The organism is Paenibacillus rigui (assembly GCF_002234615.1).
Taxonomy (GTDB): Bacteria; Bacillota; Bacilli; order Paenibacillales; family NBRC-103111; genus Paenibacillus_S; species Paenibacillus_S rigui.
This window is the reverse complement of sequence record NZ_NMQW01000049.1, coordinates 1-57,671: the sequence shown is the minus strand read 5'-3', so window position 1 is coordinate 57,671 and position 57,671 is coordinate 1. Positions and strand designations below refer to the sequence as shown.

Here is a 57,671-nt window from a genome sequence, read left to right as displayed (position 1 = left end):
ACCATAACTTTCTCCAAGGGCACGATTTATGATTATGATAGTCTTGGGAAGGTGCTGTAATCTACCGAAGCAGGGAAATATTGCTCTGAAATATGATGCTAATAACCGGCTTGAGGAGAAGAACGCCTCTGGCTCTGGACGGCAGCGGGAATTGTACATGACCGATGGACGGGGCAAAGTGACCCAGTACGGTTATGGCGCTTTCGGGTGGATGCAGGCAGCGACGAACGCAGCGAGTCTGTCGATCCGTTACCAATATGATCTTGCCGGGAATGTCACTGGGATTACCGATCGCATGGATCATCATATCGCATACACTTACGACAGCCGCAACCTGCTGCTGAACAAGCAAGTCAAAGAAACCGGAGATGCGCTCAGCTATTCCTATGATGAAGCGGGTAACCGCCTGACCATGTCCGATGACAGCGGGACCAGCAGCTATACGTATGATAAGAAGAATCAACTGTTGAATATAAGCAGAGATGGCGCTGTTCAGATCTCCTACACCTATGACGCGGCAGGTAACATCGAATCTGTCATAGACAAAACGGGAGCGGCGACGACCTACACCTATGACAAGTCCAACCGGATGGAAACCGTTGTATTCAAGGGTCACACCACGACCTACAGCTACGATGAGAACGGGAACCGTCAAGCGATCTCCTACGAGGGAGGCGTCAAGGAAGAGTACTCCTTTGATCGAAATAATCGTGTGGTGACTTTGACCAACCACAAGCCGAATGGAGATGTCATCTCATCCTACAGCTATACATACGATGCTGCAGGACGGATTGCCAAGGTCGAGGCGCCAGGTAAAACGACCGTGTATGCCTACGACGGATCGGGCAATCGTCAGACGCTGAACGAGACGTATACCTCAGTCCAACCGAGCGGATACTTCGACCCGAACACCAAAGTCGAGGTGCAGTACAAGGTCAAGAAGAGTGAGTATGTCTACTCCAACACGAACGAGCTGCTGAAGCTTGTCGAGGCTATGTATGATGAAGCGGGCACGGAGCTGCTGGAGAAGACGACCAGCTACCAGTATGATGAGAATGGAAACCAAATTCGCCAGAAGGTAGGCTACATTCATCCGCATAACCGGAGCATGAGGCAGGTTACAGGCGGCAATCCGTATGGCGACAACGTGACCGACGAATTGAATACGTTGATTGAGAAGGTCAACAGCACCTATGATGGCTTCAACCAATTGAAGCAGATGGAGAAGCTCAAGGCCGGAGAACGTGTCACTGTCGATTATACGTACAATGGGGACGGTCTTAGAACGAAGAAGGTTGTACGCAGCTCCAAGGACAATTATGCGGAGAAAGTCACGAATTATCTCTATGACCGTCAGCACGTCGTTCTAGAAACCGATGCATCCGATCAGATGATCGTCCGCTATGTGCGAGGGATTAACTATATCGCCCGAGCAGACAGCTCGGATAAGCTTTCATACTATCTCTACAACGGTCACGGCGATGTGGTGCAAACGGTAAGTGCTGCAGGAGAGGTCGAGAACCAGTATGACTATGACGTGTTCGGCAACCCGACCTTGACTGTTGAGACAGGGTATACCAATGCAATCCGGTATGCAGGAGAGTTCATGGATGTGGAAACCGGGCTGTACTATCTGAGAGCACGTTACTATGACCCCTACACAGGGCGATTCATGTCCCAGGATAGCTACTGGGGCGAGGATACCAACCCACTTAGCTTGAACCTGTATACGTATGGGCATAACAATCCGATTATGTATATTGATCCTAGTGGGCATTCGGTACTCAGCAGTATTTTGACGTCTATTGTAGTAGGAGCTGTGGTGAAAGCAGTTGTTGACTATGTTACTGGGAATAGTAGTAGTTCATCAAGTGGCTCGTCCAGATCAAGTCGTGGTGGGGGCAGCTCACAAGCTGCTGAGAAAGCTAAGTCTATCTCTAAAGAGATTCAAAAGATGATGAGTAAAGCGGCGGATGTTGTTTTCGGTGTTAAAGGCAGCTCTGTAATTTCCCAAGGAAATAGCGCAGTGAGTTACGGGAATGCAAGGGATAGGGAGTTTAGCAGTTTGTTGAAGTCAAGTCTTCCAACGACTATTGATATGTTGAATGATTATTTGATGATATTAGGGAATAAAGAAAATAAGAAACATTTAGTGAGAATTGCTTCAATTGAAATAACATCAGGATTTTTTGATGAGTCTTCTAGTTCCTACAAACCAACATCGCAGGAATCTACAAATGGAGAAGAAAGTAGTATATTGGGAAAAATAGGGAAAATTGTTATTGGTGCAGCTCGAAAAGGCGGACTTCTCGTTACACCGTTTCATATTTCAGGACCTAGTATTCAAGTGACACCAATTAATATTGTAAAACCCGAACCCTTGATTCAAACTCAGGATAATTACAATGGACAACTTTAACGCAACCGGCAAATGCACAAGAGCCTATTGTTATCGCGGATCCTACTCCTCAACAAGAATCCCCTGATGTTGTATATTCAAACGATGGTGGAACTGAAGAGAAAGTAAGTGTGGGCGATGCTACTTATTACGAACAAGCGCTATTGCAAGAGCAACAAGATATGGCTGAGATGGATAGTGCCCAAAGGGTATCTGAAGAAATTTCTGCGTCTGAAGGGACTTCAAAAGATGAAAATGATGTCGCTATAGAAAACGCAAAAAAAATAACTCATATTGATAATCCTGCAGATCCATTTAGAGATGCATTTGGTGCTGGTTCAAAATCGCATCCAGAAGAATGGAACAACCTAATCATGGATATGGAGGAAAATGGGGTTGAGGTGGTTTATCGAGAAGGTGCAATGGGGTATGGGCCATTAAAAAAGGAGAACCAGGTCAGATTCTTATAGATCCTGAAGCTTTAAGACATGAATATAGCCACTATGAGGATGCTAAATCAAAAGGGTTCCCTTCAGCCGCCGAATCATATCAGGATTGGGAAGGGAGAATTGTAGATGAGCATAAAGCATATACAATTGAAATTAATGAAGCTAAAAGGTTAGGGCTGGATAATATAGCAGAACGACTTCAGAAGAACTTTGAAGCGGAGAAACAGTATATTTTGGATACATATGGGCCTATTAACGAATAAGAATATTTTGAAGGGACGATTTACTATGGCTTCAATAGCTGAATTAGCAGAAGAGATTAAAACTGATAAGATAAAAAATGAAGATTTAATAGTATGCTTAGAAGCTAAAAATTTAAGGGTTGTTGCTATGGCAATGTTTAAGTTGATTGAAAGAAATTATTGTGATTTAAGAATTGTAGAAAGGCTAGCTGAACTTGGAGAACTTATAACAGATAATAAATTTATTGGACCATGGCAGTTCGGACATGTTGCTATAGCTACACTATCTCTTATTGATAATGAGGATGCAAAAATTAAGTTTAATGAACTCGTTGATGGGCTAAGTAATAATGATAAATTTTTAGTAGATAATTTTATTAAATCAGAAACATATAAAGCATAGGGAGTATTTGTAGATTTGAGAATCCAGAGTTTATTTCTTTACAGACTCTTTTGATTCCCTAGGGGAGTCTCAATGGGAAGAATATTTTATCTTTCCCACCACAGCAATCCAAAAGAAACCTACAACCCTTCCATACCCTATACTTAAAAAGAAAGCACAAGGCTTTCGTTAAATATATTCACTGCATTTTCCTTTTTCCATTTCTCTTAAAATAACTCTAGAGGTGATCTGGCATGGCATTCCAAGCCCAACAAACATTCGTGAACTCGTAAAAGATTTGAACAAATCCGTTGAATTTTACACTGCGTTAGGCTTTGAATTTAACGCCCAATTTACGGATGCGAATGCAACTTGTATGATTATTAATGCCAACACGTTCGTGATGCTGCTGGTGGAGGACTTCTTCAAATCCTTCATTAAAAAAGAACTGGCCGGCCGACGTCACCCGTACCACTGAAGCGATTATGGCGATTTCCGCCGAGAGCCGAGCCCAAGTGGATGAGATCGTACATAAAGCACTTGCTGCTGGCGGGAAGCCGTCGAACGATCCTGTGGATCACGGTTTTATGTATTCCTGGAGCTTCCAGGACCCGGACGGTCATCTGTGGGAGCTGCTGTATATGGAGCCGGGGGCAGCCGAGCAAGCTTGATAATTTACAGCAGAGTCGCAAAGAAGCTCAACCAAACAGCTAGTCTTACAGCTGCCCTAATGTTCACAAACTGTTCACTTATGAAGAGGCATCCATTTTCTCTATAATAACAAGGGTAACTAGAGAGGATGATGGAAATTGCCGACAACGAAGAAAGAAAATTTTTATTTCGGGTTGATGATGTGCTCCGGAATGGTGTTATTCATGACGTTTTATAATTTATTTACAAATGGCTTGCTGGGCACGATCTCCTGGAAAGGGATACTTGTTCAATTGATGATGATCTTTGCTACTGCGTTCTTGTTGGAAATATTTATTGTCGGTCCGGTAGCGAAGAAAATTGCTTTTTCATTACCCTATGACAAGTCCAAGAAGGTGCTTGTGATTCTGTCCGTTGCGTTTTGTATGGTGAGCGGCATGGTTCTCTGCATGTCCCTATATGGATTGGTGACGGCATACTTGTCTAACCGGTTAACGGGTGAATCGTTAGTGGCAAGTTACTTTTCTTTGGTTTTGAAAAACTTTATTTTTGCTTTCCCTCTGCAGCTTCTCATTGTGGGACCGCTGGTCCGGTTTTTGTTTGTGAAATTCGTTAAGGGTAAAGCAATGACGGAATCGTTAAGCTGAAATTTGGAAATAGCTTTGCCAGTGCTGCCGGCCTGCCGGCAGTTTTTTTCTGCTGTAAGCGTCAAACTAAGCACACCTGTCCATGGTTTAAATCGGTCACAATAAACCCATCGTGCAAACGAAAGGATGAATTGTGAATGGAGAATTTACAGGCGTTATGGGCAGAACGAATCCAGGCTTATCAGGCCAGTGGGCAAACAATGAAAGCTTGGTGTACGGAGCGGAATCTGACTGTTCATCAATTAAAATACTGGCTCTACAAAGCCCAAAGACAAGATCAGACTGCTGCCACCACTACCTTCCGTCCGGTTACGATGACCCGTCAGGCCTCAGCAACCGAAACGCTTCAAATCCAAGTCGGGTTCGCTCGGATCGATGTTCGTTCTGGTTTTGAACCGGGGCTGCTTCGCGACGTGGTTGCGGCTCTTGCCCGTTATGCTGAGTTTCACTTCAGCTTCACCCGTATACCTGGCTTGTGGCGCAACCGACATACGTAATCCATTGACGGGCTTGCGGCGATCGTATAGGAGCAATTCGCGCTTAACCCATTTTCCTCGGCGCTGTTTGTGTTCTGCAACCGCAGGCGGGACAGGCTCAAAATTCTGCACTGGGATCATGCAGGCTTCTGGCTCTACTATCGCAGACTGAAACGGGGAACGTTTCAGTGGCCCGCAGGCGGCACGACCCCTTTGTGCCTTTCGCAATGAAATCGACAATAACCGCAGTGAGCGTTCGATCAAGCCGTTTGTGATCGGGCGAAAAAATTGGTTGTTTGCGAATACCCCGCGGGGAGCTACGGCCAGTGTTGCCATTTACAGAGTGATCGAGACGGCGAAAGAAAATGGCCTGCATCCGTTCAAGTACCTGATGTACCTGTTCGAGCAATTGCCGCAGCTTGCAGATCTGAAAGACCAGCATACATTGGAGCCTTAAATGCCGTGGTCGCCGTCACTACCGGACTCCTTCCGTCTCCCGTAATCTCTATCTATCATATACTCGCCCCCATCTGACTGCTAGGTGGGGGATATTTGACGCTCACGGATAAACAGAGACATATTAGCCGCTATAGACAAAGGCTTAGTTTAACTTTGTTGATTTTTATTAAGTTAACTGGCAGCATAGTTCAATAAGAAAGCTCCCAAAGTTGGGAAGGTCAGGAGGTTTGATAGTTTTGGTTCAAATATTGGCGTGGTGTACCATAAAAAGCAACCTGCCTATATTGTGGATAAATGGATAGGAAACGGATAAAGATGGGTGCATCTAGGAGGAAGGGATAGTGTGCGTAAAACGGACGGTCTCCATAGACAATTCCATTAATTGCAGTTGCCATTTCTTTTCTGAATATTTTAAAACGAGTATCTGCAACTTTTTGACTGAACTCCCCACCATCTACATAGGCTTTTCCTACTAAATATAAACGATCATGTGAATCTTTTTTCCATTCTGCTAATACTTCGTCACGCATTTTGGGGTCAATGGATTTATAATTGTACACATATCCAATATCTAAAAATAATTCTGCTGTAATATCTGAATGTGTGAGAGTATATTTCCTTTCTTCAACTGGTTGAGCGAAAGTGGCAGGTGGAATAAGTTTTACTGATAATTTTTGTGGATTAAAGACGGACATATAATCCTCCCTATATTAAGGTCAATGTGCTTAAGTCCCATATTTACTTTATGTGGATCAATAACTAAATGACTGTATTGATGCCCATGAAGTGCTTTTGCATATTACTCTGATTTATTGCTCTAACGGAAACGATAGTTGAGAGTTAACCTTCATATAGAGGCGATTTTCTTTTGGTCGGAAGTCAATAATACAATCAGGGATAACAGAGCCTAAATTGAAAGTAATTGCTGTCGGAATGAATTAACGATCATGCACAACGTGTTATCTCATAATCTTGAACTTGATAAGCTTCGTACTCTCGGGTACGCTCGATGGACGGTGCGTGTTGCGCTAGTAAAGCTGAATTTACTAACCGTACCATCATGCACCAAATAACGATATTTAGCTTACTTGGTTATGGTTATCACACCCAAAATGGAAAGACGAGCCTGATGCCTCTAAGGTGAATCAGGCTTTAAATAATTTGGCGAGAGCACTTCGTTAGGTTTATTAATTTGTTCTCACTGATTACTCAACACACGTAGAATCGGTGGCTTTGTTGGTGAGGGATAAATGTAGATAACAAAAATAGTCTGCCGCTGAGCACTTAAAGTCTGCCACTAAGCAAAATAAGTTTGCCGCTAAGCCGACCGAATTCAGGCATTTACCTGGTATTCGTTCGGCTTTTTCTTTTCCCAAGCAATTACCCTGGCTGATAACTCCATCATTCGCCGCGGCAACGTAAAATCCCGATTTAGCCTCATTTGTCTCCTTCAGATGATTAAAAGCCAATCCTTTACCCAATCTAAACCCTTGCCACGCCTACGCTTTTCCCCTTTTTTATCTCTCCATATGTTTTCTCAGGCATTTCCCAACCTGATCCCCAATCACTCTCCTCAAGCTATTTGAATGCTCTTTCCAATCGGTTTATTCAATCGAATTACCAGTCTAATTATGGTCTTTCCCTGTCATTTTGCATTTTTCCGGCAGTTTTTTTGTGCTGCAATAAAAGAAACATTTAAGACGTCTAATCATTAATGTCACTAGTTTATTTTAGAAAGGAATGGAAGGCATGCATGATTTTATTAGCGCCATTATCCTGGGGATGATCGAGGGCCTGACGGAGTTTTTGCCGGTTTCGTCGACAGGCCATTTGATCTTGGCCGGTGAATTGCTAGGCTTTGAGGGGGACGCAGCGACCACGTTCAAAATCGTAATCCAGCTTGGAGCCGTCATGGCCGTCCTGCTGCTGTATTGGAGCCGGTACATGAGCATGCTGAAAGGCCTGCTGGCGTTCGACTTCTCTGCACCCAAGAAGCTGAATGCCCTTCATATGATCATTTCTATGGTTCCTGCGCTCATCGTCTATTTGCTGTTGAAGGATTTCATTAAAGGTCGCTTGTTCGGACCAGGTCCCGTGCTGATTGGTCTAATTATTGGCGGTATGCTGATGATCATCGCCTCCCGGGCCCGAATCAAGGTCACCGCCGAGTCGACCGACGAGATCACTTACAAGCAGGCGCTTGGCATTGGGTTGTTCCAGTGTCTGGCGCTGTGGCCGGGCTTCTCCAGATCCGGCTCGACAATTTCGGGCGGGCTTCTGCTGGGTACGAGTCAAAAGGCGGCAGCCGATTTTACATTTATGATCTCGGTTCCGGTTATGCTCGGGGCTACGGTGCTGGACCTATACGACAGCCGCGATTTGTTGACGGGGGATGCGCTGCTGCTTTTTCTGATCGGCTTCATTACCGCCTTTGTGGTGGCAATGCTTGCTGTCGTGACGTTCCTGAACCTGATCAAGCGGCTTAAGCTGGAATGGTTCGCGATCTATCGCTTTGTGCTGGCTATTGTGTTCTATTTGCTGGTGATGTAGGCTTCCACGTAGGATAGTTCGTATGAGAAAACCTCTATCAAAGCCTTGCGAAGATGAGCGACCGCGTTCAGCGGTTGGTTTTATCGCCAATAAGAATTTTGTTTTCCGACTCATCGGAAACTTATAAATTCATATATGGTAAAAAAAGAAGACAGCCGATCTCCGGCTGTCTTGTTCTTTAAAGATAGGGATTGCGGCTGCCTTAGCCCATCAGCTTCGGCTTCGCAGCATAAGCGCTTTCATCGGCAGGCTCTTCTGCCGCTTCTTCAATGACTTGATTCGGGTCGAACTGACCCTCCATCTTCGCAATCACAACCGTAGCGACGCTGTTGCCGATCAGGTTCGTAATGGCGCGGGCTTCGGACATGAAGCGGTCAACGCCGAGCAGCAGTGCCATGCCTTCCATCGGAATGACGTTACCCGGAATGGCGGCAAGGGTAGCGGCCAGGGTGACGAAGCCGGAGCCGGTCACGCCGGCCGCGCCTTTGGATGTCAGCATCAGCACGCCGAGCAGCGTCAGCACTTGGACCCAGCTCATTTCGACGCCATAGGCTTGGGCGATGAACAGGGCGGCCATGGACAGGTAGATCGAGGTACCGTCCAGGTTGAACGAATAGCCTGTCGGCACGACCAAACCGACAACCGATTTGGAACAGCCGTATTTCTCCAGCCGCTGCATCAAGCGAGGCAGAGCGGACTCGGAGGAGGAAGTACCCAGGACAAGCAAAATTTCCTCTTTAATAAATTTAAGCAGGTTAACAATGCTGAAGCCGTAGACCCGGGCGATGCTGCCCAGAATCAGGAAAACAAACAGGAACATCGTAATGTAGACGGAGCCCATCATTTTGCCGAGCGAGAACAGTGAGCCGATCCCGAATTTACCGATGGTGTAGGCCATCGCGCCGCCGGCCGCGAACGGCGAGAAGCGCATGATCAGAGCTACAAGCTTGAAGAAGATTTCATTCAGCTTCTCGAAGAAGGAGGTAACCGGTTTCGCCCGGTCGCCCAGCATGGACATCGCAAGTCCGAACATGACAGAGAAGAAGAGCACCGGCAGCATCTCGCCCTTGGCAAACGCGCCGACCATGCTGTCCGGGATGACGCTAAGGAGGAAATCCATGAAGCCGTGCGGCGTTTCCGCCGCCTGCTTCGCGTATTTGGCAACCTCGGCAGCATTGCTGCCGACCTTGCTCACATCCATGCCTGTACCCGGACGAATTACGTACATGACGGCGATCCCGATCGCCATCGCGAAGGTAGTGACGATCTCAAAGTACAGCAGCGCTTTGCCGCCGATGCGGCCGATTTTTTTCATATCGCCCATGTTGGCAAAGCCAATGACGATCGTGAAGAATACGATGGGAGCAATGACCATTTTGATCATTTTGACGAAAATATCGCCCAATACCTTCAGCTGAACGCCGAAGGCGGGGAACAATTGTCCAATGACAATACCGATCACGATGGCTAGCAGCACTTGCACGGTCAAGTTTTTCAGATTGAGTCTCATGCTATCCCTCTTTTCTATTAATAGACGGTAACTGGCTTCGGCGAGGTTGGCGCTGCTTTGCGGGCCACCCCGGACTCATAAGCGGCTTGAATGACCGCTTCGCGGACGGTTTCGACAACCGAGGCGTTGAACACGCTCGGGATAATGTAATATTCGTTCAGCTCCTCGTCGCTGACCACGGAGGCGATAGCTTTGGCAGCGGCCAGCTTCATCTCTTCGGTCACGCGGGAGGCGCGGCAATCGAGAATGCCACGGAAAATGCCGGGGAAGCAGAGCACGTTGTTGATTTGGTTCGGGTAGTCCGAACGGCCGGTCGCCATGACGCGGACGTAAGGCTCCGCTTCCTCGGGCGAAATCTCCGGCGTTGGATTCGCCATCGCGAACACGATAGGGTCCTTCGCCATTTGCTGCAGGTCGGTCACCTTCAGCACGCCCGGACCGGACACGCCGATGAAGACGTCCGCACCGCGGATCACTTCGGATAACGAACCGGATAAGCCTTCCGGATTCGTATTCTCTGCGTACCATTGCCATGCGCGGTTCTCGTACGTTTCGCCGCGGACGATAGCTCCGGCGCGGTCGACGCCGATGATGTTGGTGACGCCGGCAGCCAGCAGCATTTTGGAGCAGGCGATGCCTGCGGCGCCGATGCCGCATACGACGATCTTCAGGTCTTCCATCCGTTTGCCGACAAGCTTAACGGCATTAAGCAATCCGGCCAGCAGAACGACGGCCGTACCGTGCTGGTCATCGTGGAACACGGGGATGTCCAGCTCTTCGATCAAGCGTTGCTCGATCTCGAAGCAGCGCGGCGAGGAAATGTCCTCCAGGTTAATGCCGCCGAACGAAGGGGCAATGGCTTTGACGATCTGGATAATTTCCTCCGTGTCCTGCGTATTCAGGCAGATCGGGAAGGCGTCGACCCCGGCAAACTGCTTGAACAGGACCGCTTTCCCTTCCATGACCGGCATCGCGGCTTCAGGGCCGATATTGCCAAGGCCGAGAACAGCGGAGCCGTCGGAGACCACCGCGATCGTGTTCCGCTTGATGGTAAGCGAGTGGGCGCGCGACGGCTTTTCGTGAATGGCCATGCACACGCGGGCGACACCCGGCGTATAGACGCGGGATAGATCGTCCCGGTTTTTGATCGGCGTTTTCGGTGTGGTTTCGATTTTGCCTCCGATGTGCAGCAGGAACGTCTGGTCGGAGACGTGAACGACTTTGACACCGTTTACAGCGTTGACCGCTTCCACGATCAGCTCCGTCTGCTTTTGGTCATATACATTCACGGTGATATCCCGTACGGTAATCGTTTTGTCGGAGCGGCCTACGTCTATAGCTACGATATCTCCTCCGGCATCGCCAACCGCTGCGGCGACTTGGGCGAAGGAGCTGGTTTCTTTGTTCATCTCCAGACGGAGAATAATGCTGGTGCTTGCACCTGATGGAATGGCCATAGGACCCTCACTTCCTTAGCATTGCGCTAATCAATTTTGGTATGCCCCCATGATATCGCTTACATGTGTTTATGGGAATCATTTGACCATAATGGTTGTTTTGGTCTTTTTGGTCACGGGAAATGAGGTGGGGAAATTAGGCGAGGGAGGGTCCCTATAGAGCTCTGAATAGCTGGGAATCGGGGAATGGAGGTATAAAAAAGGATATTCCGATATTTTGTGAAACGAGCTTAAATGAAAAAAGCGACTTTTCATTCAGAATTGAATGAGAATTCGCTTTTTTTCATGTTCTTCGCTAGCTCTTTTTACTTCATAAGTGTCCATATTCCCTTGAGATGTAATTCGTTTGGCGCCGCTCTCAAGCCGTGTCGATGCTCTCCAGGAAGTCGAGGATCGCGGTCGACAGAGCTGCCGGTGCCTCCAGGGCGGCGTAGTGGCCGACGCCTTCGAGTTGCACGGATTTGAAACCGCCTGCCGTGATCTGGCTCACGGTTTCTGCGGTGAACGGTCCGCCACCAGCACCGATAGCCAGGGCTGGCATGGTCAGTGGGCTCGTTTTGGCGAGTGCCTTGACACTGTCGCCTTCGGTAAGCATCGACTGGTAGAGACCGATCGCTCCGCGCCAACCGTTGGGACGGGAGTACGTGCGGACGAACTCGTCAATGTCGGTGTCAGTGATCGACCCCTGAACTGCGGTCATGGCCGGGAATGCCCAATCGCCTAGGAACTCCCGTTCGCGACCGGCGAGCAGCATCTCGGGGATGCCGGGTGCTGCCATGACGCCAATATGCCAGGAGCCGCCGTGAGTGATGTCGCCCAGGCCTTCGAGCCCGAATCCGGGAAGGCCCATCTCGATCGCGGTGAAGCTGCGAACATCTTCCGGATGCGTGGCCGCGAGTCGGAACACCGCGGATCCACTGATATCCTGCCCCGTGAGGTGCACCGGACCTACGTTGAGCTGCCCGATGAGAAGATGCAGATCTTCGGCAGATGCCGTGCTGTCGTAGTCGCCCTCGGCATTGCTCGAATCACCGAAGCCGCGCAAGTCGACGGCAAATACCCGGTGGTTCAGGGCAAGCAAAGGAATGAGCTTGTGGAACGCCCACCAGGTCTCTGGGAACCCGTGGACCAACAGGATTGGGGAGCCGGCAATGCCAGCGGACACGTAGTGAATCGTGGCTCCGTTGACCTGCGCCATGTGATGCGCGATTCCAGGAATCGACGTGCTTGAAGTTGTGATGCTCATTTTTGAACCTCCTCATTTAGACAACCTTGTTCCCAACTATAGACAACCTGGTTGTCTTTGTCAAGTGATTCCTCTACTCTGAATGCATGTCATTGATTTCGTTTTTTTTGAGATTGATCCCAGGATTAATATGAGGTAGCGCTAGGTCTTCTTTATTGGCATAGCATATTGAAACAATAAATTTATTATTGATCTAAAAAGTTTTTTTGTATGATCACTTGAGTTTGAGTGAACTTTGAAATATTCTTCGAATAGTCCCTCGTGAATGTCAGAGAGGAGTATGTTGTTTTTATTGCACTGATTAAGAAAATAGTAAAGACCGTCTAGCTGCTTTAAATAGTGCAGTTATTCGGAAATAAACAATCAGGTTGATGGGAACAAGCAAATAAAAGCTAGTGAAGGATGCTGCTTTGGATTAGAGTAGATAGAAACGCGCTAATAAAGGAAGGGTTGTGATCCACTTGAGCGAAAGAAAACAGAATATTTTGGAACCCCTAACAAAAGGAACGCATACGCCGCAGCATCGATCTGGCGCCAATCTCGCGCTCCTCCTCCTAGGCTGCTACCGCACGCTTGTAGACGCCGCGATGGTCGACCTGGCCGCTCGTGGGTACGACGATTTCCGTCCAGTCCACGACTTCGCGATGCGCGCTATCGCCGCAGGTGCCGATAGCGCCTCGGATTTGGGTCGTCGCATGTCTGTCTCGAAGCAAGCGGCATCGAAGACGATCGCAGTTCTCCTCGATCGTGGTTATGTATCGCGCGACTCGGACCCCGACGATGCTCGTCGCAAACGGCTGCAGGTCACCCCTCTCGGCTTGGACGTCTTGCGACAGGGGGAAGCGATTTTCGATGAGCTGCGCGAGAAATGGGAACAGCAGATTGGCGTCTCGGAACTCGCAACGCTCGAGGCGCGGTTGACGACGCTTATCGGAGACGGAGCCGTTCGAATAGATGCGCCCGGCTGGATCGCGCAAGACCTCGGCTGAACACGGGTGAAACCCAGATGTGCGTCAGCGCCGACTACAAGGTCATGTAGTGAGAACGTTCCTGTTTTGGGGAGACACGTGGCGTGCCTTTCCTAATCATATGCATGGCCTCGATTCCCTTTAACGTCTGTTCTGCAGTTAGAAATGACCATTTTCTCGAAATATTGGATTGAGGCTTTCGCGCTAAAAAAACAACTGCCTGCAGCAGCGCTGGCAGGCAGTCGTTTATGAATGGAATGGTGATTCGGGGAAGAGAGGCTGTTTCAGTTCTCCTTCAGCATTCGGAAAACCTGCTCCACGTCCTTATCGCCGCGGCCGGATAAATTAATGATGATCAGCTGATCCCTGCTCATCGTAGGCGCAAGCTTCTTGGCGTACGCAACCGCATGCGCACTCTCCAGGGCGGGAATAATGCCTTCCGTGCGGGAAAGCTCCTGGAATGCCTCCAACACCTCCTGATTGGATACGGTCACATATTCGGCCCGTCCACTGACCTTCAGGTGGCTGTGCTCCGGTCCGATGCCCGGATAGTCGAGACCTGCTGCGATGGAATAGGTCGGACGCGGGTTGCCTTCCTCATCGAGCAGCACCAGGCATTTGAAGCCGTGGATAACGCTGGGCACACCCTCCGTTAATGTTGCCGCTTGGTCAGGCTCGACGCCGATCAGCCGGACGGAAGGCTCGTCCAGGTAATGAGCAAAAGCGCCGATAGCATTGCTGCCGCCGCCGACACAAGCGAGCACCGCATCCGGCAGCCGGCCTTCCTTCTCAAGAATTTGCCGCTTGGATTCCTCGCTCATGACGGACTGGAAGTGCTTGACCATCGAAGGAAACGGATGCGGACCTACGGCGGAACCGAGCAGGTAAAATGTATTTTGGTAATTTTCGATCAGATCGTTCAGGGCTTCGTCCACGGCATCCTTCAAGCGTCCTTGTCCCTTCTCCACCGGTACCACCGTGGCACCGAGCAGCTCCATCCGAAAGACGTTCAACGCTTGGCGGCGGGTATCCTCAGCCCCCATATAAATGACGCAGTCCATATTGAACATGGCGCAGGCTGTAGCTGTCGCAACACCGTGCTGTCCGGCGCCGGTTTCGGCGATGACCCGCTTGGCGCCCATGCGCTTGGCAAGCAGGATTTGCCCGATGACATTATTAATTTTGTGAGCGCCAGTATGGTTCAAATCTTCGCGCTTTAAATAAACCTTGGCACCGCCCCACAGGTCGGTCAGCTGGCTGGCATAGGTTAGCGGGTTTTCGCGTCCGACGTATTCCTTCAAATAATAGCGGAATTCCTCGTTAAACTCGGGATCGTCCTTGTACTTATAGAATTGGGCACTTAAATAATCCAGTACTTCCTGCAAGGCCGGAGGGACGAAGCTGCCTCCAAACTCGCCGAAATACCCTTGCTGGCCTGATGCTTGACTCATTTTGACTACCCCCAATATTCGAAATGAAAGCGCACTCTTTTATCTTAGAAAAGGATCGGCACTTTGTCAAAAACGAATTTCCGAAAGTGCCCGGTTCGTGGCGCCACGGCTCGCTCCCGCGTGCTGCGATAGGAGTTCGTCGCGCAAAGCTATACTACTTGCGCGGTCTTCGCGGTAAAGCAGCAAGAATCCAAGAGAATCATCGGAGCACAGCGGTATGAAGCATGTGTGCTCGTGCAAATCCAGCACTGCTCTTACAGGGTGCTATTTGCCGTTCAAAATATATTTGTTCACCGGCCGTCCGACGCCGTATTGCAGATCGAGGCGCACCTGCCCGTGCTTCTCCAGATAATCCAGATACCTCCGCGCCGTGACGCGCGCGATGCCGACACCCTCGGCTACTTCCTCCGCGGACAGCGGCGTGCTGCACACGGACAGAAACTGGACGATTTGCTTGAGCGTGATGGCTTGCAGTCCCTTGGGCAGCTCCTCGGAAGCCGCTAAGCCTGCCGCCTGGATCGACGGCGAAGCCGGTGCCGGCGAAATGACCGGCTCCCCCGGGGAGGTATGGCCGAACAGAAGATAATCGAGCTGCTGCTGGGATATGTTCTGGATGGCCTGCAGCGACTGCTTTTTGCTGCGAAACTGCTCCAGCGCCTGCTGGACGCGCTCGAATTTGAACGGCTTTATGATGTAGTCGATAGCTCCGTTTTGCAGCATGTGCTGAATGGTTTGCTTATCGTTGGCCGCGCTGATGACAATAACATCGACCTGCAGTCCTTCGGCTCGGATGGCTGTCAGCGTGTTCATACCGTCCATCATGGGCATGAACACATCGAGAATGAGCAAATCCGGCAGCAGCTCCCGGGTCATGGACAAGCCGTCCGCACCGTTGGAAGCCGTGCCGATGATACGGAAGCCGTCGACCCGTTCGACGAATTGCCGGTTCACCTCCTGTACCATCGGATCGTCCTCGACAAGGAGGACCCGGTAGGAAACTTGCCCCCCGTTCTGATGAGGCTCCGGGCGGTTATGTGGATCGGTTAGGTTCATGGTATGCACCTCGCTTTTTTGCGGAATGGGATGGAAGGGGAGGGGTGGAAAAGCTGCGGCCGTCCCGGCCGTCCGATTTGCCGGGCTGCCCCAAGCCGCTTCCCCTCCATACGGATCAACCGTCGGGAGCTTGGCCTGATCAAGCCTCCTGCATCGGAAACGAGACGAGAAACGACGTGCCTTCTCCCGGTGACGATTCCACTTGAATCGTGCCGCCGCCCTTGTCGACAAGGGCCGCAATCAAATATAGGCCGATGCCTCGGCCGGATTCCGAGGAAGCCGCGGCTTTGGTCGTAAACCCCCGTTCGAAAATGCGCGTGCGGATCGCTTCATCCATGCCGCAGCCATTGTCCTCGACGAGGACGGATAAAATGTCGTCATCCTGCTCGATACTAACGAAAATACGCTTCTCTTCCTGCGCGGCAGACGCTTGCTGGAGCGCATCGAATGCATTTTCCAGCAGGTTGCCGAGCAGGATGACGAAGTCATGCTGGTCCAGTCGGGAAGGGAACCGTTCCAGCCGGCTTTGCCGGTCGACGGTGACGTCGATGCCCAGCTCGTGACCGCGGCTGATTTTGCCGAGGAGCAGACCGGTCAGGCTGTCGTTCTTCACCGCTTGGCTTAGGAAACGTGTCAGCTCTTCCTTCTGCTCGGTAATTTCGAATAAGTATTCCAGCGCTTTCTCTTTGCGGTCCAGCTGGATGAGACCGCCGATCGTATGCAGCTTGTTCATATATTCGTGGTTTTGCACACGAAGCGCATCGACGAAGGCTTTGACCCCGGTCAGCTCCTCGGCCATCCGGGTCACCTCGGTACGGTCCTGAAAAACCGCGACGGCCCCGATCGTATGGTTCCTGACCTTGATCGGAATCCGGTTGCTCATAATTCGGGCGCCTCCGACGAATAGCTCCTGGTTGTAGATCGGCGCATTCAGGTGCAAAATTTCCGGCAGCCGCGTATCCGGCAGCACGTCCCGGATCGCCTTCCCGATCACCTCCCCGTCGATGCGCATCATTTCCTTCGCGCGGTCGTTGAAGATCGTGATCCGCTCTTCTTTATCTATGGCGATGACGCCTTCGTGAATCGCATGAAAGGTCGCTGTGCGCTCGACGAGCAGCTGGGCGATTTCATGGGGCTCCAGCTCGAACATTTGCTTCTTGATATGCTGTGCGAGCTTCCAGGAGCCCCAGATGCCGAACAGCATCGAGAGCAGCAGAACGACATAGGCTTGACCGCTCAGGTCAAGCAGCACCTGCCCGACCGTCGGCTGGATCCGGCCGACGAGCGCCACGCCGACCTGCACGTGGTCGGCGTTCATGATGGGCACGAAGGCGCGCAGCGCCGTGCCCAGCTCCCCCTTTGCCTTGGACACGTACGTGTGCTCGGCAAAGGCAGAGCCTTCATCGGCCCCTTCGGAGACGGTGCCGATCTTGGACTCCACCGGGTGCGACAGCCGGACCCGGTGCATGTCCATCACAACGACGTACGTGGCGTCGTTGATGATGCGGATGCGCTCGGCGGCGGTCTGTACGCCGCCCCTCGCATCCGGGTTGGTGATGCCGGAGAGCACCTCCGGCATCTGGGCGACCGTGCGCGCCGTGACGAGCAGGCGGCGCCCCAGCTCTTCCTCCTTTAGGCGGACGATGCCGCCGAGGAGGATCGTGCCGCCGATGCACAGCGAGAACAGAACGATGCCGAAGGAAAGAAGCGCGATTTTCCAATTGATTTTGAGACGCTGCAGCATGCCCCTTTCACGGCTCCTTCGATCGATTTACCTCCTACAATAAGTGAAAACAGCTCCAAACTCAACCTGCCCTTATGATAGTATAGAAGAAAAACCAAATAACGATTCTCCAAGGGAAAGAGGGCTTAGACTCATAATGAAACCAATAGCGAGCATCGTGCTGATCGTCTTTCTCGGACTGGCTGCTGCCGTAGGAATAGGCTTCTACCCGGCGTTCTCCTCTTCCCCTGTGGTACAGGATGATGAGCAGCAGGGCTTCGATCAGGAGCTGGTGATCAAATTTTCTCACGTCGTGGCGGAGAATACGCCCAAGGGGCTGGCGGCGCAGCGTTTCGCAGAGCGGGTGAAGGAGAAGACGAACGGACGCGTCAAGGTAGAGGTGTTTCCGAACGGGGTGCTGTATAACGAGAGCGATGAGTTTGATGCGTTGAAGCGAGGTGACGTGCAGATGATCGCTCCGGCCTTCTCCAACGTATCCGAGGTGGTGCCGGCTTTTGCCGCATGGGACGTGCCCTTTGCCTTCTTAAGTAATGAGGCGCTGCAGGAAGCGTTCGACGGCGAGTTCGGCAAGCTGCTGTTCCGTAAGCTGGACGCGGCCCATATCGTCGGCATGGCTTATTGGGGCAACGGCTTCCGGCAAATTACGAGCAATACGGGTCCTTTGATTCATCCTGCCGATTTTCAGGGCTTGAAATTTCGGATTTTGCCAAGTCAGGTCATCGAATTGTATTTCCATGCGATAGGCGTGAAGACGGTGCCGATTCCTTTTAACGAAGTATACCGGGCGTTGGAAGCGGGGATCGTGGACGGCGAGGAGAATTCGATCTCGAATATTAACTCCAAGAAATTGTATCAGGTTCAGAAATATATGACGTTAAGCAACCATTCCTATTTGGGATATGCGGTTCTAATGAATAAAGAATATTGGCGCCGCATCCCGAAGGAGTACCAGGCCGATATTGTACAAGCGATGGAAGAGACGACGCGTTGGGCGAATCAGAATGCATTGCGGATGAATGAGGAGCAGCTTCAGGAGATGAAGCGGACGTCCCACATCCAGATGTATTCACTGACCCCGGAGGAGAAGGCGGAATGGATTCGGGCCTGGCAGCCGCTGTACAAGCAGTATGAAAGTCTGATCGGACATGAAATTATGAACCAAATCCGGGAGCTGCAGAGGAAATATGGAGGGGAGTCCATGGTTCCTTCCTAAACGATGAATATGCGTATATCTTAAAATATATCAGTATATATAGCATAAAGTATATCTTCTAAACCCTTGTCCGTACTGCATTTTTGCTGCTTTCCCCTTATTTCTAAGCTGTCAACCCCGTGAAGATTAAAATTTTCTTATTTTTTTCTAATAATCCAGATGAAAGCCAGCCGTGCCAGCGGGTTCAGCCACCCTTGGTACATGTTGGTTTTTTTTCTTATGTTATACTCAATCTCGTGATCAAGTCCAACGCAAGCATCGATGCACGCAGCTAACACTTACCTCACGACACAATATCTTATACATCATGGGAGGCATCTATGAAATTTTTGAAAAATAAGCAGCTCGGTAAAATCGCAATGGTTGCCACTGTCAGTCTTTCAATGCTATTCTCTGGAACAGCCTTGATTCCATCGAACACGGCTTACGCGTACAGCTCATCTAAGGCGCAGAATGTGATCCAAACCGCCAAAAAGTACCTGGGAACGCCATACAAATATGGTGCGCCGTCCGGGTCGAGCCGTTATTTCGATTGTTCTTCCTTCACGCAGTATGTATTCAAAAAATACGGCATCAATCTGCCCCGGCAATCCGACGAACAAGCCAAAGTCGGCAAATACGTGAGCAAAAGCAATTTGAAGCCGGGTGACCTGGTATTCTTCTATTCCCCGATCCATCACGTAGGCATCTATATCGGTAACGGTAAAATGATTAATACGTACGGCAAAGGCGGCGTAAGAATTTCCGACATTAACAGCGGAACATGGAAGAAAAACTACAAAACGGCACGCCGCGTGCTGTAGTCGATCCCATCTCCCTGTTCATCTTATAGCTCAACAAACCAGAAGAAGACAGCGAAAGCGCTGTCTTTTTCTGCGTTTTCTATCCATAGCCCCCGTAACGCGCATGGGAAGGTGTGCATAGATTTCGGCATTTTTTGTCAAAATAAGCAAACGACAGTGAACTTTAGGATGATCCGTTCGAGAAATGAGGCCCATGCGTTGTCTACTCCGTGGTTCCGTTTTAATAAATATAAATCCGCCAAGCAGCCTCCGTCCTCCCAGTCTGCGGAGCCGCAGGGAATGGTCGCGCCCGCCCTGGCCGATAATTTAGCTGAGCTGCAAATTCGCTTTCAGCAAGCACCGGATTTGGTTGTCTGCCAGTTTACACATGTACAGCGCGGGGTGGGAGCAGCCTTGGTTTATTTGGAGGGGCTGACGGATAAGAATGCTGTGAACAACAATATTTTACGTCCGCTTATGTATGCTCCCGAAAGTGCGGGAAATGCCGGGGAGCCTCAGATTAACGTAGGCTATGTCCGGCATTTGCAGCAGTGGAACCAGATCGAGCACGCGATTTTGTATGGACGCAGCGTCCTGTTTATCGATGGAACTGCTCAGGCTCAAGCGTTCGATACCCAAGGCTGGCCACAGCGCGCGGTGGAGGATCCTCAGCTTGAAGCGTCGCTCAAGGGTGCGCATCAAGGGTTCATCGAGACGCTGAGCGACAATATTGCGATGATCCGCCGTTACATTCCGAACCGGGACCTGACGATCAAGGAGATGACCATCGGCAAGCGGGCTCCGGCCAAATGCAGTATGGTTTACCTGGGAGAGCTCGCGAATCCGGAGCTTGTTCAGGAGATGGAGCAGCGGCTTGGGCGGCTGGATCTGGACTGTTTACTGAACACGGGCGAGCTGGCGGAGTACATTGAGGATAATCCGTATTCCCCCTTCCCTCAATTTATTGTGACCGAGCGTCCGGACGGTGCGGCCTCTCAGCTGCTGCAGGGACGCATCTGCGTCCTGCTGGACCGGTCTCCGAGCGTCATCGTTGCTCCGGCGTCGATTATTTCCTTCTTTCAGAATATCGACGACTACAGTACGCGCTGGCCTGTAGCTTCGTTTATTCGTTTGCTGCGGTGCGTCGGTTTTTTCACGGCCGCCTTTCTTCCTGCCATTTATATTGCTCTCATTTCCTTTAACCACGAAGTGATTCCGCTATATTTGATTCTTTCAATCGGGGAATATCGTGGACGGGTGCCTTTTTCTCCATTGGTGGAAGCCATGCTGATGGAAATTACTTTGGAAATGCTGCGCGAAGCGGGGGTTCGGCTTCCCGGACCCATCGGGCAAACGGTCGGTATTGTAGGGGGTATCGTTATCGGACAGGCGGCGGTACAGGCGGGACTTGTCAGCAATATTATGGTTGTTGTCGTGGCCTCGACAGCGATTGCCTCCTTCATCATTCCCAATTACGATATGGCCTCGGCCATCCGGCTGATCCGGTTTCCGATTATGCTGCTATCCTCCATGTTCGGCATTATAGGGATTGTTGTTGGTTCGATGGCCCTGATCGGCCATATTATTTCATTGGAGTCTCTGGGTACGCCTTACGGGACCCCCTTCGCCCCGATCCGTTACTCGGATTGGAAGGATACGTTTCTCCGCCTGCCGTTATGGAAAATGCGCACTCGGCCGAAAGGCGTGATGCCGCTGGAACTGAAGCGGATGAACCCGAAGCCGCCGGAAAGAGGGGAGCAGTGAAGTGCCAGCACAGCCAACGATGCAGAAGCAATTAACGCTGCTGCAATACATATTTCTCATTCATGGAACCCAGGTTGCGGTAGGGGTACTGTCTTTGCCGCGGCAGCTGGCCGAAGGGGCCGGGACGGATGGTTGGATTGCTCTGTTCTTCGGCTGGGGAGCTTCCATTATCGCGAGCCTGCTCATTATTTCTGCGATGAAACCGTACCCGGGGAGCCACCTGCCCGACGTGATGGGGCTTTTTTTCGGTCAATGGGGGAAGAAGCTGGGTGTCATCGTCAGCGGGGTCTATTTCACTACCTTTGCCTTCATTATGCTGGTCAAAACCGTCCTGTACATCAAAAACTGGATGCTCCAGGAAACGTCGCAGTTTGTCATTATGAGCCTGCTGCTGCTGCCCGCGATCTTCATCGTGCCCGGTGGCTTCAAGGTGCTGGGACGCTATACGGAGCTCGTCTATTTTTTGAAAATTATGGTTATCGTTATTCTGATTTTCCCTTTAATTGACGGTCACTTTATTAATTTGCTTCCGGTGCTGAAGGAGGGCTGGGGGCCTGTCTTGAAAACCGTCAACTCGACGGTGCTCTCGTTTCTGGGCTTTGAAGTCGCTTACTTCTGCTATCCCGCTTTAACCACGAAGCAGTATGCGGTTAGAGGCATCCTTATAGCCAACACACTAACGCTATTCCTGTACTTGTTTGTTACGATCGTTTGCTTCGTTCATTTTAGCCCGGATGAAATTACCCAGTATAACGATCCGCCGCTTACCGTGCTGAAAACGATCGAGCTGCGTTACGTGGAGCGGTTCGACGTCATTACATTGGCGTTTTACTTATTTGTTCTCGCTACGTCCTGGATGCCGTTTATGTATATCGGCGTGTACTGCACAGGCATGCTTACAGGAAAACAGAAGCCGTCGGGCTATTTTGTAGGAGCGATTGTCTGCTTTGTACTTGTTACCTTCTTTCTGAATCCATCGTTTGAAAACAATGACCAGCTGGTGAAATTCATAAGCTATTTCGGGCTGTGCTTTGCTTATGCCTTGCCTGTGTTTTTGTGGGCGTACAGCAGGGTGCATCAGCGGATGAAGCGAAGGAGCTCAGCATGAGACGATTGATAGGGACATTAATACTGCTGGTTTGCTTGACGCTTCCTTTGCAGGGGTGCAGAGACCGGATTGATCTCGAAGATGCGACGCTGTCTTTATCGGTGGGCATTGATTTGAGCAAGGACAACAAGCTGCTGTTCTATTCCTCCAGTCCTGTCTTCAGCAAGGAGGCAAAGAAGAAAACCGAGGAATACGGGGTGACATCGGAAACATTACGATTTGCCCGTGACGAATTTGACGCGGTGGTGACTGCTTTAACGAGTAAGGGAAAAGTGCAGGTCATTCTCATCAGCAAAAAAATTATGCAGCACGAGGATTGGTTTCCGCTGCTGGATGTGATGTTCCGGGATGCGAAATCGACGATGAATGCCAAGGTCGCTCTGGTCGACGGTCCGGTCGTTACCTTCATTAATTACTACCCGAAGGATAAGCCGAGACTGCCGCTCTACATCACGAAGCTGATCACGACCGCAAACCGAAGGAATATAACGGTAGAGACGACGCTTGCCCAGCTGCACACGCAGCTCTTTGAAAAAGGGATCACTCCGGCCGTAACGGAGCTGAAGATGGAAAAAAGCCTGGAGGTTGCCGGAACGGCTTTGTTAGATGAAAAAGGAAAGTATGCCGACACCCTCCTGCTTCAGGATTCGGAGCTGCTGCGCATGCTGCAGGACCAAAAGAAGGGGCAGCTGTCCCTTACGATTCCCGTCAAAGGAATCGAGGATAATATATTCCATTTTAACCGGACGAGCTTCTATGTGGAAAATCTGCATCGCAAAGTGAAGGTGGATTACAAGGACGGGAAATTCCGTTTCCATATTACGCTTAAGCTATCCGCGCTGATGACAGAGCGGTTATTTCCCTATGATATGAAAAAGCACCTGGATCAGTTCCGATTGTTAATCAAAGGGGAGATTGAAAAGCGATGCAAGCAGCTGGTGACCCGCATGCAAAAGAAACAGCTTGATCCCATAGGGCTGGGGATGTATGCGAGAGCGTATGAGTACAAGGCTTGGAAGCAGGTGGAGAATCGTTGGGGCGAGGCCATCTCGGATGCGCAGATTGATGTCACGATCGACCTTAAGATGCTGAATATGGGGCTGATTCGATGAAGTCACTGAACAAACAGGTAATGGAGAAGCGTTAAACAAGGAGGGAGCAAGGAGCAGGTATTTACGAAGGAGCGGTGATGCACCTCCTTAGCCTAGCGGGAGCATCACCGTTACTTGCGTACCCAAGCCGGGTGAGCTGGTCACGCTGATCGTTCCCCTGTGGGCGCGCGCAATATTCTGAGCGATAGCCAATCCGAGTCCACTGCCTCCGGTGGAGCGGTTTCTGGCTTGATCGACCCGGTAAAACCGGTCGAATAGCCGGGGGATATGGGCTGCTTCAATGCCGATGCCCCGGTCAATGACTTTGAGGACGGCGATCCCGGCATCACGGGGATCCGGCTCCAAGGTGACGATAACCCGTTCGTCACTGTATTTAATCGCGTTATCCAGCAGAATGATCAGCAGCTGCTTGATTTTATCCGCGTTCCCATGCATCATTTTTTGCCCCAGCCGAATTTCGCAGGTTATATCTCTATGGAACGCATGCTGCAAGGAGGCTGCCGTGGTCAAGACGAGCTCCTCCAAATCAAACGCAGCGGCCTCCTCCGTCGAAGGCGATTCCGGATCGGCAACCGACAGCAGCGTATGGGTCAAATTACGCAGACGAGAAGCCTCGGATTGAATGGCATCGATAGCTTCCTCGCGCAGCTTGGCATCATTGCCGCCCCATCGCTTCAATAAATTCGCATAGCTCTCGATAATCGTCAGCGGGGTTTTTAACTCGTGGGATGCGTCCGCCAAAAACTGCCGCTGTTGAAAAAAGTTCGTCTCCAGCTTGCCGATCATTGCATTGAACGTATGAATCAGGCGCCCCAGCTCATCCTGGCGTTTGGAAGGGGGCATGACGACTCGCTTGAAAACGCCGCTTTTTTGAATCGACTCCATAATTTGGGCCAGCTCATGAATCGGGCGCAGGATGATCCGTGCGAAATACATCCCCCCAACGAGAGATAGCAAGGCGGCTACCGCTGTAGTGAACGACAGCACAGCCAGCAGCACATTCAAGTAATCATCCAACGCGTCCAGCTTACGGCCGAGCTGCAGCACCGCAATCGTATGCTGTTCTTCATCCGAAATCGGAATTTGGATATATACCATAAGCGCCTCGCTCGTCTTGAGCGTCTTGGAAAAGGTCTGGGTGCTGAATTGCGCCGGAATTTGGCTTAATTCCTTATCGGTTTGCAGCTGCAGCTTAATATTGGAGTGCGGGTCAATGATGCGGATCAGCTCTTGAGGCATGAGGGAAGAACGCAGCCAGCCCGTATAATTCCATTGTTCCGGCGTGCGGATGCCGGGCAGCGACAGAATCGTTTGCGCGGCATTCCACAAGACACCGATCTCGCTCTTCGTTGTAATGCGGACGAAGGTGTAGTAGGTAAATACACTGAAGAAGAACAGAACGGAGAGCAAGGAGGAGACGATAAGCAGCGTAATCTGGGTTCTCAGCCTCATGTCGGCGTTTCACAATCCTTCACCAGGTAACCTACTCCTCGAAGCGTATGAATCAGCTTGCAGGCGTAGCCCTGATCGACTTTTTGCCGTAAATAGCGGATGTATACGTCCACGACATTCGTATCCCCGATGAAATCATAGCCCCACACCTCGGATAAAATCTGCTCCCGGGACAGCACCTCCCCTTGGCGGCTGACCAGGAAATACAGCAGATCGAACTCTTTCGGCGTCAGCTCAATGAGCTGTTCATCGCGTTTGACCTGCCTTGTGCGGATATTCATCGACAGGCTGTCTACTGCCACCTCGTCCTCGCTGCCCACTGCTGCGCCGCTGTTGGAAGCTTGCTGTACGGTCATCCGCAGCAGATTGCGGATACGGGCCAGCAGCTCCTCGATGGCGAAGGGCTTCGTCACATAATCGTTCGCGCCCAGATCGAGTCCGCTCACCCGATCCGGCACCGCGTCCCGGGCCGTCAGTAAAATAACGGGCACCTGGCTGCCCTGTTGGCGCAGCCGGCGCAGCACCTCCAGCCCGCTCAGCTCGGGCAGCATAATGTCCAGCAGCACCAGGTCGCGTTCGGCCGATATGGCCATGTCCAGACCGTCCCTTCCGTTATCGGCGCACTCCACATGGTATCCTTCATGCTCCAGCTCGAGCTGCAAAATACGCGCGATTTTTTCCTCATCCTCAATGACCAATATATTCTGCTTCATCTTATCCCCCAGCGGTTTATCGTTTAAGGCTAGTATGTGATGCGAGGGTTGAAATTATAGCTGCCGCCCCGGCTCTATTCGCATGCATGGAGCCGAACGGGGAAACACATACTAGTAGCAGCTGACTCTGGGTTATAGGATGATGGAGATGGAAATCGATCCTCAAACGGCCGAACGGATGAATAAGCTGTTCGAGCAGTTTCATCAAATACATAAAGAAATGGTTACGATATGGTCCCGATCGATTATCGATACATGGCAATGGCAGGCGGCATTGGCTATGATGATCATCCTTTGGGTAGTCTGGTTGAAGATCAGAAAAAAGGAGTCTACGGGAAGGCTTCTGCTGTCCGGCTTTTTTGTCCTGACGATTTCATCCTGGTTCGATTTTTTGGGCATTGCAGCAGGCTGGTGGAGATATCATATGGTTGAGCTGCCCACGCTGCCTTCGTTCTTGCTCTGGGATTTCACTTACCTTCCGATTACCGTCATGCTGCTGCTGCAAATAAAGCCTCAGATTAATCCTTGGATCAAGGCGGTACTTTTTGGGGGGATGGTTTCCTTCGTCGGGGAGCCGATATTTATTTGGGTCGATTATTACGAGCCGATCAAGTGGAAGCATTATTACTCCCTCCCCATCTATGTTGCGATTTATTTGTGTGCTCATGCCATTAGCCGCACGAACCGGTTTGAGCCTTTATGAAGCTTGAATTCTTCCTTTAAGGGGATTCAAGCTTTTTTTGTTTTTGTGAAGTTTGTCACATTTTGGGATTTTATGGTGAAATTGTAGATGTTTTAGTATATTATAGGACTTGTTATTCATAAGACCAGATCGATAAGCCTAGAAGTCAAGTGAAATGATCCATGGCAAACTCGTACGAAAGTCGGGGACGCAAAGCCACGGGCCTACATGCAGGGGAACACATCCTGCACAAGGCAGCCGGGCCGCTCATTCGAGCTTGGCTTTTTTGCGTCTTTTTTTGGTGAGAGAAGGGGAATAGAGATGAAACGAGGTAAGAAACCGCTGATCGGCAAGGTCATTTTGCTGGCCTGTATGCTGAGCAGTGCCGCAGGCAGTATGCTTGTGAGCCAAGAGGTGCAAGCCAGAACGGTGTATGAAAGTACACAAAGCAGCACGGACCTGAAGGTGGAGGGCAGCTCCTACCAAATTGCAGGCAATCAAGCGGCATGGCTGCAGTTGGATGCGGCCGGCATAAAGCAGGTATGGCTGGAGGACCGTCTGACAGGGGGGAAGGAGCAAATTACAACCGGGGGCGGACCCAAAATGGATCTGGCATTCAACGGTGCCCTGCTCGTATGGAACGATAAGCGGGACCAGGATCCGCTAGGGACGAATTGGGATGTATATGCATACGACACGGCAGCACGGCAGGAACGCAAGCTGAATAGCAGAGTGGGGCAGCATGTACAGTTCTCCTTGGACGGGAAACGAGTGGTCTGGTACGACGCCAACGACTTCGGTCGTGTGTACATGTATGATTTCGACAAGCGGACGGAACAGGAAATCGGTCCCGGGAGAGTGCCGGCTTTGGCATCGAATAAGATTATGTTCAAAAATGCGCGTGACGGAGGCTTAAGCCTCTACGACATAGCAACCGGTCAAACGCAGAAAGTATTGGAGCTTCCTTACAGTCAATATGTTAGCTCCTTTGCTTTTAATGGGACAACGGTTGTGTGGCAGCAGACCAACCTGGATCATGATGCCAAATATATGATCGGCCAGACGACAGGTACCGCTGGCGGTTTGCAGCAGACGAAACAACTAACACCTGCAGCGCAGTTCAGCCAATTTCGCGGTGATCTTGTGATAGGGCCGCAATATGCCGTATGGGTACAAGACAGGAATGGAGCCAAGCAAATGGTGGGGACGGATCTGTTGAGCGGAGCCACATTTGACCTATCGATTCTTACGGGAAATGAAAGGCCGTGGTCGTTTGATGGCAATCACTTGCTATCTATTCAAGATAACGGAACAATCGAACGTACGACGATTACATCAAGGGAAGTAAGCGACTCTCGACGGGGAAATAACGGGCCAATCTTAAGCCCGGGCTCCTCTACGCAATCCAGTGCTCTCATAGGGCCCGAAGGGGGCCAATTGAATGTTAAGGACAGCAGCGTCAAGCTGGTCATTGCCCCAGGGACCTTCTCCATTCCGGTGAAAGTCCAGCTTCAAGCGGCGCAGGCCTCTGATGAGGATAAGCTTGGTCCCGGTTATAGCTACCGCTCCCTTATTTGGGAACTATCCGCTGATCAACCTTTTGCGAAACCTGCTGTGCTGACTGTTGATTATGACACCGCCGACCTGCAGACGCTGCAAGTGCCGAAGCAAGCCGTGTACAGCTATTCTGCCGATCATCAGGCATGGCACGTTATCGGCGGCAAGATTACAGCTGATCAGAACATCATCGAAACGCATATTTCCGGAGCCGGACGCTTCGCTGTGCTTCTCCATGTGGTGACCTTTGAAGATTTGCAGGATCATTGGGCACAGCAATCAGTTGAAATTTTGGCATCGCGTTCTATTGTGAGCGGGATCGATGATCTTCATTACGCACCGGATGCCTCCCTCACACGGGCCCAGTTTACCAAAATGCTCATGGGGGCTGTCGGAATTGTTCCTGATTCAGCGAAACAGACGACCTTCAGCGATGTACCTCAGACACATTGGGGGCATGACTGGATTGAAGCGGCTGCGAAGGCCGGTATTGCTGAAGGAAATCAGGGGAGCTTCGCCCCGGATGCGCTGGTAACACGGGAGCAAATGATGACCATGCTGTACCGCGCTATGAATGGCAAGCCGAGCTCGCAGGCCGACAAGTCGGAGCTTGCTGTACTCCAAGCCTTCTCCGATGCCGGACAAGTCAGCGAATGGGCCGAGGCTAGTGTGGCGATGGCCGTGAAGCAGGGATTGCTCGAGGGCAATGGCGAAGGATTGGCACCTCAGCAATCGTCAACGCGGGCTCAGGCTGCTGCCGTTATCGTACGAATGCTGATCATGCAGAACAAGCTGTAGATGGGAGACGGGAGAATGATTCAAGGAATAGCTCGAATGGCGCAATGGAGCCAACGCTGGCTCAAATATAGAGGGAAGTCCATATTTTCAGCACTTATGGCGATGATTATCTTATTTACCGGCATTCCCTTTTTTCCCGGATTGGGAACGAATAAAGCTTATGCGGGAACAACGCTTACCATCGATCCGGGGACGTTAATTACCGTCTATGATGGTCAAGCGGATTTCAAATGGAGGTATACCGACCCGGATGTGGGGCAAACCTCTCACCCTACGGAAATTTCGATTTGTGAAGGGGCGAACGAAGTACTTGACACCGGAGATTACGCCGTTCTCCACGATTATATTTATACGTGGGATGGCAAGCTGAGCGGTCAGCGCGCTCCGGAAGGCACCTACAAGGCTTGTGTCACCCCGACGGACTTTCCTTCGGAGAAGCGTTCGGAAACGATTGAAGTGAGAAACCCGATTCCACCAAAGCCCGGCTATCTGGAAATTCATCCGAATACCCAGAGTGATACGCATACGGTTAGCGGTATTGCGGAGGTCGGGACGAAGGTCCATTTGAATATTACATTAACCCGCCGTGAAGGTACCCGGATGGTGAATTACACGCCGGGCCCTGGAAGCGGATTAGACAATATCGTGGTCGATGTAGGCCCGAGAACAAGTCTAACGGCAAATAAGCCGGTTACAGAAAGCTATTTCGAGCAGTTTCCAACCAAGAGAACCAATCCCCCTGAAAATTATGTAGGGGAATGGAAGGTCGATCTGAAGCTGCCGGCCTATGAAATTGCCCATATTACGGCCACTTCGGTTCGCGATTGGGACGGCAAGCAATCGGGCATTTCAGAAGAGCTTCAGGTACTCCGGTTTGAAGCTCCGGCTTGGGATGTCAACTGGGCGTATCTTCCAGGCTATTATTATCTGATGCAGCAAATACCTGAGATGAACACGAAGATTCAAGAGATTGCCAACTTCAATCAGGTTCCTTTGAAGGTATGTGAAAATAACCAGACTTGCCTTGGGTTCATCCCCGAAGGAACGAATTTGCTGCTGCTGAATCCCTTGCGGGCAGGAAATATTTTGCATGAGGATATGAGCCGGATCGAACAGGAATTTGTTAATGCCAATGGGCATCCTGTTGCATTTTATTTCGACCCGATTAACCTTGCGACGGGCGATTTCAGCTTTCACCATACGAATTTATCGGTACCCTCCGCGATGCCTTTGGAGTTTATAGCGACCTACCATAGCCGTGAATCGTATGACGGCGCGCTCGGCGTAGGCTGGCGCCACTCTCTGGAATGGAAGCTGGAGCGCAGGGATCAGAATATGTATGTATCGACTCCTGAAGGCGCCAGCTTCAAATACGTGCCTATCGGTAACGGAGCCTACGAGACCCCGGCAGGAAGCCAGAACAGGTTGGAGCAGCTTCCGAATGAAACGTATGTCTTAACTACTCCGCAGCAATGGAAATATAACTTCCTTGAAGATGGTTCGCTGTATACCATTACCGATACAAACGGTAACAGCATTCTTTTGCAATATCAGGGGACGATTCTGGAGAAAGCGACGACAGCCGGGGCTGAGTTCACCTTTACTTATGGGGACAGCGGCAAGCTGGTTCAAGTAACTGACCAAACCGGCCGATCCGTAAAATACGAATATGACGGTCTGAACCATCATTTGGTGAAAATGATTCTACCCGATCAAGCGGTCATCGGCTTTACGTACGACGAGAAGCACCGGATGACGGAAATCCATAACCCGAATCAGACCGGAACGCTGATAAACGAATACGACGATCAGGACCGGGTAGTGCGTCAGCAGGATTTCTCCGGCGTATGGGGGGAGATGCAGTATTTCCCGGATGAGAAGAAGACGGTAGTTAAAGATCAGTTAGGCAGAATCAAAACGTTCCATTACGACGAACGCTACCGCAAAACATTGAATGAGTATCCGGACGGCACCACGGAATCCTTCACATATGACGGCAACGACAATACGACGAGCAGGACCGATCGCAATGGGCACAAGGCACAGTTCAAGTATGATGTGTTCAGCAATATGACCCAAATGATCGATGCCGCCGGTCAAGTGACGAATATCGAGTATAATGCGTGGAACAAGCCGACGGTCATAACGAATCCGCTTAACCAAAAGACGGTATTAGGGTATGACAATCAGGGGAACCTGATCTCCGTTACCGATGCGTTAGGACAGGTCAACACCGTACAGCGGGACGGCAAAGGCATACCGGAGCGACTGACCAATGCCAAAGGGGAAACCGTACAGTTGTCCAATGATGTGCTGGGCTTCGTGAAGGCGGTCACTGATCCTGCTGGACATACAAGCACGTTGGAGCGGGACGGATTGCACCGTGTAACGAAGATCACAGATGCGCTGGGGCATGTAAGCCAGCTGGAATATGATCCGCGGGATCGGGTGACAGCCAAGATCGATGCGCTTCAGCAGAAGGAAACCTTCCGTTACGATAAGAACAGTAATCTGATCGGCCATACGGATGCGGCGGGCGCTTCCGTCAGCTATGAGTATGACAGCTTCGACCGTTTGTCCGCAACGGTGGACGCTTTGGGCAATCGGACAACCTTTGCGTATGACGGAGTCGGCAACCGCACACAGGCGAGAGAACCGAACGGGGCGATCACGGAGTATAAATATAACGAATCCGATCGGATGGAAGCGATCGTCGATCCGCAAGGGAACACGACCCGGTTCACCTATGACGGGAACGGGAACGTGTTAACGATGACAGATCCACGGGGCGGTGTTACCGAGCTCCAATACGATCCGCGGAATCTGCCGATTCAAAGAAAGGATGCCGCAGGGACGATAACGAAGTATGAGTACGATGGAGCCGGACATCTTATTCGGGAAACGGACGGTTTGGGCCACAGCACTGCATACGATTATGATGCGTTAGGCCGGTTAGTCAAGACAACCGATGCCTTGAATCAGTCGAGTACCTTCGTCTATGACGAAGCCGGACGTATGATTAAGGTGGTCAAGCCGAATGGAGCGGAATGGACGCTGCAATACGACAGCCGGGGGCTATTGGCCGGCACGACCGATCCGCTAGGTAACGCAGCTACGCTGCAGCGGGATGCGCTTGGTCAAGTCGTACAGGCGACGGATGCAGAAGGGCAGACGAGCAAATACAGCTATGACGCGCTGGGACGAGTTACTGCGATGACGAACCCGTTAGGCAACAAAACGCTGCTTGCCTACGATCCGCTCGGACAGGTGAAGCAGATAACAGATGCCAACGGTCACGATACACAGTATACCTATGACGCTTTGGGGCGTTTGGTTGACGTGGCCAACGCTTTGGGGAATACAACCAAATACAGCTACGATGCAGTCGGCAATCTGGTAACCAAAACCGATGCCATGGATCGGGTAACCAGCTATCAGTACGACTTGAACAAAAAGTTGACGCAGCAAATCAATCCATTGGGCCAGTTGACCGAGCTGATGTACGATGGAAGCGGCAATACGGTGAAGGTGAAGCATCAGGACGATACGAGCACCGCTTATCAGTATGACCTGATGAACCGTTTGACACAGATTGCTTATCAGGACGGAAGCAAGGTGCAGTACGCCTATGATGCCTTGGGCCGCCGTACGACAATGAAGGATACGCAGGGGATGACCCGGTACGCCTATGATGCGCTGCATCGGCTCACCGAGGTGACGAATGCCGCTAACCAAACGGTCCGCTACGAGTGGACATCGACTGGACAGCGGAGCAAGGTCGTGTACCCGGATCAGACGGCAGTCGCTTACCAATACGACCTGATGGATCGAATGACTCAGGTGACGGACGGCAGCGGGCTGACCACGAAGTATGAATATGATAAACGGGGGCTTCTCGTATCCAAAAAGCTGCCGACGCTTGGGCAGAGCAGCTATCGTTACGATGCGGCAGGCCAGCTTCTGGAGCTGAAGCACAACAACCAATTCGGCAAGACGGCCGAGCAATTGCTGTATGCTTACGACCCGGTAGGAAACCGGACCCGGATGGAGCGCAGGGAAGACGAGAATGACGAGGACGACGTCGACGATCAGGATCATCCGGAATCGCTGGTTACAGACTATGCCTATGACGCGATTAACCAGTTGAAGCAAGTGCAGCAATATAACAAGGATACGGCGTCCACGCCAATGATCACGGATTACAGCTACGATGCGGTCGGCAACCGTCTGACCAAGTCGACGGCCTGGAGCGGTGTAGCGGATGCGGAGCAGTACAGCTATGACAAGGCGGATAAGCTGCTGCACTGGCAGAACGGTGCGAATTACAAGGACTTCACCTATGATCCTCGAGGAAATCTGCTTCGAGTGACCGGAGTGGACGAAGCGGAAGATGAGAATGAAATGAGCCTGTTGTCATCTCTATCCAGCGGCTCGGTTTCAAGCGGAGTATATGGCTCGGTATACAGCAACACGTTGTCTGCTCAAATGGTGTCTGCGCAGAGCGGCAGCACTGCGAAGATCCTGGAACAGTATGGTTGGAACGCAGCCAACCGCCTGGAGCAGCAGATCAGCCCAAGGGGCGATGTGTCCAAGTACTTCTACGATGGAGACGGCAACCGGACCCGGATGACCGTTGATATCGAGCATGGACCAGACGACAAGGGACCGGGGAATGGGCAAGGCAATAATGGCAACGGTAATGGTAATGGAAATGGTAACGGGAACGGCAATGGGAAGTGCCATGTCGTGCCGCCGGGCTTTATCCCACCGGGGCTTGCCAAGAAATGCGGCCAAGTCGAGGAGCCGTATCCGGATATGCATCCGGGCGGACCACGCGAGGGCTGGGAGAAGCAGTTCAAGAAGAAACAGTGGGAGTTCAACTATACCAATGACGTCAGCCTGGCTTTACCGGAGCCATTGCAGGTGACGGACAAGGAAGAACTGAGCGGTCCGAACGACTACTACCGTTGGAAAGAAAGCTACGTATACGGCGCAGGCGGCGAACGACTCAGCATGACGTACCTGCCGGCGTATGACGCCAACAACGGTTGGGACCCGCACGACGGGACTGCCGGCGCGGAACCAGGTGTAGCGCCTCGTACGCTGTACTACCTGAACGACGGCTTGGGCAGCGTCCTCGGCTTGATCGAGAAGGACGGCCGCGTGTCAGCACGCTACCACTACGACGAATTCGGCATCCCTACGGATGCGAAGAAGTTCGATGTGAACTGGCCGGGACCAGATAACCTGTTCGGCTACACCGGATTAGGTTATGATTATAACAGCGGGTTGACGTATGCTAGAGCGAGGTACTATAAGCCGGAGATCGGGCGGTTTATTAGTGAGGATACGTATAAGGGCGATATCTGGAATCCGCAGAGCCAGAATGGGTATGCGTATGTTTGGAATAATCCGTTAAGATTTGTTGATCCAAGTGGTCATTGGGCTACAGAAATTACTGCTAACTGGACAATTAACGAAATGAAGTGGCAGTGGAAGAAAGCTTATGATGCCGGTGACAAAGATAAAATGGAGTATTGGGCAAGTGCTGCAAATGATTTAAGAAATGGAATAAGAAATGCAGCTTGGTTTAAGGAAAAAGGCTATGCCGAAGATGCTATTATGCAACTTTGGGATGAATCGATTCCAAAAGAAGTTGTTGACGCAATAGCATGGGAATCAACATTGAATTGGATAGAAAGTGATACCTTAGGATTAAAGCTATACGTTGATATGGCAGCATATGTTCTTCCTGATCCAGCCTCAATGTCTTTCGGTACTCTTCGAGGACCGAAGGGGAAGATCGGTATTGGTAATTTGCCGAAGGATGCTAGTAAATTAGAGAAGTCTGGTTGGAAGGATGTAACAGACGAACGAATGCGAGCCAACACCAATTCAAGAGAGTATCTTGACCCCGAATCTGGCACTAGAGTTAGGTTTGACCCTGGTAAAGAGGGGGCACCAGGATTTGAGGGCATGGATCATTACCATATTGATAATCCTAACAAAACGGGTAAATTAGATTACTATTTAGATAAGAATGGCAACCCAGTAGCTAAAGGTTCGAAGCCATCCCACGTACTACCCGACGAAGGGTCTGAATGATATGAAACCACAAGAGTTTATCGAGAAGTATCAACTTCATGATAGCCTAGTTAAAGGCTATGAATATTCAAGTGTTGAAGGCACACTGACTTTAGAACTGGAGTTATGCAACTGGAAACAGGCTGGCTACACCGAAAATGAGCCTGAGATGGTTGATGCTAAATTAACGTTTCAAAGGGTGAACTCTTTTAAGATAGACCCAGAGAACTTTGTGCCAGATTATAATGACATTCTTGTGGTTGAACCCATCGAGTTAGGCGGAGTAAAGTTCGTTGTTCTTTGTGAGGGAGACGTTGCGATTCTTACACTCGTAGCTGATGAATTAATTTTTGAGTTAAATAAAGAATAAAGGCGAAAAACCACAAACGAGACTAACCTCTGATGTGACCCCCAAAAGTTAGACGCTATATTATTAGGCAACTTCTAGGGCGTGAGTCCGGTACTGTACCGGGCTCATGCCCTTTAGTTTTGCTTTAATCCGCTTGTGATTGTAGTACATGATATATTCATCTAATTCCGCCTTAAATTGCTCAACACTCTCAAATTCCTGCGTGTATAAGAACTCAGATTTTAATGTGCCAAAGAAGCTTTCGATAACTGCATTATCGTAACAGTTTCCTTTGCGTGACATACTCTGTGTTACCCCATGATCCTTTAATGCTTGCTGATACTGACGCATTTGATAATGCCAGCCCTGTTCGGAATGAATAAGAAGGGCATCTTTATCATCCAATCGTTCAAACGCGTTATCTAGCATATTTGATACAAGTGAGTAGATGGGGCGGGAATTCACTGAGTAGGCGATGACTTCACCGTTAAATAAATCGAGCATCGGCGATAGATACAGTTTCTCTCCAAATAGCTTGAACTCCGTAATATCTGTTACCCACTTCTCGTTCGGTTTTGATGCGATGAAGTTCCTCTCCAGTATGTTCGGAGCAATTTTACCTACATTCCCTTTATATGAACGATATTTCTTCATACGCACGACGGATTTTAAGCCAAGCTCCTGCATGATTCGTTGCACCTTCTTATGGTTTACACGCTCATCTTCATTGTGCAGCACATCTGTAATACGACGATACCCATAGCGGCCCTTGTGTTCGTGATAAATCGCTGTAATACGAGCTTTTAAGGCTGCGTCTTTGTCTGGGCGGTCGAAGGCGTTGACCCAGTAATAGTACGTGCTACGCGGAATTTGAGCCAACTTAAGCAGTGATGTAACGGGATATTCTAGCCTTAGTTCAAAGATTACTTGCGCTTTGTCTTGCTTTGTAATTTTCCCTTGCTTAAAACTAAGGCATTCAACTTTTTTAAGTAGGTGTTCTCCATACGTAGACGTTCCAATTCAGCTTGTAGTGCTTCGACAGAGCCTTCAGTTGGAGTTGCTTTCTTCGTTTCTTCCTTCATAGATGGACGCCCCTTTTTCTTTAGTAATAGGGCGTCTTCACCTTGCTGCTCAAGAACCTTCTTCCACTGCAGAATAGTTGAAGGTGCAGGAATGTTGAACCTTGCAGCTGTTTCTAAAACTGACGTCCCTGACTCGTTCATAAAATTTAGTACGTCTAGTTTAAACGTTTTTGAGTAGGTTGCATATCTTTTGGCCAAACCTTCCATGCCATTCACTCGGTAAAGAGCTACCCATTTTTCAACAGCTTTATGATCCACACCGATGCGTACACCTATCTCCCTGAAGGATTCTTTGCCTTCCAAATAAGCTTGTACGGCTTGATACTTCTCCTCTTCGGAAAACTTTACCACAAAAATACACCCCACTTTTAGATGGTGTCTAACAAATGGGGTGCAGTTCATTAATCGCTTGTGGTTTCTTTTTATTCTCAAGTCTGTATCGCAAACAACATAAATTGAGGGTGGCAATCCTCAAGGTTTTTCCTTTTAACCCCACCCACAATGCGATTAACCCTTGTGTTGTGGGTTGCTTTTTGCCTAGATTTACTCCAAGAAGGCATGAGAACTCATTGTTCAGCAGGCCACGTTGGGCTATATTTGAATTCGTTTTTAAAACGGGAGCCAGATGGTGTATACTCTGAAGCCGGTAGAGAATGAAAGTTTATGAGAGGCTCTCTAAAATTAGTGAAGAAATATCTCGCTAACAACAATGTAATGTCTGAGAAGCAGGCGGACATCTACCTCCCGAACGAAATCGTTCATCTTCGTAATTAGGCCTCGATAGGGGATATCCCCCATCCAATGTCTGCCGCGTGCATTGACCCTGTTATAGACGCGGTTTCTAGGTTTCTCAATAAAACAATTGAAACATCATATGAATTGTATTATATTTAAAATACATCATATGAATCAATTGTTTTTCATGTGTATCTTGGCAAGAATGCAGGTGAAGCCATTGGGAAAAAAGCTTACTTATGAAGCCGTTTACGATCAAATTAAACAGAACATTAAAGACGGCGTCTGGAAGCAGGGAGAGCAGCTTCCGCCTCTGGAGCAGCTATCCGCAGAGCTCGGTGTCGGCATCTCCTCCGTTCGGGAGGCGGTGCGGATTCTCGGGAAGCAGAAGATTTTGCGGATCGAGCAGGGGAGAGGCACGTATGTGGAGCACGAGCTGTCCGAAGCTCCTGCGGCGCGCATCGATTTCCTCGAGCGGGCGACGATGCTGCAGCTGACGGAATCCAGGCTCATCATCGAGCCGGAGTTGGCTGCACTGGCTGCCGTGAAGGCGACGGAGGAGGAAGCGGCTGCCATTATGGAGACCGCCCGCGTCATGAAGCGGAAGATCGAGAAGGGGCAGGACTTCCTGAAGGAGGACATGCGCTTCCATGAGCTGATCGCCAAAGCCTCACACAACGAGATCATGTACCACATGCTCGAGCGGATCAGCGATCTGCTCATCGACAGCCGCAGGAAGTCGATGAAGTGGGAAGGGATGGATGAGAAGGCATCCTCGTATCATTTTCTGATTGCCCAAGCCATCATGCAGAGCAATCCGACCCAGGCGAGAGCTTTAATGAAATGTCATTTGGAAGATATGCTTGTTGAATTTCAAAAGGGAGAAGGAGAGATTGGCGTATGAAGATTCAATCGATGGAGCTGTTCAAGGTGCCGCCGCGGTGGCTGTTTCTGAAAATTACGACGGATGACGGGATCGTCGGGTGGGGGGAGCCGATCGTCGAGGGCAAGGCTGACACGGTGGCTGCCGCCGTGCAGGAGATGAGCGAGTTCTTGATCGGCCGGGACCCGGGCCACATCGAAGACTTGTGGCAGGTGCTGTACCGCGGCGGATTCTACCGCGGCGGGCCGATCCTGACCAGCGCCATCTCGGGCATCGAGCAGGCGCTGTGGGACATCAAGGGCAAGAGCCTCGGCGTGCCCGTGTATGATTTGCTGGGCGGGCCGGTGCGCGACAAGATGCGCGTCTACGCCTGGATCGGCGGAGACAAGCCATCCGACGTGGCGGAGGCCGCCAAGGAGAAGATCGCGCAGGGCTACACCGCGATCAAAATGAACGGCACCGCCGAGATGGAGTGGATCGACTCGCACCTGAAGGTGCAGGAGGCCGTCGAGCGGCTGGCCGCGGTGCGCGAAGCGATCGGCTACGGCAACGGCATCGGCGTCGATCTGCACGGCCGCGTCCACAAGACGATGGCCAAGGTGCTGATCAAGGAGATGGAGGCGTTCAAGCCGATGTTCATCGAGGAGCCTGTGCTATCCGAGAACAACGAGGCGCTGCTCGAGATCACCAAGGGCTCGAGCGTACCGATCGCGACCGGCGAACGGATGTACACGCGCTGGGATTTCAAGCGTCTGCTGACGCAGGGAGGCGTGGACATTATCCAGCCGGATTTAAGCCATGCCGGCGGTATTTGGGAAGTGCGCAAAATCGCCGCGATGGCGGAAGCTTTCGACGTGGCGGTTGCTCCGCACTGCCCGCTGGGGCCGATTGCGCTGGCGTCGTCGCTGCAGCTCGATTTCTGTACGCCGAATGCTTTTATTCAGGAGCAAAGCCTGGGTATCCATTACAATCAAGGATCCGATTTGCTTGACTACCTGGTGGATCCCGGTGTATTCCATTACGAGAACGGCTTCGTGAAGCGTCTGACCAAGCCGGGGCTGGGCATCGAAATCAACGAAGCGAAGGTGCGCGAGATGGCGGCCAACGGCCACCAATGGCGCAATCCGGTATGGCGCAACGAGGACGGTACGGTGACGGAGTGGTAAAGCCGGTAAAGCTTGTATAGATTTAGGGTGAAAACGGTATGTTCGGCTGCATCCACGCTTGCAGGGAGGCAGCGGATGAGGGAGACGATTTCAGCGAGACATAAGCGTGTGTCTTGCAGTATAAGGATCCATCGGCTTCTATAGCTTCTATGGAGCTGTGTTAGCCGCTCAACGATAATAGCCTAAAACCCGACAAAGGGCCTTCCTGTCAGCTTGGCTGCTTGCCGCAAGGAGGGCTCTTTGTCAGGCATAAATAGAATAACACAACTTACCATTCCTTTGAATCGCATGGATACTGGTTGTATCTAATTTATACGTGTTTGCAACTTCTATTTTTGCTTCGAGTGCAGTAGAAGCAACAATCTTTCCAAGCAAAGTTACTTTTTTTCTAGCTAACGGACTCTACAAAGAAGTACATCTTCAGGAAGGCGAAGAGGTACTTAACTATAGTAACAAGGCATATGTACCTCTTCGCTTATTCGCTGAGAGCAGTAGTGCTCTTGTAAAATACACACAAGCCTCTCCTGGGACGGATAACAAACATATTATAGATGTTCACTATGATGCTGAAGAGGCTCTTTTAGAGCAAACTTCAAATGCAGCTGATAATAAGCTGCTTGAGGACTCAAAGGAGCTGCAGCTGCAGGATATGTTTGTTTCACTTCTACTTCCACATATGAAAGAGAAGCTTGCAGAGGTATACTCAGATGTAATTTCAATCCCACCAGTTCTAATCCAGATTCCGTAGATGTGAAGAGCATTAAAAGGGTAGATGCTTTCCGTCGTTTTGATTTTTTAATCACAATAGATGCTCAACCAATAATCGGCCCACATATACCTGTAGGCGAAGATATACTTACATATCGGATCTCGCCGGCTGGAGTTGAGCTTAAAAATTTTGAACATCTGAGAGGACCGAATAAGGATGACTTCCTCCCCAATTACCAAAATCTTTTGAAGTAACCACACCTGGCTCCTCTCCATGCACAAACGTATAGGGTTCACCCGCGAACGCCGCAAGGCGTTCTTCTTAATACCGGTTCGTATCGGCTTAAATCGACACAAGATACCCGGTCGGCTACCTTCTTTCGAGCAGAGCTCGAACCTCCGGGGCCAGATCAGACGGGTCTGTCGTGCATTCGTACCTGGCGGCCACAAGACCCTGCCGATTGATGAGAAACTTGGAGAAGTTCCATTTGACCCCGTCGCCTTCGTAGATGTCGGGGTATTTTTCTTGCAGGAAGCGGTACATCTTGTCTCCTTCGGGAGTCGACGTATCAAAGCCTTGGAAAGGCGCTTGCCGGGTTACATATTGGAATAAAGGGTGAGCGTCCGGACCACGGACGTCTGTTTTCTGAAATAAAGGGAAGCTGATGCCAAAATGGCTCTCGCAATCATTCCGCACCTCGGCGTTACTTCCGGGTTCTTTACCGTTAAACTGGTTGCAAGGAAAGGCAAGGATCTCGAAGCCCTGCTCGTGGTAGTCCTCATACAGCTTTTGCAGTCCTGCAAACTGCCGGGAGTAGGCGCATTTGCTGGCGGTGTTAACGACGAGCAGCGTTTTACCGCGATAGATCGACAAATCAACGAGCTCTCCATCGATGCTGCGGGCTTGAAAATCATAAATAGTCATGGGGATCTCCTCCTGTATCAGATGGGAAAGTGATAGTAATGTAACCATAGTACAGGTGAGTCTATTGTACAAATATATAATATTGATAAGATTAATAGTTTCTGACAATAAGGTTTGCATTGCTGTTATACAATGCATCGACATCATGCGAGGCCACTGAAAAACTGGCGAGGTGGACGGAATCGTTCTGTAGAAGCGTAAGCGTTCGCCTTTGTCCCCGGATTTTGACCGCTACAAGGGGGTTGAAATTGAGAAAATTCGGGGAAAACAGCGATCGGAAGAACGATCTGTCCATGCAGCCGTAGCTTTTTCAGTGGCCTCCATCATGCAGGGAGCTTTTGCGCACGGTGTAAATCAAATCATACAACTCATCACCGACAATGAAGCATATAAAACCCTCATGCTGACCATGAAGTTAACCTGAGGGCCGTGATTGGCGATAAAATACGGGCTTTAATGCCCTGTCGGATGACTCTCCTCTCCGGGCGGGGCCTCCTCCAGCTTGTCCCGGCCCATGAAGAAGGACGCAAGCAAAGCGAGCACGGCAGGGAGGATAGCCCAGACAAAGGTATGGGCGATCGAATACGCCAGCGCCTCCGTAATTTGATCGAGAATCGGCTTCGGTATCTGTGCACGCGCCTCAGGGGATAACAGCGCATGCGGATCGCTAATTTTTGCACCTGGCGGCAGCTGCGCGCTGCTCAAGCCTATGGCGGCCATCGCTTGGGTCAATTCGTTGGTGAACGTGTGGCTTTGGATAATCCCGAAGACGGTGATACCTACGGTCATGCCCAGTGACCTCAAGAAATTGAGTGTCGAGCTGGCGGAGCCGCGCTGCTTGGCGCTGAAGGATTGAATGGCGGCATTGCTGAGCACGGAGAAGGAAGCGCCGATCCCGAGCCCGACGAGAATCATATACAAGGTGACGATCCACCGGGTTGTCTCCGTCGACAAGGTGGTAAGCAAAGCGATGCCTATGACAAGAATGATCAGGGTTGGGATCATAATCGACCGGTACGCGACCTTGGATAACAGAATCCCGCCCCCGGTGGCAGTGACGACCGAGCCGAGCATCATGGGCAGCAGCACCAAGCCGGAGTTGGTAGCCGAGCCGCCGAGCACGCCCTGGATGAAGATCGGGATATAGACGGAGGCAGTAATGAAAGCCGCGCCGCTCAGGATCGCGATGGCGTTGCTTGTGGCATACAGCCTTTTGCGGAACATGGCGAACGTAATGATCGGCTCTTCGGCCCGCCGTTCCACAAAAATGAACACGACGGCCAGAAGAATGAAGCCGGCGAACAAGCCGAGGATGACACTCGAATTCCAGGCAAATTGCTTGCCGCCCAGCTCCAAGGCGAACATCAGACAAATCACCGCGCCGACTAGAGAGAAGGCGCCCCAGCCGTCGATCGGCTGCTTGGAATGCTCGTGCGACTCCTTGTAGAAAACAGCGATCAAGATGAACGCAACGAGCCCGAGCGGCAGATTAATATAAAATACCCATTGCCAATTAATATAGTCGGTAATGTAAGCTCCGAGCAAAGGGCCGAATATACTCGACATGCCGAAGACGGCGCCGAACAGACCGCCCAGCTTGCCCCGCTGCTCAAGCGGAACCGTATCGAACATGATGGTGAAGGCGATAGGTACCAGAGCGCCGCCTCCCAAGCCTTGAACGGCCCGGTACACGCTGAGCTCAACAATCGAGTGGGCGGTCCCGCACAGGATCGAGCCGAGCATGAATATGAGAATCCCGAAGACGAAAAACCGCTTGCGTCCATACATGTCGGACAGCTTGCCGAAGATGGGCATACCGGCCATTTCGGCGATCATATAAGCAGAAGTGACCCAAACAAACTTATCGAGGCCTCCCAGCTCGCCGACAATTGTCCCCATCGCGGTTGAGACAATGGTATTGTCCATCGAAGCCATCAAAATGCCGAGCAGCAATCCGGCAATCACGATGCCCGTCGAATTGCGCCGGGTGTTGGCGGTCATTTTGCTCAACTCCTTTACATATCCCTTAATATCCCACAGTCTGCCCTTGGCGGAGGGGCGTCATTCCTGATGGTGTCCAAAGAAAATAAAGTTTTAGAGAAATTAATCAATTTTTTTTGATTAAACAATTGACTGGATAAGAAAATGGTGTTAAATTCAGTTCATAAATTAAATCAAAATAAATTGATTTATCTTAAAGAAGTATTCAAAGAAGGTGATCACTCCATGACAGACATTTCGTTCAAAGATTACGAGTCCAAATTCAAAGCGCTTGCCGATGAAAAACGTCTTCAAATCATGTATGAGCTTACGCAACGCGGGAACACTTGCGTTTGTGATCTCACTGATATTTTCGAAATGTCCCAATCCAAGCTATCGTATCACCTCAAGATCTTGCTTGATGCCGGCTTCATCACAAGGGAGGCGCGCGGCACTTGGAGCTATTACGAAATTAACCAGGAGGAAGTAAGCCATCTTCTCTCTGAAGAGCTATGCTGCATTTTTAAGTCAGCACAAGAAGGTAACAATTGCTGCGAAGTGACGAATGAAAAAGAAGCTTGTTGCTGATTTTATTGGCACGTATTTTTTGTTTTTTGCCGGTCCTGACGCGAAGGTCATTGATGAGATCCTCTAAAGCAGGGGTTGCCAGTCAAAAGCGCATAACTAGAAGCACATGGGCTAAACGGTAAAGCGGAAAGATGGCATTGGGGCTTTGACGACCCCGCGAAAGCGACCGGAACAGAAGAAGAAATCATGTCCCAATTTCGTGATTCGCGATTCCATAAGAATTCGAATTGAACAATTTGTGAAGGAAGGTAATGACAATGATTAAACGGATGCACGTAGCGGTAAACTGCAGCGACATTCAGAAATCCCTCGACTTCTACAAGGCTTTTTTTGGCACGGAGCCGACGAAGGTTAGAGACAATTATGCCAAGTTTGAGCTGGATGAACCGGCACTGCATTTTTCTTTAAATGTCCGTCCCTTCGAAAAAAATGGCGTACTTAACCATCTGGGCTTTCAGGTGAACAACACCGAAGAAGTGCTGACGATGGGTGAGCGTCTTCGGCAGACAGGACTCCTTCTTATCGACGAAATGAACACGACCTGCTGTTACGCTGTGCAGGATAAGGTCTGGGTGTACGACCCAGACGGCAATGCTTGGGAAATTTTCTTCACAAAAGAAGATTCGGAATTTGAAAGTGCCGGAGAACCTCGTGATATGTCAATCTGCTGTGCCCCTCCCTCCGGTCCGGCAGCCGTGGAATTCAACTCCTTCAAAAAGAGATTATTTTAAACCAATTATTTTCTCGGAAAACCTGTGAAAAACCTGTATCGGACGCTGCGCCGCGGGATATCAATCCTTATCGAAGCCGTCCATCGGGGAGGGGGAGTGCCTTAAGCAGAAAGAAAAAACAACCGTCCGCGAGACCGTTAATTGTAGTTCATAATAAGAGGATAATATGTTCAATATACGAGCATATATCCTCTATTTTTTTACATATTAGAATCCATAAGCAGCTATTAAAAATAACGTTTAATATGTTAATAATATTATAGTTTAATAAGCACAGGCATTTGTATATTTGGAGGGAGTAGCCCACAGCGGGAGGCGTAGCGAGGTTTTGCCGAGTGTTATCATTTAATGTCTGGAAGGTGGAAGTCTATGAGAGTGCAAGAAGTTCTCTTAGAGGATAACACTAAGAGATACATGTTAATAGATTATTCCATAGCATCGCTTGTTATACGGGATCTACGTCCCAACCAGCCTCAAAGATGGTAGTAACAAGTAGGGGTGAACATTATAGCTGACGGGATCAGGTCCCACGGGCAGGTTACCTTAATAAAGTAAATATCATTATGGTTGAATACACCCTTTTCATACGAACGAATGTACGATAAAATTTTTTTGCACCTGTTTTTATATTCCATATACAAGAATATATGGAGGTATTAATTTGAAGCATTCAACCGAACTTGGAAGGGAGATTTTCTATGGAAACTTCTAGTCGATTAATAATCTCATTTAATACTTTTTATCCAGAACAATATTTTGAAGAAAGAATCGTACAACCTGTTCAAAAGAAATTTCCATGGGTTAAACTTATCTATTCGAGAGAAGAACCTTTTTTTAATAATAACATTGAAAAGTGGCAATCAACCAATACGTCACCAGATATTTTGTTGATGTTCAGCCCAGCATATGAAATACCGCAATTAATTCAAAATAACTTTCATTATGATTTAAATGATTTGATAGGACATAATCAATTTGATTTAAGTCAATTTGATTCAAAAGCATTGAGTCCAATTCTTAGTTTTGGAAATGAAGGACAAGTTTACGCATTGCCATATAGCAAAACGGAACATCCACTCTTTTACAATAAGGATATTTTTGATAAATTCGGGGTTCCCTACCCTCAAAATGAAATGAATTGGGATCAAACTATTGATCTAGCAAAAAAAGTAACCGGGGAAATTGACGGTGTCTTTTATAGGGGACTAGATATTGCCGACTATGTTCTACTGAGAGAACAATTATCTTTGACATGTCTTGACCCTTCAACAGATTATGCCATTGTTAATAATGAAAAATGGAAATTACTTGCGGAAACGATAAAGGATATTTATACGATTCATGGAAACCTTCCCAATCCCAAACATTTATTTAGGTTTAACGGTGGTTTTTCCAGAGATAAAAATGTTGCAATGGCTGTATTATGTGCGAATTGCTTAAGCGAACCGGAGATAAACTGGGATATCGTGTCATACCCGACGTTCAGGCAATATCCAATGATAAAACCAACTGCACCAAATAGCTCCTTTTTAATATTAAGCCCTTTTTGCAAGTATAAACAAGAAGCGTTTGAAATCATAACTTATTTGGTTTCGGAAGAACACCAATTGTTTAACTCAAAAAAAGGAGAGGTTTCCTCGTTAACTCAAGATTCTATTAAAGATGCGTATGCTTCTGAACTATCATATTTTAAAGACAAAAATATTAAAGCATTGTTTATCAATGAAGGTGCCAATCCTGTAGTCGAAACAAGCGTCTTTGAAAAGGAAGTAGTTCGGTTAGTAACGGATTCGTTTAGGAAAATGATTTTAGAAAATAGAGATGTTAGTACCACACTTCAAGAACTTGAAATAATCATAAATAATGCTGTTGTAAAATTAAAAGATTAATTACATGCTTAAAAGACCACGGTCAAAATGATCCTTCAACGGGCACAATAGTTCAATAAGAAAAAGGGTTTTATATATTAGATATAACTAATATATAAAACCCTTTATTTTTCTTATTTTTTTTAATTTTGGGTCTTGATAAGGTTACTGGACGGTTGTTTACCATATAAGACTTTATGGGATGATTTCCGGTGAATCGGAAACCAAAATTCTTATCGGCGATTCACCTGCGAGCTTTTCTGACTGCGCTGCGGCTTTTTTCCAAATAATTGACCGATTGATCGTACTCTCTGCTGGCGACGCCCAGGTACAGAATGTCGATTACATTCAGCTGGGTAATCCGAGAGGAGGTAGCTCCACTGCGTATTTCCGTTTCGGTGGAGGAAATAAACAGAGGGATATCGGCCAGCTGGCTCACAGCATTGCTGCCATACCGCGTAATCGAGATGGTCGCCGCGCCTGATTCTCTTGCCCGTTTCATGCACTCCACGATGGTCGGGGTTTCACCCGAATAGGAGATGCCGATGACGGCATCGTCCTTGGTCAGCATCACGGAGGACACCAGCTGCAGGTCGGAATCGGCGAACGAGAAGCTCGTTTTGTTAATCCGCATAAATTTGTGCTGGGCGTCGGTCGCGATTAAATTGGAAGCGCCGATGCCGTAGAAATAAATCCGTTTGGCGCGAAGAATCGCCTCGACTGCTTTTTGCACATTGGCAGGGGATAAAATTTTCAACGTGTCGCGGATCGACTGGATGTTGTTGTTGGAGGCATTCTCGATAATTCTTTCAATCGAATCCTCGCCTTTGATTTCCTGATAGCCGGTTTCGTTGCTCTCATCCTTCAGATCTCCGGCTACCTTGAGCATCAGCTCCTGGTAGCTTTTGAACCCGGCCGACTTGCACAGTCGAATGACAGCGGCCTGGCTGCCCCCGCTTTCCTGGGACAGCTGGGCTACCGACAACCCGATAATTCGTTCAGGGTCCTGCAAAATGAACTCCGCCACCTTCCGTTCGGACGGCGTGATCAAATTCAGAATTTCCCTAAGTCGTACTAAACCACCGTTCATGCTATGGCTCCTTTTGCTTTATTTCACAGCACCAGCTGTAAGACCGTCCATGAATTGCCGCGATGCGAAGATAAAGATAATGATCATCGGCAGCGAAGATAATGTCAAGCCTGCGAACAGAACGCTCCAGTCCGTAGTAAATTCGCTGAACAGCTTCAGCATTCCTACCGGAATCGTTTTCTTGGCTTCATCCTGAATGAAGATCATCGGGAAGAAAAAGTCATTCCATACCCCGATGAAGTTGACAATCGTTACGGTGCCGAGTGCCGGACGCATGAGCGGCAGCAAAATTTTCATCAACAGTCCCATGTTGGAGGCCCCGTCGATTTTACCAGCCTCCTCGAGCTCCTTGGGCAGCGTGCGGAAAAATCCGGTCAAGATCAGCACGGCCATCGGGATGCCCGAGCCGACCTGAATGAGGATGATGGACCATAAGGAGTTCACCAGGTGCAAATCCTTGATCAGCAGGAACAGGGGCACCAGCCCGAGCTTGATCGGCAGCATCATTCCAATCAGGAAGTAGAAGAAGAGCAGACCGTTCCATTTGAAATCGAATCTGGCAATATAATAGGACAGCATGACACTGAATATAAGCAGGACGACCAAGGTGACCGCGCTGACAAAAATGCTGTTTTGAATATAGCTGAAATAATTCAGTTTGACGAACAGCGTTTTATACGATGCGAAGCTCAGCTCGGACGGCAAAGATAACGGTTTGGTGAAAATTTCGATGTTCGGCTTCACCGAAGACACGAGCATCAGGAATAACGGAAAGAGCGAGATCAAGGCATAACCGATGGATACGATATAAAGCAGGCTTTGTTTTAATGGGTTTGGTTTCATGCGGTCGACCCTCCCTTTCTAATCCGCATTCCTTTTGTTGACATAGGACATAAAAATAGCTGAAATCGTTGCGATAATAGCGAACATGACGACAGCCAGCGCAGAACCGACACCGAGCTCGCCCGATTCGCCGGAGCCGCTGCCGAAGGCCGTACGGTAGAAGAAGACGGCCATCAGATCCGTCGAATAATACGGTTCTCCCATCGAGCCCTGCATGGCGAACACCAGCTCGAAGGCTTCGAAGGCTTGGATGAAGGTCATGACAATGACGATGACGACCGGTTGGAACATCATGGGCAGCACGACCGAACGGATGAGACGAAAGCCGATGGCACCGTCCAGCTTGGCGGCCTCAAGCACCTCTGTCGATACGGACTGGAGTCCGGCAAGGAAGATCAGCATGAAGAAGCCGATGGCAAACCAGCAGTTGACCAGTACGACCGCCGTAAGGGCCGTATCCGGATCGCCGAGCCATGCATGCGTCCAGGAGTCCAGACCGAGCTTCTTCAAGACGACATTCACGATACCTGTGTTCGGGTTCAGAATCAGCTTCCACATGAAGCCGACGACGATGATGGACAGCAGGCGGGGCAGAAAGTAAGCGACCTTAAATAACTGCGCGCCCTTCACCTTTTTGAAAATTACATAGGCAAGAATAAAGGCGATCCCGTTCTGAACGACCATTTCGATGATAAAGTAATACACGTTGTGCTTGAGCGCGTTCCAGAACATGTTGTTGAACGGCTCCTGGGTGAACAGCTTGACGAAGTTCTGGAAGTAATTGAACTTGCCCATCGTCATGCCTTTCCAGTCGAACAAGCTGTAAGCGAAGGCGGCAAAGATCGGATAAACAAAAAATAGCGTATATATGGCGACAGCTGGAATCGGGAACGTATGAACAATCAGACGGGCCCAGGAACGCTTCCTTCGATTCACTGTGACGTTGTTGGCGTGCTCCATAGTACATTCACCTCACGATGGATTGATGGTCAATAGGAAAAATGGCCGCCGCCGCAGGGGCTCCGCGGGGGAGTTGCACCTGTGAGAAGCGGCGGCAGCCTGAGAGTGAGGCCGGGATTAGGCGGGATTATTTGCCCGCAGCAGCAGGTTTAAACCAGGTGTCTACGCTTTTTTGAAGTTCTTCTACAACTTGCTTCGGTGTAGCTTTCTTGAGGTACATGCCTTGCAGTAAGCCTTCCAGCGTCGCTTTGCTCGTCGGGTTGCCCGAATTCAGGTAGGTGACGGCAAAGTAAGGCGCTGCATTCGTGCTCGACAATTTGGCAATTTTGTTGATCAGCGGATCTTCCGTCGTTACGCCCTGAATCGGGGACGGGGACTTCGTGTTGTTCAAGATCAGCGAGCCGTATGCTTTGGTCGTCATGAATTCCAGTACTTTCTTGGCAGCGTCCTTGTTCTTGGAATTTTTGTTGATACCAAACGATCCGTCCACCCAAGTGGATACGGTAGCTTTGCCGCTTGGATCCACAGGCGGAACTGCGAAAGCGTCCATTTCCAGCTTCGGATTCAGCGCAAGAATGGAGGCGATCTCGAAGTGACCGTCGATGACCATCGCTGTTTGTTCGGTAGCGAATAGGGTGCGGACATCCTCCATGCCGAGGCCTTCAAAATTTGCCGGGAAGTAAGGCGCCAGGCTGTTCATCGCTTCGATTGATTTCAGGAATTCCGGACTGTCGATCTTCGCTTCGCCCTTCAAGAACTTGGCTGCAAAATCTTGGCCGTAAAATTGCGGTGCAATCGCACCGTGCATCAAGGAGAGCACCCAGCCCTCCTTGGAGCCGAAAGCGAACGGCGTGACTTTGTTTTGCTTCAGCGTCTCGGCGGCTTTCATCAGGTCATCCCATGTTTTAGGCTCCTGAAGGTTGTATTTGGCAAATATTTTTTTGTTGTACAAAATTTGCGTCGAGCTCAGCATGTAAGGGACGCCGTACTGCTTCTTATCCGACCCTTGTGCGGCGATCAGCTGGTCCTTGCTGAAGTTTTCGAGACCCTTGAGTCCATCGATCGGCTCCAGGTAACCGGCATCCGCCAAGGCGGTAGCTCCGGAATAAGGACGAAGATGGATGATATCGGCCGCGGTTTCGGTTTTTAACGCTACGTTCAATGAAGTGTTGTACTCCGTCGCCTTCACCGGCTTGAAATCGAGCTCGATTTCCGGATACGTTTTGTTTAATTCGGCTTGAATTTTTTTATACAAATCGACTTCGCTCTGCTCCGCTCTCCACGAGGTGACGGTGACCTTCACCTTGTTGGCTGCCGGTGTCTGTGTCGAGGCATTGCCCGCATCCTTCGTCTTCCCGGCGTCACCGCCGCCGCACCCCGTCATTGCTACTGCCAAAGAAAGACCTACTGCTGCTAAAGTGATCGGTTTTTTTCTCATACATGTGCTCCTCCGCATCATATCGAATTAGTACTGCTTTATTCATAAACTGCTGGCTTGAATAGCCGCAGCGACAGCATCATGAAAGTCGGTACGCAGCTGTGTAACGGATTGCTCGCGTCCGTAGTGCACACGATTGGTTAATAACACGACGGCCAGTTCCTGAAGCGGGTCCAGATAAAGGCTTGTTCCGGTGAAGCCGGTATGGCCGAAGGCCTGCTGTGAGAAGAAGCGGCCGGACACGTCGGCCGTGTCGCCCTTCAGGACCCAGCCGAGCCCCCGGTTCACCTCCGGCAGCAGCGGGGTTTGCTTCGTAATGGCCCGTACAGCTGCCGGAGGGGAGAGCAGGCACGGCTTGTGCGCCGCGGATGGGCGAACGTTGGCCGAAGCGAGCCACATTCGGGCATACTCGAGCAGATCGGCTGCGGTGGCGAACAGCCCCGCATGTCCGCTAACCCCTCCCATGGCCCGGGCGTTCTCGTCGTGAACGATGCCGTGCCAGTACGCCTGCGTTGCCATCGAGTACTCGGTGGCTGCAATTCTTGGACGTTCCCCGGGGGAAGGACGGAACCCGCTATCCTTCATCCCGAGGGGATCGAACAAGTGCTTCTTGGCCGCTTGGTCCAGCGGCATCCCGAACAAGCGGGGAATGATTTCGCCGAGCAGGATGAACCCTACGTCGCTGTAGATACATAATGTCCCAGGCTCGTAAGCTAACGGCTCCTTGGCCAGGAAGTCGAGAATCTCCTGCGGGGTCCAAGGCTGGGTATGGAAATCGTAAGATGCGACGAAACCGGAAGTGTGCGATAGCAGGTGGCGAAGGGTGATCATCGACTTATCCGCCCGATGAAACTCGGGCAGATAGCTTGACACCGGATCCTCTAACTTCAGCTTGCCTTGATCCAGCAGGATCAATACAAGAGGGAGGGTGACGGAAACCTTCGTCAGCGATGCGCAGTCGTACAGGGTTTCCAGGGTCGCCTCTGTGGTTTCACTCGGAATATCTACTGCAAGTCCGCCGGCATACCGCAGGCGTTCCCCTTTATACAGAACAGCGGCGGATGCGCCAGGGATGAGCCTGTCGGACATCGCTTGGCGAAGGGGCTCCCACATCTTGTCGAGCAAGGTGACGGTTAAACCGGTCTGCCCGGCTGTTCCATAATCGGTTTGTTCAGCCATGCACTGCATCCTCAGGCTCTTCATAGAGCAAATAAGGCTTTCTCAATTGCTTCCATGCCTCGCAGTCCTTGCGCCATCCGGCGATAATGCGCTCGACGGCTCCGGTCTCGTGAAGCGTTGTTCGGACCTGGTCGCTGCCGGTCAAGATGTCGATAAAAGGGAGACCTTCTTCATTTCCACGGTACCAGTCGAACTCGCCCGGATGCATGGACTGGATTTGATGCAGCAACCGGAGGCCCGTTTCCGCAGAGCGGAACTGCACTTTGTCCGTCACATAGGTCATCACGCCATTGCAGAGCAGACCGGTATGCTTTTTAAATGAAGGGGTGAAGGTCACCGGCTGGAACCATACGCCCGGCAGCTGCATGTCGTTCATCGCATCGCATACGCGCTGATGCTGCATCCATGGGGCGCCTATCATTTCGAAAGGCTTCGTCGTGCCCCGTCCTTCCGATACATTCGTTCCTTCATATAAGCAGTTGGCGGCATAGACGCGAACCGTATCGATGGTAGGCATGTTCGGTGAGGGCATGACCCATGGCAGCCCGGTGTCGGGATATTCCATCGAACGATTCCAGCCGATCAGCGGAACGACCTGCAGCTCGCACGGCTGCTCCAGCTGGCTGTTCACCAGCCGGGCGAATTCACCGATGGTCATCCCGCTGAGCACCGGCATCTTCCAGGCGCCTACCATCGAGAAGAAGCCTTCCTCCAGCAGCCCGCCTTCGATGCGGCAGCCGCCGAGTGGGTTCGGCCGGTCCAGGACGATAAGCTCCACCTTATGCTCGGCACATGACTGCATCATGTAGACTAAGGTTGTTAAATAAGTATAAAAGCGGATGCCCAAATCTTGAATGTCGTACACGACGGCGTCGATGTTCTGAAGCATGGCTGCCGTAGGCTTGCGGTTCGTTCCGTAAAGACTATATACCGGAATACCGTAGACGGGATCGAGTTCATCCTCGAAATAAATGCCCGCTTGCTTCTCGTTGCGCAGTCCGTGCTCGCAAGCAAACAATGCGGTGAGCTCGGCGCCGTCGATTTGATGACAGAGATCAATAGTGGATCTGAATTTCGAATCGATTCCCGTCGGGTTGGTCAGCAAAGCAAAGCGTTTGTTGCGCAGCAGCTTGCTGCCCATGGACGGAAGCTGATCCGCTCCGACCTGAACGGCATGACTCATCGTGCAACCCCCTTTTTAGTAGAACAGAATAGGATAGATTCACAATGACAGCCCTCTGTTTGGCATTCAGGCAAGCCGGAGTAAGAACCGGATTGGACTGAATTCGGCTGTTCATTGCAGCGTGATTCTCTCAATCATGATACTTAAATGTCAATTTACCTTACACAATCTATTATAGCATCATGAAATAAGATTTCAATATAAAATTTTATTTTAAAAGTAATCAATGGAAAATGCATGATCCCAAGGTAGGGCGACGCTGTGCCTCTAATTCTAAGAAAGCGCTTTAACAATAGCTGATATGCCTATAATAGCTGTTATTACTAAATAAATCAATGTATTTTTGTCATCATTTATTATTTTTTAACATAAAGGGCGTTGGACTAGTCGTAAAATATTATTTTACAAAATTGCCGATATCGATTATTCTAAAAGTAGTCTTGGTGGTATGACACCTTGGTGTCAACTCTACAATAAAGCAGGTGAACGTGTGGAATATGTGCTTGGATTCGATGGTGGAGGCACCAAAACGGAATTGATCGTTACCGATCTGAATGGCACAGAGCTGCTAACCGATAGGGGAGGCGCCAGCAATCCCAAATCATTGCCCTTTGATTCCGCGATGCGTCATTTAACGGACATGCTGGACGCGCTCCACGGGAAGGCTGCTTACTTGCCTCAGCAGTGCCGAGGCATTTGTATAGGCATGGCGGGCATTTATATGGAAGAAGAGAAACGGAGGGTGCACGAGCATTTGGCCCGGTATTATACAAGTCAAGGCTGGCCTGCGCCTCTCATATCGATCATGAATGACGCGGAAATCGCGCTGATGGCTGGGGTCGGCGACACGCAAGGGATGATTGCTATCGCCGGTACCGGATCCATTGTATACGGACTGACTCCTTCGGGGAACAAGTACCGGACCGGAGGCTGGGGGCACCTGCTCGGAGACCACGGCAGCGGTTACGATATCGGCTTGCAGACACTGCAAGCGATTATGCTCAGCTACGACGGTGTGCTAGAGCCGACGCTTCTCACCGAGCTGGTGCTGGCGGCGTACGGGTTTGAATCTCCGGCAGACCTTCGCTCCTATATTTATGAGCCTCATATTGACAAGCAGCATGTCGCCAAGTTTGCGGAGCTGTGTATTCAGGCGGCCGAAGCCGGAGATTCCGCGGCGCGGGACATTATCGGGCGTGCCGCATCAGGGTTGGCGGATTTAACGGAAGCGATGCTGCGCAAGGACGAAGCTTTCCGCCGCTTGCCTATTGCCGTCACCGGATCGATTTTCCGGCATTCGCCGCTCTTCGGGGAACGGTACCGGGAGCAGCTCAAGGCAAGGGGCATCGAGCTGGAAGTCGTTTCGTCCGAGCGCAAGCCAGCCTATGGGGCGGCGCTGCTGGCCGTTAGAGAATGGAACAACAAGAGCAACAGCCTATAACATCGATGTTGAACGAAGGAGGAACCAGGATGGATTTATCTTTACAAGGCTTAACTTCCGAGCAGCGCAATGAGCGTACCCGGCATATCGATCAGAAATCGGCCGTTGATATTTTGAAGCTGATCAATCAGGAGGACCGTGAGGTGCCTGGCGTCGTGGAGGCCTGCATTCCGCACATTGCGGAGGCGGTGGAGGCGATCGTCGCCGCTTTCAAGACGGGCGGGCGGCTGCTTTATTATGGTGCGGGGACGAGCGGCAGGCTGGGCATTCTCGATGCATCGGAATGTCCGCCTACCTACGGCACGGATCCGGGTCTGGTCGTAGGTATTATCGCAGGAGGCCCGGAAGCGATCCAGAATGCCGTGGAAGGCATCGAGGATGATGCGGTGCTTGGAGCGGCAGACGTCGACAAGCTGCAGGTGACCGCACGGGATGTGGTCGTAGGCATTGCGGCGAGCGGGCGGACGCCTTATGTGATCGGAGCGATGACGAGAGCGCAGGAGCTCGGTGCTACCGTGGTGGGGATATCTAATAACCGCAACTCGGCCATGGGCAAGTGCGCGTCCATCATGATCGAGGCCGTCGTAGGCCCCGAGGCTGTTCTCGGTTCGACGAGAATGAAGGCCGGTACGGCACAGAAGCTGATTCTGAATATGCTCACGACCGCATCGATGATTATGACGGGCAAAGTATATGATAATCTAATGGTGGAAATGCAGTCGACGAATCAGAAGCTGGTACACCGCGCCAAGCGGTTGATTGATATGGCGACAGGCGCGGATGCGGCCTCTATCGAGAAAGCGTATGAAGAAGCCGGTGGCCACGTCAAGACGGCGATCGTCATGCTGCTGGTAGGTACGGGCGCTGCGGAAGCGATCCAATTGCTACAAGAAGCCAACGGCTTTGTCCGCGAGGCGATCAAGCTGGCCTCCTCGAACGGCGTATAAAGTAGATTTAGAGCTGACACCTCTGCTTTCGGTTGATGAAAGCGGGGGTGTTTTATTTTTTTACGACCAAATTCGACATTATTTTATTTAAAGCTACAAAATAATACTAAATTAAATTTACAGTCCCTACTATGTGATAGTATATTTGAACTATACTTTAAAAGGGAAGAAGGACTGGTGAATGAAGAAAAAGCTGCTTTCCATAACGGCATCCATTTTGTTATTCGTCCAAGGGGCTCCAGTGCTGGCTGACTCCGTCGTATTTGACGATATCGAGTCATCCTATGCGAAAGATGCGATCAAGGAGCTTCAAGGTCTTGGTATGGTGAATGGAGTAAGCGACACGGCTTTTGCGCCAACTAGCATGATTAGCAGACAAGATTTTGCCATTCTTATCGCTAAAGCGCTTCAACTCGATGTAACCAAGCCGCCATCCACAGCCACCTTCAAAGACATCCCTGTTTCTCATTATGCTTTTCCATATGTGGAGGCACTGGTAAGGGCGAAGGTTTTCCAAGGTAGGGAACAAAATATATTTGGCGTGGGTGAAATGCTGACGCGGGAGCAGCTAGCGGTCGTTTTAGTACGCGGCAAGCAACTTCTCTCGACAAGTCGTGATACGAATTTGCCTTTTGAAGACAGGAATGAAATAAGTGATTGGGCCAAGGCTGATGTTCAAACGGTTCATGAAGCGGGACTGATGGTCGGCGATGGCACGTATTTTGCACCCAAGCGCGCTGTAGAGAGACAGGAGCTGGCTTTGGTAGTGTCGCGTCTACTGCATTTGGCTGACCATAATGCGATTGCCTCGGGTGTAATAGAGAGTATAACGGACCAGTCTGTAACCATAAATCAGCATACATATGCCAAGGGTGAAACGGTAAAAGGACTCTTAGGCCAGTCGAACGCGCCTATATTAATAGGGGCTGTTATCTCCTTCGAGACGGAGGGTGCAAGCGTAACAAAGATTACCTCACTCGAACTGCATAAGGACGGACAAGCTGTAGAAGGGGATGAGAAGGAATTTAGCCGAAATTTGGTTCTGGATGGACAGGGTTACATGATGGATGGAAATATGGACGTAAAGGCGGATTATATTACGGTTCAGAATCTCCAGGTCAGCGGTAACTTTAGAATAGGAGATGAATTAAAGAACGATTTCTACGGAAAAAATCTGCAAGTAAAAGGTACAACGATTGTAGACGGGGGCTCCTCGCATACGGTTGTTTTTGATAACTCTGCTTTGGAAAAGGTTGAAATTAATAAAACGGAGGTTCGGGTAGAGCCTTCGGGAAGCACCTCGGTCAATGAAATTGTAGTTAACTCGAATGCTGTTGTTACAGCAGATGCAGGCGTTACAATTCCCAAGCTGACAGTGAACGATGGCGCTGCCCGTGTTGAAATCGATGCCAATGTAGCTTCGCTTAACCTCCAATCGTCGCAAGACTCGGTTGTTAGCGGGACGGGGAATATGGGGACGGTTACAGTTTCCGGCTCTGCAGGGGTCACGTTTCAAACGACTGGAACCATCACTAAGGTGGAAATTACGAATAAAGATGCTAAGGTAACGCTGCCTGCCGGTGTGAAAATTCAAAGTCTGGTTTTGCCGGATGGCGTGGCAGCCGCAGACCTTATTGCCAATTACTCTGCAGTCAGCGGGCAAATTAGCTCGGTAACAAGTGCATCGGGCCAAGCCTTAGCTGGCAGCAGGTCTTCTTCCAAATCCAGCAGTTCTAAACAGGCTCGGGGGACGGTGACCGGCAACGTATATTACGGAACCGCCAACAAACCGTTGGCCAACGCTAGTGTGACTTTACAAGGACTTAACGCAGCTACGGCAGCGGATGGCAGCTTTGTATTTGCTGACGTACTTAGCGGGGCGGGACAGAGCTTGAGTGTGACGGCGGACGGTTTTGCCCCGAATCCGTATACGGCCGTCATAGACATTGTGTCAGGACAAACGACAGCTGTTCCTGCTATTGTGCTGACGTCTTCGACAAACCATGCTCCTGTAGTTATTCAAGCGATTCCTAAACAGACGATCGCCCTTAACGGCAGTGGAGTTATATTCAATTTGAGCGAACGGATTCAAGATGAAGACGGGGATGCGTTAAAATTTACTGTGGTTTCGTTGAGTCCGAAGGTAGCTAAAGTTGAGCTTAACGGCAGTGAGCTGAAGGTGACTCCTGTAGCAGCAGGCACAGCGATTATTAATATTACGGCTAATGACGGAAGAGGAAAAACGGCCAGCTCGTTGTTTAACGTAACTGTTACGGCAGCGGCGGTAAATCACGACCCTAAGCTAGCCGCTTCAGGGATTCCCGATCAGTCCGCCTATGCTAATGGAGCTGAGGTGAGTCTGGATTTGACCCAAAGCTTTTCCGATGAGGATGGAGATGCTTTAACTTTCCAGGCTGCTTCATCCAACGAGGGCTCCGTTGCGGCCAACGTATATGGAAATTGGCTTAGACTCAAGCCTTTGCAGGCAGGAGTATCTACAGTTACAGTGAAGGCTGAGGACGGCAAAGGCGGCAAGACGGATGCATCGTTCATCATGAATGTCACTGCACCGCCGGCAGTGAATCATGATCCTAAAGCGGCCAAAACGATTCCGGATCAAACCGGTG

At 50.2% G+C, this 57,671-nt stretch carries 45 protein-coding genes, 4 pseudogenes and 1 riboswitch; of the genes and pseudogenes, 31 read left to right on the top strand and 18 right to left on the bottom strand.

The window, feature by feature from the left end:
- The first annotated feature begins 28 nt into the window (after window positions 1-28).
- From CF651_RS26465 to CF651_RS26430, 8 genes and pseudogenes are all read left to right on the top strand, one after another.
- Window positions 29-2,419: an RHS repeat domain-containing protein gene (locus tag CF651_RS26465; protein WP_094017865.1), complete on the top strand. Its 2,391-nt coding sequence runs from the start codon at window positions 29-31 to the stop codon at window positions 2,417-2,419.
- Window positions 2,420-2,529: 110 nt separating this feature from the next.
- Complete coding sequence (locus CF651_RS26460; protein ID WP_094017864.1) at window positions 2,530-2,868, top strand: hypothetical protein; 339 nt, start codon at window positions 2,530-2,532, stop codon at window positions 2,866-2,868.
- A 267-nt stretch (window positions 2,869-3,135) separates the two neighbouring features.
- Window positions 3,136-3,492: a hypothetical protein gene (locus CF651_RS26455; protein WP_144029114.1), complete on the top strand. Its 357-nt coding sequence runs from the start codon at window positions 3,136-3,138 to the stop codon at window positions 3,490-3,492.
- Window positions 3,493-3,725: 233 nt separating this feature from the next.
- A pseudogene (locus tag CF651_RS26450) lies at window positions 3,726-4,142 on the top strand (VOC family protein).
- Window positions 4,143-4,280: 138 nt separating this feature from the next.
- Window positions 4,281-4,769: a DUF2798 domain-containing protein gene (locus CF651_RS26445; protein ID WP_094017862.1), complete on the top strand. Its 489-nt coding sequence runs from the start codon at window positions 4,281-4,283 to the stop codon at window positions 4,767-4,769.
- 137 nt (window positions 4,770-4,906) lie between these two features.
- A complete protein-coding gene (gene tnpA, locus CF651_RS26440; protein WP_094017861.1) occupies window positions 4,907-5,266 on the top strand; it encodes an IS66 family insertion sequence element accessory protein TnpA in 360 nt (119 codons plus the stop codon).
- Window positions 5,267-5,335: 69 nt separating this feature from the next.
- The gene (tnpB, locus tag CF651_RS33440; RefSeq protein ID WP_179233009.1) at window positions 5,336-5,476 is read left to right on the top strand and encodes an IS66 family insertion sequence element accessory protein TnpB; all 141 of its coding nucleotides are present in this window, start codon (window positions 5,336-5,338) and stop codon (window positions 5,474-5,476) included.
- Window positions 5,469-5,702, top strand: a pseudogene (locus CF651_RS26430) (IS66 family transposase); the annotation flags it as partial. The gene tnpB and the pseudogene CF651_RS26430, both read left to right, overlap by 8 nt.
- 220 nt (window positions 5,703-5,922) lie before the next feature.
- Here the strand turns inward: CF651_RS26430 and CF651_RS26425 are convergent.
- Window positions 5,923-6,399, bottom strand: a complete 477-nt coding sequence (locus tag CF651_RS26425; protein WP_094017859.1) for a staygreen family protein — start codon at window positions 6,397-6,399, stop codon at window positions 5,923-5,925.
- Window positions 6,400-7,453: 1,054 nt separating this feature from the next.
- Between CF651_RS26425 and CF651_RS26420 the strand changes: the two genes are divergently transcribed.
- Window positions 7,454-8,254 carry an undecaprenyl-diphosphate phosphatase gene (locus CF651_RS26420; protein WP_094017858.1) on the top strand — a complete coding sequence of 267 codons (801 nt, stop codon included), beginning with the start codon at window positions 7,454-7,456 and terminating at the stop codon, window positions 8,252-8,254.
- Between the two features lie 202 nt (window positions 8,255-8,456).
- On the opposite strand, the gene CF651_RS26415 is transcribed toward CF651_RS26420, so the two are convergent.
- From CF651_RS26415 to CF651_RS26405, 3 genes are all read right to left on the bottom strand, one after another.
- Entirely contained in the window at window positions 8,457-9,764 is a 1,308-nt protein-coding gene (locus CF651_RS26415; RefSeq protein WP_094017857.1) for a dicarboxylate/amino acid:cation symporter, read from the bottom strand.
- A gap of 17 nt (window positions 9,765-9,781) precedes the next feature.
- The gene (locus tag CF651_RS26410) at window positions 9,782-11,221 is read right to left on the bottom strand and encodes an NAD-dependent malic enzyme (protein ID WP_094017856.1); all 1,440 of its coding nucleotides are present in this window, start codon (window positions 11,219-11,221) and stop codon (window positions 9,782-9,784) included.
- Window positions 11,222-11,579: 358 nt separating this feature from the next.
- Window positions 11,580-12,467 carry an alpha/beta fold hydrolase gene (locus tag CF651_RS26405; protein WP_094017855.1) on the bottom strand — a complete coding sequence of 296 codons (888 nt, stop codon included), beginning with the start codon at window positions 12,465-12,467 and terminating at the stop codon, window positions 11,580-11,582.
- A 461-nt stretch (window positions 12,468-12,928) separates the two neighbouring features.
- Between CF651_RS26405 and CF651_RS26400 the strand changes: the two genes are divergently transcribed.
- Window positions 12,929-13,456: a MarR family winged helix-turn-helix transcriptional regulator gene (locus CF651_RS26400; protein WP_218827877.1), complete on the top strand. Its 528-nt coding sequence runs from the start codon at window positions 12,929-12,931 to the stop codon at window positions 13,454-13,456.
- Window positions 13,457-13,719: 263 nt separating this feature from the next.
- Here the strand turns inward: CF651_RS26400 and trpB are convergent, their stop codons facing one another.
- Window positions 13,720-14,886 carry a tryptophan synthase subunit beta gene (trpB, locus tag CF651_RS26395; protein ID WP_094017854.1) on the bottom strand — a complete coding sequence of 389 codons (1,167 nt, stop codon included), beginning with the start codon at window positions 14,884-14,886 and terminating at the stop codon, window positions 13,720-13,722.
- Window positions 14,887-15,020: 134 nt separating this feature from the next.
- On the opposite strand from trpB, the pseudogene CF651_RS32035 reads away from it, so the two are divergent.
- A pseudogene (locus CF651_RS32035) lies at window positions 15,021-15,107 on the top strand (50S ribosomal protein L19); the annotation flags it as partial.
- Between the two features lie 43 nt (window positions 15,108-15,150).
- On the opposite strand, the gene CF651_RS26385 reads toward CF651_RS32035, so the two are convergent.
- Both CF651_RS26385 and CF651_RS26380 read right to left on the bottom strand, forming a co-directional pair.
- A complete protein-coding gene (locus CF651_RS26385; RefSeq protein ID WP_094017852.1) occupies window positions 15,151-15,939 on the bottom strand; it encodes a response regulator in 789 nt (262 codons plus the stop codon).
- 139 nt (window positions 15,940-16,078) lie between these two features.
- Window positions 16,079-17,683: an ATP-binding protein gene (locus CF651_RS26380; protein WP_094017851.1), complete on the bottom strand. Its 1,605-nt coding sequence runs from the start codon at window positions 17,681-17,683 to the stop codon at window positions 16,079-16,081.
- 136 nt (window positions 17,684-17,819) lie between these two features.
- On the opposite strand from CF651_RS26380, the gene CF651_RS26375 reads away from it, so the two are divergent.
- From CF651_RS26375 to CF651_RS26355, 5 genes are all read left to right on the top strand, one after another.
- The gene (locus CF651_RS26375) at window positions 17,820-18,896 is read left to right on the top strand and encodes a DctP family TRAP transporter solute-binding subunit (protein WP_094017850.1); all 1,077 of its coding nucleotides are present in this window, start codon (window positions 17,820-17,822) and stop codon (window positions 18,894-18,896) included.
- Between the two features lie 320 nt (window positions 18,897-19,216).
- Window positions 19,217-19,699, top strand: a complete 483-nt coding sequence (locus CF651_RS26370; RefSeq protein WP_094017849.1) for a C40 family peptidase — start codon at window positions 19,217-19,219, stop codon at window positions 19,697-19,699.
- A gap of 279 nt (window positions 19,700-19,978) precedes the next feature.
- Window positions 19,979-21,442 carry a spore germination protein gene (locus CF651_RS26365; protein ID WP_179233015.1) on the top strand — a complete coding sequence of 488 codons (1,464 nt, stop codon included), beginning with the start codon at window positions 19,979-19,981 and terminating at the stop codon, window positions 21,440-21,442.
- A gap of 1 nt (window position 21,443) precedes the next feature.
- Window positions 21,444-22,550 carry a GerAB/ArcD/ProY family transporter gene (locus CF651_RS26360; protein ID WP_094017847.1) on the top strand — a complete coding sequence of 369 codons (1,107 nt, stop codon included), beginning with the start codon at window positions 21,444-21,446 and terminating at the stop codon, window positions 22,548-22,550.
- Entirely contained in the window at window positions 22,547-23,662 is a 1,116-nt protein-coding gene (locus CF651_RS26355) for a Ger(x)C family spore germination protein (protein ID WP_094017846.1), read from the top strand. The genes CF651_RS26360 and CF651_RS26355 overlap by 4 nt, the downstream gene beginning before the upstream one ends.
- Before the next feature lie 87 nt (window positions 23,663-23,749).
- Here CF651_RS26355 and CF651_RS26350 read toward each other — a convergent pair whose 3' ends face one another.
- Entirely contained in the window at window positions 23,750-25,114 is a 1,365-nt protein-coding gene (locus tag CF651_RS26350) for a sensor histidine kinase (RefSeq protein ID WP_094017845.1), read from the bottom strand.
- Window positions 25,111-25,827: a response regulator transcription factor gene (locus CF651_RS26345; RefSeq protein ID WP_094017844.1), complete on the bottom strand. Its 717-nt coding sequence runs from the start codon at window positions 25,825-25,827 to the stop codon at window positions 25,111-25,113. The genes CF651_RS26350 and CF651_RS26345 overlap by 4 nt, the downstream gene beginning before the upstream one ends.
- A gap of 148 nt (window positions 25,828-25,975) precedes the next feature.
- Between CF651_RS26345 and CF651_RS26340 the strand changes: the two genes are divergently transcribed.
- From CF651_RS26340 to CF651_RS26320, 4 genes are all read left to right on the top strand, one after another.
- Window positions 25,976-26,530: a CBO0543 family protein gene (locus CF651_RS26340; protein ID WP_094017843.1), complete on the top strand. Its 555-nt coding sequence runs from the start codon at window positions 25,976-25,978 to the stop codon at window positions 26,528-26,530.
- A 153-nt stretch (window positions 26,531-26,683) separates the two neighbouring features.
- Window positions 26,684-26,780: riboswitch (cyclic di-GMP riboswitch) on the top strand.
- A gap of 50 nt (window positions 26,781-26,830) precedes the next feature.
- The gene (locus CF651_RS26335) at window positions 26,831-28,864 is read left to right on the top strand and encodes an S-layer homology domain-containing protein (protein WP_144029113.1); all 2,034 of its coding nucleotides are present in this window, start codon (window positions 26,831-26,833) and stop codon (window positions 28,862-28,864) included.
- A 15-nt stretch (window positions 28,865-28,879) separates the two neighbouring features.
- Window positions 28,880-34,969 carry an RHS repeat-associated core domain-containing protein gene (locus tag CF651_RS26325; RefSeq protein ID WP_179233008.1) on the top strand — a complete coding sequence of 2,030 codons (6,090 nt, stop codon included), beginning with the start codon at window positions 28,880-28,882 and terminating at the stop codon, window positions 34,967-34,969.
- Between the two features lies 1 nt (window position 34,970).
- Window positions 34,971-35,318, top strand: a complete 348-nt coding sequence (locus tag CF651_RS26320) for a hypothetical protein (protein WP_094017841.1) — start codon at window positions 34,971-34,973, stop codon at window positions 35,316-35,318.
- A gap of 63 nt (window positions 35,319-35,381) precedes the next feature.
- Here the strand turns inward: CF651_RS26320 and CF651_RS26315 are convergent.
- Window positions 35,382-36,730, bottom strand: a protein-coding gene (locus CF651_RS26315) for an IS3 family transposase (RefSeq protein WP_094017840.1) whose coding sequence is annotated in 2 segments (ribosomal slippage) — window positions 35,382-36,286 and window positions 36,286-36,730 — 1,350 coding nt in all. Because the reading frame shifts where the segments join, the coding sequence is not laid out codon by codon here.
- 604 nt (window positions 36,731-37,334) lie between these two features.
- Here CF651_RS26315 and CF651_RS26310 point away from each other — a divergent pair.
- The 4 genes from CF651_RS26310 to CF651_RS32980 all read left to right on the top strand — a co-directional run bounded on the left by CF651_RS26310 (window position 37,335) and on the right by CF651_RS32980 (window position 40,126).
- The gene (locus CF651_RS26310) at window positions 37,335-38,018 is read left to right on the top strand and encodes a FadR/GntR family transcriptional regulator (protein WP_094017839.1); all 684 of its coding nucleotides are present in this window, start codon (window positions 37,335-37,337) and stop codon (window positions 38,016-38,018) included.
- A complete protein-coding gene (gene dgoD, locus CF651_RS26305) occupies window positions 38,015-39,163 on the top strand; it encodes a galactonate dehydratase (RefSeq protein WP_094017838.1) in 1,149 nt (382 codons plus the stop codon). The genes CF651_RS26310 and dgoD overlap by 4 nt, the downstream gene beginning before the upstream one ends.
- A gap of 316 nt (window positions 39,164-39,479) precedes the next feature.
- The gene (locus tag CF651_RS32985) at window positions 39,480-39,911 is read left to right on the top strand and encodes a hypothetical protein (protein WP_245856167.1); all 432 of its coding nucleotides are present in this window, start codon (window positions 39,480-39,482) and stop codon (window positions 39,909-39,911) included.
- A gap of 2 nt (window positions 39,912-39,913) precedes the next feature.
- Window positions 39,914-40,126, top strand: coding sequence for a DUF3888 domain-containing protein (locus tag CF651_RS32980; protein WP_245856166.1), 213 nt, complete (start codon window positions 39,914-39,916; stop codon window positions 40,124-40,126).
- 115 nt (window positions 40,127-40,241) lie between these two features.
- On the opposite strand, the gene CF651_RS26295 is transcribed toward CF651_RS32980, so the two are convergent.
- On the bottom strand, window positions 40,242-40,796 hold the full coding sequence (locus CF651_RS26295) for a glutathione peroxidase (protein ID WP_094017837.1): 555 nt from the start codon (window positions 40,794-40,796) through the stop codon (window positions 40,242-40,244).
- A 453-nt stretch (window positions 40,797-41,249) separates the two neighbouring features.
- Window positions 41,250-42,797: an MDR family MFS transporter gene (locus tag CF651_RS26285; protein WP_094017835.1), complete on the bottom strand. Its 1,548-nt coding sequence runs from the start codon at window positions 42,795-42,797 to the stop codon at window positions 41,250-41,252.
- A gap of 225 nt (window positions 42,798-43,022) precedes the next feature.
- Here CF651_RS26285 and CF651_RS26280 point away from each other — a divergent pair, with 225 nt between their 5' ends.
- The 4 genes and pseudogenes from CF651_RS26280 (at window position 43,023) to CF651_RS26270 (ending at window position 45,984) form a co-directional block, all read left to right on the top strand.
- Window positions 43,023-43,364, top strand: coding sequence for an ArsR/SmtB family transcription factor (locus CF651_RS26280; RefSeq protein WP_094017834.1), 342 nt, complete (start codon window positions 43,023-43,025; stop codon window positions 43,362-43,364).
- Between the two features lie 129 nt (window positions 43,365-43,493).
- Window positions 43,494-43,629: pseudogene (locus CF651_RS32975) on the top strand (arsenate reductase); the annotation flags it as partial.
- The gene (locus tag CF651_RS26275; protein WP_094017833.1) at window positions 43,622-44,095 is read left to right on the top strand and encodes an ArsI/CadI family heavy metal resistance metalloenzyme; all 474 of its coding nucleotides are present in this window, start codon (window positions 43,622-43,624) and stop codon (window positions 44,093-44,095) included. The pseudogene CF651_RS32975 and the gene CF651_RS26275, both read left to right, overlap by 8 nt.
- Window positions 44,096-44,793: 698 nt before the next feature.
- Window positions 44,794-45,984 (top strand): ABC transporter substrate-binding protein, encoded by a 1,191-nt coding sequence (locus CF651_RS26270; RefSeq protein WP_094017832.1) that lies wholly within the window; start codon window positions 44,794-44,796, stop codon window positions 45,982-45,984.
- 223 nt (window positions 45,985-46,207) lie between these two features.
- On the opposite strand, the gene CF651_RS26265 is transcribed toward CF651_RS26270, so the two are convergent.
- The 6 genes from CF651_RS26265 to CF651_RS26240 all read right to left on the bottom strand — a co-directional run bounded on the left by CF651_RS26265 (window position 46,208) and on the right by CF651_RS26240 (window position 52,656).
- The gene (locus tag CF651_RS26265; protein WP_094017831.1) at window positions 46,208-47,053 is read right to left on the bottom strand and encodes a MurR/RpiR family transcriptional regulator; all 846 of its coding nucleotides are present in this window, start codon (window positions 47,051-47,053) and stop codon (window positions 46,208-46,210) included.
- A gap of 18 nt (window positions 47,054-47,071) precedes the next feature.
- Window positions 47,072-47,896, bottom strand: a complete 825-nt coding sequence (locus CF651_RS26260; protein ID WP_094017830.1) for a carbohydrate ABC transporter permease — start codon at window positions 47,894-47,896, stop codon at window positions 47,072-47,074.
- 18 nt (window positions 47,897-47,914) lie between these two features.
- Window positions 47,915-48,856, bottom strand: a complete 942-nt coding sequence (locus tag CF651_RS26255; RefSeq protein ID WP_094017829.1) for a carbohydrate ABC transporter permease — start codon at window positions 48,854-48,856, stop codon at window positions 47,915-47,917.
- A 127-nt stretch (window positions 48,857-48,983) separates the two neighbouring features.
- Complete coding sequence (locus tag CF651_RS26250; RefSeq protein WP_094017828.1) at window positions 48,984-50,294, bottom strand: ABC transporter substrate-binding protein; 1,311 nt, start codon at window positions 50,292-50,294, stop codon at window positions 48,984-48,986.
- Window positions 50,295-50,336: 42 nt separating this feature from the next.
- Window positions 50,337-51,473 carry a serine hydrolase domain-containing protein gene (locus tag CF651_RS26245; protein ID WP_179233007.1) on the bottom strand — a complete coding sequence of 379 codons (1,137 nt, stop codon included), beginning with the start codon at window positions 51,471-51,473 and terminating at the stop codon, window positions 50,337-50,339.
- Window positions 51,466-52,656: an exo-beta-N-acetylmuramidase NamZ family protein gene (locus CF651_RS26240; RefSeq protein ID WP_094017826.1), complete on the bottom strand. Its 1,191-nt coding sequence runs from the start codon at window positions 52,654-52,656 to the stop codon at window positions 51,466-51,468. The genes CF651_RS26245 and CF651_RS26240 overlap by 8 nt, the downstream gene beginning before the upstream one ends.
- 490 nt (window positions 52,657-53,146) lie before the next feature.
- Between CF651_RS26240 and CF651_RS26235 the strand changes: the two genes are divergently transcribed.
- The 3 genes from CF651_RS26235 to CF651_RS26225 form a co-directional block, all read left to right on the top strand.
- Window positions 53,147-54,097 (top strand): N-acetylglucosamine kinase, encoded by a 951-nt coding sequence (locus tag CF651_RS26235; protein ID WP_179233006.1) that lies wholly within the window; start codon window positions 53,147-53,149, stop codon window positions 54,095-54,097.
- A 29-nt stretch (window positions 54,098-54,126) separates the two neighbouring features.
- Window positions 54,127-55,044: an N-acetylmuramic acid 6-phosphate etherase gene (gene murQ / locus CF651_RS26230; RefSeq protein ID WP_094017824.1), complete on the top strand. Its 918-nt coding sequence runs from the start codon at window positions 54,127-54,129 to the stop codon at window positions 55,042-55,044.
- 181 nt (window positions 55,045-55,225) lie between these two features.
- On the top strand, window positions 55,226-57,671 hold a 2,446-nt coding region (locus CF651_RS26225), incomplete at its 3' end, for an S-layer homology domain-containing protein (RefSeq protein ID WP_144029112.1).

Excerpts from the sequence above, each read along its gene's own strand:
- CF651_RS26240 (WP_094017826.1), bottom strand. The coding sequence starts at position 52,656 with ATGAGTCATGCCGTTCAGGTCGGAGCGGATCAGCTTCCGTCCATGGGC.
- CF651_RS26325 (WP_179233008.1), top strand. The coding sequence starts at position 28,880 with ATGATTCAAGGAATAGCTCGAATGGCGCAATGGAGCCAACGCTGGCTC.
- trpB (WP_094017854.1), bottom strand. The coding sequence starts at position 14,886 with ATGAGTCAAGCATCAGGCCAGCAAGGGTATTTCGGCGAGTTTGGAGGC.
- CF651_RS26270 (WP_094017832.1), top strand. The coding sequence starts at position 44,794 with ATGGAAACTTCTAGTCGATTAATAATCTCATTTAATACTTTTTATCCA.
- tnpA (WP_094017861.1), top strand. The coding sequence starts at position 4,907 with ATGGAGAATTTACAGGCGTTATGGGCAGAACGAATCCAGGCTTATCAG.
- CF651_RS26355 (WP_094017846.1), top strand. The coding sequence starts at position 22,547 with ATGAGACGATTGATAGGGACATTAATACTGCTGGTTTGCTTGACGCTT.
- CF651_RS26335 (WP_144029113.1), top strand. The coding sequence starts at position 26,831 with ATGAAACGAGGTAAGAAACCGCTGATCGGCAAGGTCATTTTGCTGGCC.
- CF651_RS26275 (WP_094017833.1), top strand. The coding sequence starts at position 43,622 with ATGATTAAACGGATGCACGTAGCGGTAAACTGCAGCGACATTCAGAAA.
- CF651_RS26375 (WP_094017850.1), top strand. The coding sequence starts at position 17,820 with ATGAAACCAATAGCGAGCATCGTGCTGATCGTCTTTCTCGGACTGGCT.
- CF651_RS26370 (WP_094017849.1), top strand. The coding sequence starts at position 19,217 with ATGAAATTTTTGAAAAATAAGCAGCTCGGTAAAATCGCAATGGTTGCC.
- CF651_RS26320 (WP_094017841.1), top strand. The coding sequence starts at position 34,971 with ATGAAACCACAAGAGTTTATCGAGAAGTATCAACTTCATGATAGCCTA.
- CF651_RS26385 (WP_094017852.1), bottom strand. The coding sequence starts at position 15,939 with ATGAACCTAACCGATCCACATAACCGCCCGGAGCCTCATCAGAACGGG.
- CF651_RS26405 (WP_094017855.1), bottom strand. The coding sequence starts at position 12,467 with ATGAGCATCACAACTTCAAGCACGTCGATTCCTGGAATCGCGCATCAC.
- CF651_RS26380 (WP_094017851.1), bottom strand. The coding sequence starts at position 17,683 with ATGCTGCAGCGTCTCAAAATCAATTGGAAAATCGCGCTTCTTTCCTTC.
- CF651_RS26455 (WP_144029114.1), top strand. The coding sequence starts at position 3,136 with ATGGCTTCAATAGCTGAATTAGCAGAAGAGATTAAAACTGATAAGATA.
- murQ (WP_094017824.1), top strand. The coding sequence starts at position 54,127 with ATGGATTTATCTTTACAAGGCTTAACTTCCGAGCAGCGCAATGAGCGT.
- CF651_RS26425 (WP_094017859.1), bottom strand. The coding sequence starts at position 6,399 with ATGTCCGTCTTTAATCCACAAAAATTATCAGTAAAACTTATTCCACCT.
- CF651_RS26465 (WP_094017865.1), top strand. The coding sequence starts at position 29 with ATGATTATGATAGTCTTGGGAAGGTGCTGTAATCTACCGAAGCAGGGA.
- CF651_RS26345 (WP_094017844.1), bottom strand. The coding sequence starts at position 25,827 with ATGAAGCAGAATATATTGGTCATTGAGGATGAGGAAAAAATCGCGCGT.
- CF651_RS26410 (WP_094017856.1), bottom strand. The coding sequence starts at position 11,221 with ATGGCCATTCCATCAGGTGCAAGCACCAGCATTATTCTCCGTCTGGAG.
- CF651_RS26245 (WP_179233007.1), bottom strand. The coding sequence starts at position 51,473 with ATGGCTGAACAAACCGATTATGGAACAGCCGGGCAGACCGGTTTAACC.
- CF651_RS26340 (WP_094017843.1), top strand. The coding sequence starts at position 25,976 with ATGGAAATCGATCCTCAAACGGCCGAACGGATGAATAAGCTGTTCGAG.
- CF651_RS26280 (WP_094017834.1), top strand. The coding sequence starts at position 43,023 with ATGACAGACATTTCGTTCAAAGATTACGAGTCCAAATTCAAAGCGCTT.
- CF651_RS26250 (WP_094017828.1), bottom strand. The coding sequence starts at position 50,294 with ATGAGAAAAAAACCGATCACTTTAGCAGCAGTAGGTCTTTCTTTGGCA.
- dgoD (WP_094017838.1), top strand. The coding sequence starts at position 38,015 with ATGAAGATTCAATCGATGGAGCTGTTCAAGGTGCCGCCGCGGTGGCTG.
- CF651_RS26255 (WP_094017829.1), bottom strand. The coding sequence starts at position 48,856 with ATGGAGCACGCCAACAACGTCACAGTGAATCGAAGGAAGCGTTCCTGG.
- CF651_RS26295 (WP_094017837.1), bottom strand. The coding sequence starts at position 40,796 with ATGACTATTTATGATTTTCAAGCCCGCAGCATCGATGGAGAGCTCGTT.
- CF651_RS26415 (WP_094017857.1), bottom strand. The coding sequence starts at position 9,764 with ATGAGACTCAATCTGAAAAACTTGACCGTGCAAGTGCTGCTAGCCATC.
- CF651_RS26260 (WP_094017830.1), bottom strand. The coding sequence starts at position 47,896 with ATGAAACCAAACCCATTAAAACAAAGCCTGCTTTATATCGTATCCATC.
- CF651_RS26350 (WP_094017845.1), bottom strand. The coding sequence starts at position 25,114 with ATGAGGCTGAGAACCCAGATTACGCTGCTTATCGTCTCCTCCTTGCTC.
- CF651_RS26420 (WP_094017858.1), top strand. The coding sequence starts at position 7,454 with ATGCATGATTTTATTAGCGCCATTATCCTGGGGATGATCGAGGGCCTG.
- CF651_RS26265 (WP_094017831.1), bottom strand. The coding sequence starts at position 47,053 with ATGAACGGTGGTTTAGTACGACTTAGGGAAATTCTGAATTTGATCACG.
- CF651_RS26365 (WP_179233015.1), top strand. The coding sequence starts at position 19,979 with ATGGTCGCGCCCGCCCTGGCCGATAATTTAGCTGAGCTGCAAATTCGC.
- CF651_RS26285 (WP_094017835.1), bottom strand. The coding sequence starts at position 42,797 with ATGACCGCCAACACCCGGCGCAATTCGACGGGCATCGTGATTGCCGGA.